Source organism: Dysgonomonas termitidis, from assembly GCF_042654545.1.
Taxonomy (GTDB): domain Bacteria; phylum Bacteroidota; class Bacteroidia; order Bacteroidales; family Dysgonomonadaceae; genus Dysgonomonas; species Dysgonomonas termitidis.
In genome coordinates, this window is the sequence record NZ_JBHSGN010000128.1 from 1 (window position 1) to 57,671 (window position 57,671).

A 57,671-nucleotide genomic window follows, 5' to 3' on the forward strand; every position below is an offset into this window, starting at 1 on the left:
TGTCTTTTGCCAGTTCTGTTAATGCATCAGCCGGTGTAGATGGATTGGAGGCAGCACGCCTGCGAACATCCGAATCGCCGTTTAAAATCTTATCAATTTCTTCTTGTTTCATAATAATTTTTATTTAATTTTTAATCAGCATCCAGTATCTGAATGCCAAGTATTTTTTTATCTGTTATTAATTCCCTGTGCTTCTCAATAAATTCAATAAGTCCTTCAACATGTGCCTGTAATCTCGGTACATCCCGCTCTTCAACATAGGCGTAATGCTCTGTATATGTGTCATAGAAAAAGCCGGATTTAAGAATGTTGATATGAGCCACATTGTATTCAAAATCGTTGATATTGTTCCCCTGTTGGTTCAGGCAGTATGGGTATACCAGATGTTGCCAGTTGTGCCTGAACTTCCCGACACTATACCTTTTAGTCATTTTAATGTCATGAACAGACACAGGCATTAATTCATCTATATATCCATATAGCAATACATCCCCGTAACGGGTATTAAGGATACCTTCTGTCCGCAATTGAGTAGTTGCGCCTTTGAAATAGCCTGCAAATTCTTTACATAAGGTTAGGGGAAAAGTAAAAGTATGCCCATTGATACATGATATAGCTTCCTGCTTATCATTCAATATAATAGTTATGACCTTGCCTGTGTTTTGCATAAATACCCCTTCCTGGATCTCTTGAAAACTTCTGTTTATAATACAGTCTACCACCTCATTAAAAGCTGTTCCCCTATCCGCATCTTCACTATCAAATGGTACCCTGTTAATCGTATCTATCAAGGCCATCCGTTGGATTTCCCGGAACTCCTCCTCCGTATGCGGGGGATTCTCGGAGAATCCCCAATACTCGTTATAGATACGGGAGCTATTGATATAGCCCTCATATCTATCTAATAGAGTAGCATACATGCAATATTTAGGCTGCCTGTTCATATGCCTTTGTGTCTTTATTATACTTCAGATTTAATGCCGTCAGCTTGTCTGCGAATAGTCTTCTGGCTATAGCCATTGAATTGCCGATATGAGTATATTTATCGATGCGTGAAGCAAAATCCTGCGCTGAAATCGCATCTGTTATCAACTCGATATCTATCTTCAACTCTTCAATGAGTTTGTTGTATGCTTCAATATCCGCTTGTTTTGCGTCCAATCTTGCCAGGTATGGTTTAATAACCGAATCGGTGAAGAACGTATTATTTGTTGTCGCTTTCCCGGTATTATCTATAATGGTAGGAATGTTCATTACCGGGGGCAGGTTACAGGTATTTTTCCCATCGTTCCGGCTTGTGGGGTCAAAAGTGATTGTTCTGGCCCTGTCTTTTGCTTCAACATATCCCAGCAGGTCAAGTTCCGTCACAATGGCGTTGTAGTTCTTTTCACGGAGCGCCGGAATGAATACTGTATCTTCACCTTCTTTTCGGGTGTCCCGATGTCCGACAAAGATGATATTCTTGTTTAAATTAGATAGGTTGCGCACGAATGTAGAGAACTCCTGATTGATTCCACTCCAGTCGTTAATTCGTGGAATATTGCCTTTGCATTTGAAATCGATGATATAATCCATCATCTTGCCGATCGTATCTATAACGATTGTTTCGAATGCTGACAAATCCTCATTCAATACCTGGGTAGCTTCAATCCATGAGTTGATTTGCACAATACCAACTCCTTGCAAATGTGCATTATTTATGCGTTTCACTCCACCATCGAAGTCTAATAATAGAGGCTTTGGTGCGCTCAATGCCAGTGTTGATTTACCCATGCCGGCTTGACCATAGACTAACATCTTGATAGTTCTTGGAAGCTCCAGTTCATTACTTGTTCTGATTAATGTCATAATATTTATATTTAGTTGTTAATTTGGTTGCTTGAATAATAGCCTTGTTCCGCATTATAGTTTAAATCCGATATCCTGTCTGTCAATAATTCTTTCAGGCAATCCTCATACTCGGCGAACGCCTCCAGATCTTCGCTCATTATATATATCTGCTTCAGAGCGATAACACGGGTATTAAACCCTTTATAATCGGCTTCCACCTGAATCTTTATGCCGTTACCGCATTCAAACTCGAATGTCTTGTAGCCTGAATAGTTGCCGTCCATTTTGGATATTATCATATCCGCCAAAGAATTGAAATCCCGTATGACAGGGCGGTATTCCGTTATGTTATCCAGTCTGATTGTTTCCATCTTTATTTATCGATTAAAAATTGTTTGCTTTTATAAGGGAGTGCCATAAGTGACACTCCCGGGTTGCTTTCGTGTCGCAAGCAGCGTTAGCGTTAAAAGTGAGAGCTCTCTAAAGGGTCGTTTTCATCCATCGTTCCTGACCTTGTGGAGTAAACCGGATTCGAACCGGTACAGACACCGCAGTTATTAGCTGTAATCGGTTGCGAACCTTACTTTGTCCTAAGTGGCACTCGCTTTGCGTCTACCATTTCCGCCATTACTCCGTATAAAGCGGATACCAGCCTCACGGCTATCCCGCTTAAAACCTTAACACAAACTGTCCAAAACTTTACACAGAGAATCTATGTGCTATCGTCTTTTTTCTTCTTGCTTTTACCCCTGTCCTTTTCATTTACCAGCCATGCGAATGTGACTGTAATTGCAGACATAATAATTGCTAAAAATATACTCGCTACAATCTCCATATTAGTCATTATTATATTCATCCATATCGTCGTTATCACCCTTGTACAGCAAGTAAAGCAGTACTATTATTGCTATAATTACTGTCATGGCCGTATATTGATATGTCCGTTTTCTTCAACCGCGAATCGACCCTCTGATTGCAGAAACTGGATCATTTCTATAGTTTGTTCCTGATCTTCGGAATCTGCGTATACTACGCCTTCGTTGCGTGTGCAGCATCGGAATAATATTATAACTGCTGCCATTAGTAATACAGCCAGGAGTATTTCGGCCTTGTCGGCATGGAGGAATTTCTTTTTCATGAGGTTAGTCTTTTAATGGCGGGATTACTTTATACCAGTTACAATCTTCTGTCGGCCAAGGGCAGGTGATTATATCACCGCGTACATTCAGGCACACTACTTTTTCATGGTCTAATACCTTGCATATATTACACAGGTCTATATTATGTATTTCCTTTTTTACGGAAAGGCATACAGCGGTATCTCCGGGCTTTAAGTCTTCACGCTTACACGGGGTTAGTTTGCATTGGACTTTTTTGAAAAAAGATGATAAACTGTATCTATTTATATTTACATCAAAATTGCCATCATTAAAGCCTAACAGTTGTTTGTCATCATTGAATCCGATATGGAGCAAATCACCATAATCCAGAATAGAATTTATCTCTATCTTATATATGTGGATATGTTCAGGGAGTAATACATCCTTCTCGATATCTTCCAACCGGAGGGTATCAGGGTTCCATCTCTTACCGTCTTTAGCTAAGGCGTCAAAGAGGGTTTGTTGCTCTTCGGGTGTGGCAGGACGGGGATTTCCTTCTGTAAACAGGATGCCATGTATATCCAGGTCCTTATTTTTTATTCTACAGCATGCAAAATATTTATAGCTTAATTTTGCTACAAGTTCCTGATGAATAAATATAAACTCTATACCATAAGATAATGAATATAATATATCACCCCGCTTCGGGACAAACTTTTTCTCTTCGATAATTACGATCTTATCTTCAGGGTCGATGATGGCTATACAGCCGGGAGGGATAGGAATGGTTTGTTTCATGGAATTAAACTTTTAAAATATTCATCTATGCTATTTTTATCAAATAGCCGTCTCCTGTTCTTGTCCACGAAGGATATTATATATCCCTTTTCAATAAGGTTGTATATGGCATCTTTTTGCAGCTCCATATACTCCTTGGTTTCTTCGAATGTCAGATATTTTCCAGCTACCATACGATAAAAAACAAACCCCGCATTAGAGAATCCTTTTGGCTAAATTCAACTAATACGAGGTTGCTTAAATTATTTATACTTATTCTATCCTGTTGCCAAAAGGGATAGAAAAAAGCTGTTAACTGTCAAAGAATAAAACCGATTCGCTATATTTGTAATTGCTAAATCCAAATAAATCTGCAATTGTATTGCGGAACGGATCGGCTTTGTTTTGCAAAGATGCAGAAAATATTTCAGTAAAACATTATCTCACTGAAATATTTTAAGTAAAGTGTATAATTTAGAATTGAGTATGAATAATAAATGATAATAAATAACTTAATTTCAAATATTTACAAATAAATATGAATGAAATATTAAATGTGAATAGTAATAATATCACTGCAAAGGACATTCATGGTAGCAATATTAACCAAGGGAATAATAATGAAATACCTAACGATGGAGAGTCAGATGAGACACAACTTTATAGGCATATAAGTAAAATAGAAACTGATATCGAAAAGATAAATGGAAAAATAAAGCGTAAATGTGTCTTTTTCTGGATATCCGCATTCTCTTTTCTTTTTAGTTTAATTACTATTTGTGGCTTTTTCGTATCAAAAGATACTGTTATAGTAGAAGAATCCATTGTTTTAGTGATTGTCGGAGTACTTGCTACATTTATAGTTGTAGGAAATTATTATCAGGTAGATAGGATTGAAGATAAATTTTCCGATAAACTGAAAGATATAAAAGCTGAAATTCAATATCTTATAGAGAAAAATGAAAAGGTTTTGGACGAAAAGATCAAAGAATATAAGTCCGATCAGTCAATTCCAGTAACACATAGGCTTAATATTAAAATAAATGAAATGGTTGATTCTATAAATCTAATACGATCTACTCCATTTAAAAATAAGGTAGAGATGCAACTATTAATAGATAAGGCCTATAATGCACGAAATTTATATATAAAATATATAGAGGAAAATAGGATTTTTATTGACCTTACTATTGTGTCATATGCTCAAGATATAACAAATGAAGTAAACAGATATATAACTTCTTTACATAGAATTATCCTTTTGCTTCCCAGGCATGAAGAACTAGATAGTGCGATTAAAAATAGCACGGAAATAGAAAATAATGTATTTAATAATAAAATACCAGATTTACAACGTAAAATAGATGATCGGTTTAGAGAAATTTATACTAAATAATATATGAAACGAATTATTTTTATTCTATTATTGGCTTTAATTGCAGGTTATCTTCCGGCACAAAGCCGTTATCAAAAAGGATATACTAAAAAAGACGGTACATATGTACAGGGTCACCGGAAGACAAAGTCGAATAAGACCAATAGGGATAATTATTCTACAAAGTCCAATACTAATCCTTATACGGGAAAGAAAGGAAGCAGGGCTAAGGACTATAGTCCTGAATCTTATAATTACGGTTCGGGAAAGAGTGTAAAAAAAGGTAGCAAGGGAGGAATGTATTATAAGAGTGATAAGGGAAAGAAAACATATGTACCTAAGAGATAGTAGTATGAAGAAATATATTCTATTATTCATTCTGGCTATTTGTTTTATTTTTTATGCCTGTGACTCTAACAGTGATAATCATAGGATATATGAACTAGAGTCAGATATATCCGAATTAGAAAGTAAAATTGGAGTCAACGAATCTGAAATATCTGACCTTCAAGATAAAATCAATGAACTGGAGGAAAAATTCGAAGAATTAGAAAACGAATTAGAATCTACAAAAAACGAATTAGAATTTATGCAATTAAACAGAGGTTTTTAACATGAAGCATATAATATATACGATAGTAATATTTTTTGCATTTACCTCATTCTCTTTTCCTGACTATGAAGAATGCAGTGTTACGGCTTTTTATAGAGCGTCCGATATTCCATATGGAACAAAAGCATTGGATAATTATGACAATATAGTAGAGATAGAAACATTATTAATTCCTGATAAAGAAATAAAAGCAGGAAGATATAAGGTTAGTGTAAAAAGAATAGATAGTAATTTATATCAGGTAGGAGGCACGGACTTATATATAGAAACATCAATGTGCCTTGAATTAGCAATATATGATGATGCCATTCTTAATGTAGTAGATTATATGGGCTATAAAATGGGAACATTAATATTTTTAGAATAATAAAGAATTTAATTACTAATGTAATACATAACAACGTAACTATGAAAAAACAAAAGTTTTTACTGGCATTTATTATGCTTTTGATACTTACATCCTGTGGTTCATCTTTCTCCCGGAAGTCCGCAATGGTTGACCCTGGAATGAAGAAATCTGAAGTTCTTGATATTATGGGAGCTCCCGGTAACAGGCAATTTCAAGGTGATTCGGAGGCATGGCAATATTGTTCCACCGGAATGGGTTCTGATAAGTATTGGGTTATTTGGTTTACCAGAGGTGCAGTTGTTGGAATGACAACTTATAATGGGTATGGTACCGGAGCGTGTTCACAGTTTTATAAACAAATTAATTGGGAAGATAAGCCGGATCAGACGATTGAAATAAGACGGAGATAAAGCAATCAACTAACAACTAACAACCGGGATGAAAAATATGAAAATAAAAGGATGGTTATCTAATATTAGAAACGCAAAACGTTTGTATATAATTAGTCTAATAGATATTACTGTATTAGATATTTTGGGAAATCATTGTTGGAATAATGGTAGTGGTTCCGAAATGAATATAAATAAAGTTATAGATTTAATAAATAGTGAGATTGGGATATATGATACTGATTTAATATATAAAAGAATAGAATATCTAATCGTATTGGATTATATAGAAAAATCACACGATAATGGAATTTGTATCAGTCCTCTTGGAAGATCGATCCTCGCGAATCAGCAGTTGCACATATCATCAAACAGCAGCTTCTTTGCGTATAGTAATTATATATTTATGGGGATTGCTGTGATTATTGCTTTAATCTCTCTTTTTATATCTATGATTTCGATATTGCTTCATAAAATATGACGGAGTATAAATATAATAGAGATGCCAAGGAATGTTATATTTAGGATAAGCAGTACCCTTGCTGCATCAAGTGGCATTAATGCGCTAATCAACAATAATAATATTATAGCAACTATAATGTATATTATTAACCATTTAATAAATAAACGTTTCATATGGTAAATATAATAATTAATTAAAGAGTATTTAAGTAAATATTTTAAATAGTTATATCAGGAAATTCCGCTTCGGCATTAATTTTATCCAGAGGCATAAATGATTCAACCTTGCTTAGCTCTTCCTTTTCGCTCGCAACCATATCGGGAAATGATGATAATCTGGATAGGTTAATATTGCGAATAACAGCATTCCAATACGCTTTGATTACATGATATGGGATAAGATATATGAGATGCAGCCTTTTAAAAGGGATTCTTATATTAATGGATACGACGGTATCATTATAGTTACCTAATTTATCGAACGTTAAAGAGTAGCAGTAATTTTCTGCCTGCGTATCGTAGTCTGACGCTTTAAGGATTATATCATTTATATCGGAAGATTTAGTATTCATGTCATTTTAAAATAATTATATATGAAAAATTTTATTGAGTTAACAGAAAAAGATAATGGGAAAATATTGGTGAATGTATATCATATACTTGATATTAGCATAGACAGGGGAGAAACTATAATATGGACGTCTGTAGTATACGGAACTTCTGCAAAAGTTTTCCATGTTACCGAATCATACGAAGAAGTAAAGAAACTTATTGATAAGTTATAGTCATTCAAAGTCCTCTACTTTTTCAACAGTATATCGCAATACAGGTATCTTGAATAGGTAGTAAGTTATTTGGTGCACATATATAGTATATAATGAGCATCGGGTACGTTTCCTATCTTTATCAAGACGGGTATGAATAATAACTTTTTTGAACATAACAATATAATTTAAAATATGAGTAAAATTCAAGAAATCAGAAATTATTGTGTGTATCTGAATAACGACACCAAACAGTATCAGTTATTATTAGATCGGGAACTGGAACAACTAAGAAGCCAGAACTGGCGTGTCCTTAGTATGTCTACATCATGTTATCATAGGAACGATCTACAACAAGTTGGTCAATACATTAATATCACCTTGCTTGTGGAACAACTCTAACGAATAGTGTTCCGGAGTATAGATTCCTTGCGGGCTTCTAAATACTTATCGGATATGGCCAGTATTATACCGCACAGGTATTTTATGTGATTGGAAGCGTCCGGCCATCTTTCGTATTTCTGGATAAAAGTGATAGCATCCTGCTCTGTAGTCATACGGGTGTATTCATCGTTATCTCCGTATTTTTCAAATAATTTATCTAACTCCGGTAAGTTCATAACAATAATAAATTAAAAAGCAGAAAGCAATGCACATATATGGGATGTACACTGCTTTCAAGGTTAAATAACCAATATCTTTTTTGTAATCCCCATATGATTACGGATACAAATATACAGAAATATTTTCAGTATGAACACAAAAGAAAGATTAATACAGTTTTTATCTTATTTAGGTATAAGTCAAGGCAAATTTGAAGATTCTGTAAATTTATCAACAGGGTTTGTAAACAATGTTGGAGATAGCATTAGAAAAAAATCTTTAGATAAAATAACAGATATATACCCTGAATTGAATACAGCATGGCTTCTTACTGGCCAGGGTGAAATGCTTAAAAGTAGCGCAAATATTAACTCCATAGGCAGGGATATGACGGGTTCCAGCATACAGCAGGGAAATAATAATGTTTATGGAAATAAGGTCAATATAGCTGATCCGGCAGCCAAAAAAATTATAGAAGGAGATCGAATCGAAATAGAAAGAGAAGTCTATGCAGAAGATAAACTCCTACAGGAAATTAATAACCTGAAAACCGAGATTGGGCATTTAAAGGCTACAATTGCAGAGAAAGACAAACGTCTGGAAGATAAGGACAGGACTATAGATGCCCTCAATCGACTAATAGACAATCTTTCTAAAAAATAAAAGGTAGTTTTTGTATGTTAAGAAATAAGGACAAACGTATTTATAACAACAATCATATGGTAAAGTTTTGAGAGTAAATATGTTATTCAACAGATATTAAATAATGGAAGTATCGGTAATACAAAGTAAGAACTTTTAAAATCACAAATTATGATCTTAAATAAAACCAAAGAATGATGAATAGTAACCAAACATAAACCTTATGAAAACATTTTCAATTATTTTCTTATCCTTATTCCTGTCTTCATTCATTGCAGGAGATGCGCACAATGAAGCAAGTAAGGAATCAGAAGCAACCGTATTGATCTGCACCGGTAAATATTCAAAGAGATATCATAATTCCCAGTGTAAAGGGATGAAGGCCTGCAAGGGAGAACAAAAGAAAGTAAGTCTATCGGATGCTAAGAAGATGGGATTAACTCCTTGCGGATATTGTTATAAATAGTATAATTTTGATACTTTGTTGATACCTTAATTGTAAAAGTGGCTTCTGTAATAAAAAAAATAATCTCTTCCTCTCCGCTGAAATAGACAGCTATACGATGTATAGCTGTTTTTTTATTTGGTTTAATTTTAGGACAGTGTCCAAAATATTGTGTAAATGAAAACTACGGGTTGAAAACTTGTAGTTTTTTTATTTACTGATTTTGAATAAAATACTTATTTACGGATAGAATTATATCAATTACACAATAAGGACAAAATTAAATTCCATTATAATAAAGATTTAACTTTGTCCTTGTTGGATTAAGTAACTATGATGCTAAAAAAATAATTATACCCATGAGGATAAGCATAGTTATAACTATAATATTTACACCTTTCCCTTTATTTTTCTTTTCATCTTTCTCATAAGCGGCTTGTGATACTCCAATAATAATTAATATTGCTATACCAACTAAGAATCCTGTCATAGTTTATCATCTGTATTTTTAGCTATAACGGAAAATAATATTTCATGCTTGCCGTGTTAATTTAATGCTGTCTATTATTCTTATTCGTATACAAATGACATACGATTTGTATCCCATTTGTCTCTCTTTGTTATCGTTTCAACATAATCGTCTTTATCAAAAGTATAATCAAACTCGATAGTATAAGAATCATATTTTCCTATACATTCAACTTTAGATACTAAGTTAGGAGAATCTTTACCCCAAAAACCAGCGTAATAAGCAGGCCAAAACAAGTCCATTGTTTCATCTCTGCCAAATAAGTCGCCTAAAAGAAAATAATTCTTTCCTTTGGCTAAATGACTTGACGGTGTAAACTTATACTCTGTTACTTCATTGTCAGAATATTGCCAGGCAGTTAAAATATTCCCATTGTTATCATATTTGATTTCAATTCTAGTATTATTGTCTGAATCGGGATAAGTGACTTTTGTCAAATATCCGTTAGAATACTCACAATTAAATCTATATGGCGAATTATCCAACGGTGTATTACCAGATTCTGCAAAGCTTGCATTATTTAATTGTAATGTTTGATTTATTTCTCCAACAATAGAAACTTTTTTATCTGAATAAGTAATAACAATAGGTTCATCCGCGTCTTCTCCTTCAAATATTATATTACTAAGTTTCCCATTTGTATAACGAAAAGAAAAGCTATCGTAAATATTGTTGTCCGAATCGGACTTTACAACTTTTGATATTCTTTTTCCGTTTGTACCATTGTCTAAATCGTCATCGCTCGAACAAGCATTAAAAGATAGAGTAAAGGCTGCTAATAATAGCATTTCTGTAATAAATTTAATCTGCTTCATAAAATTTGTTTGTTAATCAATTAATTGTTAATAACTAAAATATATTTTTTCCAAATATGCAAGGGATGGGGATAGGTGAATTAGATGTTTCATTCTCACCAGTGGATACTATTTTTCAAAATATTTATCCATTGTTGTATGTACAGCATCCTCTATTATTTTTATAAATTCATCTCTCGTTAAACTTCCAAGTTCATGTTGTACTTGAGGATATGCATTTATTAAAGTTTCTTTAAGTTGAAATAACCCCATTGGTAAAACAAATCCCACTTCTGGATTATTTATACCTAATTCCCTTATTGTTTTTTGTGCAATTTCATCACAGTCAGAAAGAAACTGTTCTTTAAGTTGTCTAATTAATTCGTTTTTCATATAACTTCTTCTGTATTTAAATATTATTTATCATAAATTAGCTAAATTATTTATGACCATATTCTGAAACTGATACTATCAGGTTGATTTAATTGATATATGTTTGTTATTCCAGACATTCTTTCTAATTGTTCAGACATATTATTTACTCTAGCTTCAAATGTGCAAAAGTCTATTGTTTCGCCACTATGAACTTTTACTTTTGTAGAGTTGTACAAATCCCAATCAGTTCTTCCATTAGGTTTCAAGTGTTTCTCAAGATTCAAGACTTCTGCTTTTATTGCTGTTGCAAGCCCCCGAATTGTCGGTGTGATTTGTTGTCCATTTGCTAATAATTCCTGTTGAATTTGGAACATACCGGTGCTAATTTTATATGCACTGACTTTGACAGCTTCTTTTGAACCAAAATTGAATAATCCCATAATTGTAATTTTTGTGTCCTTTCGTTCCCATAAAAGACAGGTTATATAAAATAAAAAACGCAGGAACTATTAATCATATCCATTTAGAGGTATCGCCAAACACCCACACCATAGATAGACAACAGAACCTGCGTCTATATTATATATAACATTAGTATATACAAGATAGAACGCAAGGTTTGTCGCTATTATCCTTATGGTGTTAAAAAATTGGCGATTTTCTAAATGAGGATAATATCTTAAACGCTTTCGTTAATCAATAAGTCCCTTCAATTACCAACACTTTGATATTTGAAATTAGGACAAAGGTAATAAAAGCATATGAGTTACAAATATTTGTTTGACTTGAATTAGCAAACTCTTTTAATTTCTGATTAATTCCTTCTTCTAATTAATTTTTCTGCTTTTACTTCTAGAAAAGATTGTTGTTATACAGTTGTAAATTTTCAATTTTAAGTGAGTCCGAAAACTCTGTATTTCCGCTTGTCTTTTCGTTGACCGATAAATGAATAAAATTTGTGCGTAGGATTATAGTTTTATATCATAGGACAGGCGGGGACATGAATCTATCTAGACCGTAGTCTTAATGTCATATATAAATTTTTACTTTTTGCTTATGGGGAGGGGTAATTTTTGAGATAAGGTTAATATTGTGAATGTATCTTTGCCTTTCCTAAAAATATTCCTTATTTACATTCCCCTTATACAGAGGATAACAGAAAAGAATAAGAAATTTTAGAATCGGGTTTAGTCTAGCAAAAGGACATTTAATGATTTCACTTTTAAATGGAATTAATTTTCGTCTTAAATATTTTGAATTGGAATTATAATCACAATGCAGAGTCCACACTCTATTGTTAAATTTTTTATTTTTTATTTTTTATTTTTATCCTATTTTTCATAACTTTAGATTTTAGCAATATTAAACAAAGGTGTGCCTATCGTGGGTTCCGATAAGCAGAGATAATGATGTCACAGAGGGACTCAACATTGAAAAAATAATAAACAAATTAAACATTTTCAACAATGGAATATTTTCCTGTACTATACTTCGTCTTGTAGATAGGTGTAAATATCCCTTGTATCATTGCCTTCGGTATGTACCACAATACGTTCGGCTATACTGTCCCGGATACCTTTCTTTGCAGCTAGAGTTCAGAAGGATGAGTCTATCCCCGGCGCCGGTATGGGAATCTTTGATGCAACTGTCAAAATACATTCCTGCCTCCGCGTCCTCTCCGGTTACCGTAATCACCGTCACCACCATAATCCTGGTTTTCGCTATCCCGCTGCCTGCCACGTCCCCTGTTGTCCCTGCCTCCTATATTATTGAACCGGTATGCAAACGAAACCATAAAATAGCCAGTCATCGCATTATTTTTCACATCTTCTAAATAATTAGCCGTAACATTCCGCCTGATACTCAGGCGTTGTTGCAGTATATCGTTTATCTGGAGCCGGAGCGACCCTCTGTTCTGTTTCAGAAACTGTTTACTTATCTGGGCGTTCCAGATCAGTTCATTCAGGTTATATCCGGATGACAATCCCCTGTTTGCCGTGTAGTTTATATCTGAAGCGACAGACCAGTAATAAGGTAATGTTAAATTCGTATTGTAAGTCAATCCGAAATTAAAGGTTTCTGTACCTTGTTGATTTACAATTACGGTATTGGATGTCTTGGAATAATTGACGCGTCCCCTGAACTGGCCGTAGAAGAAATCGCTGGAATAGCTCAAATTAAGTTCTTGCGAGGCATTTATCGTTTTGGAAATGTTCCTCTCACTTTGTTTATTCACGGTATTATAGCCTACCTGGTTGTTGTAACCGAGGTTTGCACGTGCACTGAACTTTAGCCGCTTGCTCTTATTCAGAGGCTTTGCGAAATTTATCACCGCATTCGTATTCCATGTCCCGTTCTCATTTATCGGGCTTGAATACTGCACCCCTGTATTCTCTTCATAGGTGGTATAGTTGATTATCTGGTTCTGGGTGAACTGATGGCGGAGGTTTACAGAAAAGGCTTTCTGGCTTTCCCTGTTATTAAACTCGTACTCAAGGGAAATATTATGGTTGAATGCCGGCAGCAGGTCCGGGTTTCCACTGCGTATATGCAAGGGGTTCGTGTTATTCGATGTGGGGTCCAGTTGTGTAACGGAGGGTTGTGTTGTGCTGCCGTTATACCTGAAACGGAGATTCCTCCTTAATTCCCGCGTATTATCAAAACGGTAAGTGAAATCGAGCTGAGGAGCGATGTTCGCGGCAGTCCTCCCGGGCAGCCGGTTCACTATGGAATCATGGCCTGCGCCGTACCAGTCCTCTACATAGCTTTTGCTGCCGGTATGGGTCGGTGCTACCCTTAATCCGATGTTGTAAGTATATTTAGGGCGGACCGACCTGAAGTTTGCCCTGATATTCTGGTTTGTGTTTTTTGTTTCCGAACTTTTATTATAATCGGGGTCTATGTAGGTATAGGCTCCTGTATCTTCTTCATAATCCAGCGTATGCCTTTTATTGTTTGTATTGTTAAATTCTATATTATAAGAAAAATCAAGGAAATTATTAGTCCATACCGGTTCCACATAACTCAACGTTAAACCGTAGGAATATCTCTCCTGGTTCGATTCCACCAACTGGTCCCTGTTTGTATTTCTACCGGGAGACAAGTAGAAGATATTTTCGGAATTATTTGTCCCCGAACCGGAACTTTTGTTGAGGCTGTATGTTGCGCCAAAACTGATCCGCCGCCCTTTATCCGAAAGCTTCCGTGACATATCGAGGCGCAACCGCGTACTAAGCCCGTCTGTCTTCATTCTGTCCTGCGAGTTGCTCTCGTTCACCATCGTAGAGTCTTTGTCTCCTGCAAGCGTCTTTTGATAAGAACTGGAATGTGATTTCGAATAATTATAAGACAGGTTGGGTGTGAATACGATCATGGTTGACGAATCTACCTGATATTCCAGCTTCCCGTCAAAATTAAGGTTGTTGCTGTAATCGCGGTCTGTGGACACGCTTTTCCGGTAAGATACGCTATCTTTGAGCAGGTTTTGCCTGAACCTGTCATTTTCGGCATAGCTGTCGCTGTAATTATAACTGATGTTGCCCCCGAACTTGATCTTATCATTCACTATCTTGGCTATGTTCACTCCGAAGGTATTTGAGCTCGTTATCCCGCTCCTTCCACTTCGTCCCCGACCCGAACGGACATTATTTCCTCTGTCCGACGATCCCTGGTTATTGATGTTGTTGGCATTGGCGATGAATGAAACCTGGTCGTTCTCCAGGAAGCGGTTGACCATTACGTTTTCGGTATAGCGCATACCATCATCCTTATTATTCCGCGTCAAAGCGCCCAGTCCGGACGTAACATTACCCATCCAGCCTTTCTTCATGCCTTTTTTAATCGTAAGATTTATAATTGTCTCTTCGTCTCCATCGTCAATTCCGGTTAATATGGCCATATCGGACTTTTTCTCTATCACCTGTACTTTATCCACAATATCCGCCGTGAGGTTTTTGGTTGCCATTTTAGGGTCGTCCCCGAAAAATTCCTTTCCGTCGACAAACACCCGTTTTACCTGTTTCCCATTGGGCTTTATTATATTCCCGTCCGCATCGACTTCCATGCCGGGAAGCCTTTTGATAAGGTCTTCCACGACAGCTCCTTCGGCCACTTTAAAAGCACCCGCATTATATTCGAGCGTATCTTCTTTTATTACAAGTTCGGGAGGTTCGGCCATAATGGTTATATCGGACAACATGATATCATTCGTCTTCAGGAAAATGGTATCCAATACCAGTTGCTGCCTGTTAAACCGGTTTTGGGGAATAGCAATGCGTGCGGTATCATAGCCCAGTAATGTTACCTGAAGATTGTATTGTGCAGCCGGAATATTTTTGATAATAAAAATGCCCGACTTATCGGCAGCTTCCCCTTTTACCAGTTTGTTGCCGGAATACAATCCAACGACAGCCATTTCGATCGGCTTATTATCGGTAGAATCTATTATAACCCCTTTTATGGAATAGGTACTCCCTGTGTTTGTCTGGGAAACAGAAGCGACAGGGATAAACAAGAGGAGAATAAAAAAAATGTTCTTCATAGTTATGGTTCTGCATACTTTTTGTATTGATAAGACTGGTTTTGTTTAAAATAGTTTAATCAATGTATAAAAAAGTTTACAGATGGCTTTGTAAATAATCTTATCAGCGGTAACCGGCAAGGCTTTTTATTTAAAATATTACAGATAAAAACACATCATTTGGCAGCCTCTTTTCATTATATTCCGGCATGCGCTTTACCCGTATTAGCTGAGATTGAATGTTCTATTGTTTCCGGTTAGGCGCGATCGGAGACTGCTTATGTTACTTTTTCTCCTGCGAAAAATAGATAAGGAGAGGAGTTAAGTATGAAAGAACAGAACGTTAAAACTCAGTTACTGGTTCGCATAATTTGGGAAAATCTTAATTATCTTTGCCGAATGGAAATAGGTAATGTAGAGATATTCTCTGTCGCTAATATTTTGAGGGCTGCTATATTTTTGGGACTTATACTTGGTGGTATTTTTAGTCTGTACAGAAAGAAAAAAGTATTAGGTATGATTCTCTTGTCACTTGCTTTCATTCCATTTATTTTTACAATGGTGCTTATCTTATTGTATTGGCTTTCTTAGGTGTCCTTATTTTCTTCTGTCTCATCCTTCTATTGAGATTTTAGCTTTGATAATTAATGTTTATGCATACTAAAAGATGATTCATATTTTTTATAATTACTGATGAAAAGATTACTATATATCCTGTCTCTTTTACTAAGCTCTGCGCTGATTATTTATACAGCTTATACAGGAGAGGGGGAGAGTGATACCCGGCCGGAATCATTGACAGGAAAAGTAGTAAGTGTTGCCGACGGTGATACTTTTACCCTGCTGACAGATAATAATGGACGGATGAAAGTTCGTCTCTATGCTATAGATGCGCCCGAACGTGGACAGGATTTCGGAACCAAATCGCGCGAATTCCTGAATGATTTATGCTATGGGAAGACGGTTACTATAGAAAAGAAGGATACAGACCAGTATGGCCGTATCCTGGGCATTGCATTTGTGGATGGTATGAATCTGAATGAAGAAATGGTGCGTAATGGCCTGGCCTGGTATTACAGCCATTATGTGGATGATCCGAAACTCGACGCTCTGGAGCAATCGGCACGCCGTCAGAAGCTGAATATATGGAGTATGAAGAATCCGGTTCATCCTCACGAATTCAGAAAGAACAAAAGGAATAATGGTAAATAAGCAAACTTTATTCATCTGCTGACAGGTTCGTTTTGTGATAAAATGATAGAAAAATAAACATGAATACAGTTTATTTTCTCATATAAATAACTTATATTTGTTGAATGTTGTCGTCTGTTTTGTCAAATAGATAGCTGTTGGCCTTGGTTAGTATATATTCTCGATATAGAAGTTTAATCCTAAAATATCTACAGTATGGCATTCTCAAAGAAACCATGGGCAGAGCCCTACCGCATCAAAGTTGTAGAACCATTGAAAACAACAACACGTGAACATCGTTTAAAATCTATGAAAGAGGCAGGGTGGAATACGTTCCTGCTTCATGCCGATGATGTGTATATAGACTTGCTTACCGATAGCGGTACAAATGCGATGAGCGATATGCAATGGTCGCGTATGATGATAGGTGACGAAGCCTACGCAGGTAGCCGCAGCTATTATTACCTGGAAGAAGTTTGCCGGAAATATTACGGATATAAATATATCCTGCCTACCCATCAGGGACGGGGGGCGGAAAACCTGTTGAGTAAATGTACTATCACTCCCGGACAGTTTGTTGCCGGAAATATGTATTTTACCACTACCCGCCAGCACCAGGAAATTGCAGGGGGTACCTTCGTGGATGTGATTATAGATGAAGCGCACAAGAGTCAGTCGGATCACCCGTTCAAAGGGAATATAGATCTTGATAAGTTCGAAAAACTGATAAATGAAAAAGGTGCCGGAAATATAGCATATATTACAGTGGGAGCTCCCGTAAATATGGCCGGAGGCCAGCCCGTAAGTATGGCTAATATGAAAGCTGTATCCGAACTCGCTCATAAACATGGTATTAAGGTAGTGTTGGATGCAACCCGTAATATAGAAAACGCTTATTTTATTCAGCAACGTGAAGAAGGATATAAAAACAGAGCTGTAGAAGATATTAACCATGAATTTTGTTCGTATAGCGATGCCGCGACAGTAAGCGCCAAGAAAGACCTGTATGTGAATATAGGAGGGTTGGTAATGTGTAATGACCCCGACCTGTTTGACGAACTCCGCAGCCTGATTGTGGTTTACGAAGGTATGCCTACCTATGGAGGACTGGCGGGGCGCGATATGGAAGCAATGGCACAGGGATTGATAGAAGCCGTTCAGGATGATATGATTGCTTCACGTGTAAGGCAGGTAGAATATTTTGGTAATCTGCTAAAAGATGCCGGGATTCCGATTGTATTGCCGATAGGGGGGCACGGCGTATTTCTCGATGCCAGAAAGTTTTACTCCCATATTCCGCAAAGTCAGTTTCCGGCACAGAAACTAGCCGCCGACCTATATATAGAATCGGGAGTGAGAGGTATGGAGCGGGGGATTGTTTCGGCGGGAAGGAACAAGGATACAGGCGATCATTATTATCCTGCGCTGGAACTGGTCCGCCTTACTATTCCCCGGCGTGTATATACACAGGCGCATTTCGATGTGGCGGCGTGGAGCATTATGGAAATGTACAAGAACAGGGAGAAGGCAAGAGGTTTGAAGATGGTGTACGAACCTAAATACCTTCGCTTTTTCCAGGCTCGTTTCGAAGAGCTATAAAAAATAGAAGGGATTTGATGTAATAGTATTTTGATTATAACTTAGAGGAGGTCTGCGACCTTATCTATAGATTAGTAGTGAGAGATTAAACAAAAAAAGCGGATGAATCAATACTCATCCGCTTTTGAATTATATAATCGCCTGCTTATTTAAAAACTAAAACTCTTTCTTCGAGAGATTGAAATTCTTTTGGCGCAGGTTCGCTGGTAGGAGTGCCGAATGGCATTTGAGCGATCAATTTCCATTTAGCATCGATAGAGAAAGACTTAGCTACTTCTTCATCTATTATAGGGTTGTAGTGTTGCAGCGATGCACCGAATCCGGCTTCTTCAAGCATTGTCCAGATGGTGAACTGGTGCATAGCCGATGTATGTTGCGACCATACAGGGAAGTTATCACTGTAAGAAGGAAATGCTTTTTGTAATCCTTCCACTACGCTCTGGTCTTCGTAGAACAGGACTGTGCCGTAGCCGGCAGCAAAGGCATTATTTATTTTTGCTTCTGTCGAAGGAAACGCGTCGGCAGGAACCATTTTTTTCAATACTTTCTTTACGATATTCCACAATTTCTTATGATTGTCGTTCAGCAAAAGAACTACTCTGGTCGATTGAGAGTTGAATGCTGACGGAACATTTAATACTGCAAAATCAATGATTGCTTTTATCTCATCATTCGATACAGGGCTTTTGTCACTGATGCTGTAATAAGTCCGACGTCCTTCGATTGCTTTTTTCAAATTCTTCATAATGCGTCTGTTTTTGTGTATCACTATTATAGTTTATTTGACTATTTAACATTGAAGTAAGCTTAAAAGTTTTAGCAGAAAGTATAAAAATAATAATAGATATCCTTATAAATATTTATATAAATAATGCGAATCAGTATTTAGACAGGTGATCGTAGGAATGAAGCACTGGCCTTTTGCTTGCTTTTGGGCAATGCCAAAAATAAAGACAATCCCGGGAGGGCGTGGGGGCGTAAGAGGAATGAGCTAAAAGCTTCCGGAAATAGATAAGGAGAGGGGTTATACATAAAAGAACAGGAGGCTAAAACCCAGCTGATACAGGAAAGACGCATGCCGGAATATAAAGAAAAGAGGCAGCCGGATGGTGTGTTTTTATCTGTAATATTTTATTAACTAGCGTGATAAAAAGCCCTGCGAATTTAAAATTAAGCCTAATGCTTATAAAAGTGATAAAAAGGGCTGCGACCATATCCAAGTATTTCGTACATTTGTGACTCAATTTAATATTTAACATATGTCGTTTTCAGGAGTAATTTTCGATTTTAACGGGACATTGTTTTGGGATACCAAATTGCATAACAAAGCATGGGATATTTTCCTGACAAAGCATGACTTATATCTTTCCGATGAAGATAAATTTTCAAAAATGCACGGGAAAAATAACCGGGATTTGTTCATCTCTATTTTTGGAGGGCAACTTTCCGATCATCAGATAATCGATTATACAATGGAAAAAGAACTGCTCTATCAGGAATTATGTTTAAAAACAAACATGCATCTGGCTCCCGGGGTTACCGGTTTTCTCGATTTCCTGAAAGATGAAAATATTCCTTTTACAATAGCAACGGCATCAGGAAAAGAAAATCTTGATTTCTACTTCGAATGCCTGCCGCTCGCCAAATGGTTCGAATATGATAAAGTTGTCTACAATAATGGTAAGATAAAAGGCAAGCCCGATCCTCAGATATACCAGACTGCATTGTCTGTAATAAATAAAAACCCCGGGGAAGTAATTATTTTTGAAGATGCCGTCGCGGGTTTACGGTCGGCAAAAAATGCCCGTGCCGGAAAAATTATCGTAGTCGATTCCAATGATGACGACTATACTGATTGGACCGATTGCCAGATTATTAAGAGTTTCGATGAAGTAGACAGGACACAATTCAAGCGTTGATGAAGAGAATACACACCGATATATGCCCTGTTTGCGGAAGTAACGAACTGGTTCCGTATCTGTCCTGTAAAGATTATCTGACAACACAGGAAGTCTTTGATATTTACCAGTGTAAAACTTGTGGTTTTGCGCTTACGCAGGATTTCCCTGCCGAAGACGAAATCGGCCCTTATTATGATGCCCCGGAATACATCTCCCATTCCGATACGCACAGGGGGATTATAAATACCTTGTATCACTGGGCCAGGAAGATGGCTTTGAAATCCAAATCGAAAATAGTAGGCCGCTATGCTTCTAAAAGAACGGGAATGCTCCTTGATATCGGTTCAGGTACAGGCTATTTCCTGAATAAGATGAAAGAAGAAAAGTGGATTGTGACGGGTATCGAAAAATCGGAGTTTGCACGTAAGTATGCAAAGCAGAAGTTCGATATCGATTGCCAGAGTTCCGATTATCTGTACAAGGTTTGCGAAAAAACAAAAGATGTCATCACCATGTGGCACGTACTTGAACATATGGAGCATCTGAACCGTGTGATGGGACATCTTTCCGCGACATTGAAAGACGACGGGGTGGTTATCATCGCATTGCCTAACAAAAGTTCCTTCGATGCCGCTCATTATAAAGAGCACTGGGCGGCTTATGACGTACCGCGGCATCTTTGGCATTTCTCGCCGTCCGATTTCGGGCGTCTGGCAAAAAAGCATCATTTCGAACTGGTAGATGTGAAGCCGATGTATTTCGATGCTTTTTATATTTCTATGTTGAGTGAGAAGAGTAAGGGCACTTTTCTGGCCACTATAGTAGGACTGGCAAAAGGAGGAATATTCTTCCTGCGCACACTGGCCGATAAGAAAAGAAGCAGCTCGCTGATTTATATACTGAAGAAAAACAATAAAAAATAAATTAGGATGATAAAAAAAGAACAATCATTAGCCGGGAAAATAGTACCGCATATTATTGCAATTGTAGCTTTTTTGGCAATAACGATGATTTATTTCAGTCCGTTGATGGAAGGTAAGGTTTTGTCGCAGAACGACGTGATGCACTATACCGGGGGCTCACAGGAATTACGCGAATATTATAACAATGAAGGGGAATCGTCCGCGTGGACCGGCTCTATGTTCTCGGGTATGCCTGCCTACCAGATAGGGATCTGGGGAGGTAGTCCCAACTTTCTCGATTATCTAGAATATCCCCTGAAAGCTTTGGGTGGAAATTCAGCCGGGCCTGTATTTGCAGGGATGCTGATGGCTTACATCTTATTCTGCCTGATGGGTTTCAAACCCGGATTTTCCATACTTGGGGCGATCGCCTATTCACTATCATCCTATAATATCGTCATACTCGAAGCCGGACATGTTACCAAAGCGTGGGCAATAGCTTATATGCCGCTGATCGTGGCGGGAATAATGGTATTGTTCCGGAAGAAAATACTTCTCGGAGGTTTTCTTGTCGCCTTGGGACTGGCATTGCAGATTAAAAGCAATCACTTGCAGATAACTTATTATACGGGCATTCTCTGTGCAATTCTGTTCATCGTGTTTGCTGTGCAGATGATTTCAGAGAAAGACATAAAATCTTTGCTAAAAGCTTCGGGAGCAATGGCGGTTGCTCTGGTACTCGCTGCTCTGTGCAATATGGGCAGTATCTATGCCAATATGGAAATGGCAAGGGAAAGTACACGTGGAAAATCGGAGCTTACCGCAGCGGCATCTTCTTCCGGAGAAAAACAATCTACAGGGCTCGACAAAGACTATGTTTTTGCATGGAGTTACGGGAAAGCCGAGACTTTCACCCTGATGATACCGAATATGTATGGAGGTGTATCCGGCGGTACATTGGACCAGTCTTCGAATTTGTATAAGGAAATGGTGAAACAGGGTGCGCAGGTAGACCCTAAAGGAATAAAGGCCTATACATACTGGGGTGCGCAGCCATTTACTCAGGGTGCCGTATATTTCGGGGTGATTATATGTTTCCTTTTCGTACTGGGGATGATTGTTATCCGCAGCAAGGTAAAGTGGGGACTGCTGATTGCCACAGTATTCTTTATTTTTCTCGCATGGGGTAAGAATATGGAATGGTTCAATGATCTGTTCTTCTACCATTTTCCTCTATACAGTAAGTTCAGGGCAGTATCTACGGCTTTGGTTATTCCGGCCCTCACGATGGTGATAATTGCCGTATGGGGACTGAAAGAGTTTTTTACGGCCGACATTAATAAGGACAAACTCAAGAAAGCGCTTTACATCTCTCTTGGTATAATAGGCGGGTTGTGCCTGTTCTTTTGGGTTGTCCCGGGCTTCTTCTTCAATTTTATATCGGAAACCGATGCGGCATGGCGCGCGCAGATGCCCGACTGGTATTATAATGCGCTGCTTGCCGACCGTGAAGACTTATTATCGGCAGACGCATTGCGTTCACTGATATTTGTATTGCTGGCAGGTACGGTGCTGTTTTTCTCACTGCGGACAAAAATGGAAAAACAAAAGCTGGCGCTATATGGATCTATAGCTATCATCTTACTGGTATTGACAGACCTTTGGGGTGTGGATAAACGTTATCTGGACGAATCTAATTTTGTAAACAAAAGCACATACGAAACCCAGAATTTTCCTCAGTCGACTGCCGATAAGATTATCCTGCAGGATAAGCATCCATCGTACAGGGTATTGAATCTCGGTAATACATTCGAAGACGCCAATACGTCTTACTATCATAAATCGATAGGCGGTTATCACGCGGCCAAGTTGAAACGCTATCAGGAATTGATAGAAGCGCGCCTCGGTAGTGAAGTCGGTTTTATCCAGCAGAAAGCGAGTGCGTTATTTCAGCAGGAGGTTGCCAAGCTTCAACAGGGACAGGGTAGTCCCGAGAGCATCAGCCGGGCTATGCAGGATAGTGTGTCACCTCTATTTGCTGCCACAACTTCACTGAATATGCTGAATGCCAAATATGTGATATATCATCCGGAACTGGCGCCGATAGTGAATCCGTACGCCTTGGGCGCGGCATGGTTTGTACCTGCGTATAAGTTTGTAAATAATGCCGATGAAGAAATTGCCGCCCTTAATACGCTTAATCCCCTTGAAATGGCGGTTGTAGATAAACGTTTCGAACAGGAGTTGTCCGGATTGAATATCATATCCGATTCTGTAGCTACAATTGAAATGACAGAATATAAACCGGATATACTGAAATATAAGACGAAAGCTGCGACCGAACAACTTGCCGTATTATCGGAGGTCTATTTCTCCGACGGCTGGCAGGCGTATATAGACGGTAAGGAAGCGCCGCATTTCCGTGCCGACTGGACACTGAGGGCGATGCGTGTCCCTGCGGGCGAGCATGAAATCGTATTCAGGTTCGAACCTGAGGATTATTACCTGAGCCGCACTGTTGCTACCGCTTCATCTGCAGTTCTGGTATTGCTGCTTATCGGTATGTTGGTAGTGCCTTTTGTCAGGAAAAAACGAGAAGAATAAATATACTCTTGTCATTCTGAACGAAGTAAAGAATCTACAAAACATGAGATTCTTCACTTCGTTCAGAATGACAGAGAAAAACGAGACAGGATGAAATTTTCCGTCATATTTTGTACTTACAACAGGGAGAAGTATATCTACAATGCCCTGAAAAGCATTGCGGAGCAGGATTTTCCATACACGGACTATGAGATAGTCCTGATAAATAATAATAGTACGGATAGAACGGCAAGTGTCTGTGATCTGTTCCGGAAAGATTATCCTCAGGTGGTGTTCCGTTATCTTATTGAGACAAACCAGGGACTGTCATATGCCCGGAACAGAGGTGTGAAGGAGAGTAGGGGAGATGTGCTTGTCTTTGTAGACGATGACGCTACTGTATTCGAGTCATATTTATCCTCTATAAATAATTTTTTTGATGCGCATCCGGAGGTAAATGCCTGCGGAGGCCCTATCGTTCCTGTCTATGAGGTGGAAAAACCGAAATGGCTTTCCCATTATACCGAACAACTTCTTGGTGGTGCGTTGTATGAAGGCGAAAAGGTAAAGCCTTTCAGTAACGGAAAGTATCCCGGAGGAGGAAACTCCGCATTCAGAAAAGAAGTTTTTGAAAAATACGGGCTTTTCAATGTCGAACTCGGACGGAAAGGTACAGGGCTGATCGGAGCGGAAGAAAAAGACCTTTACGACCGGCTTACACGTGGCAGCGAACAATTCTACTACCTGCCGCAGATGGGTATCCATCACTATATACCTGAGAAAAAACTGACCAAAGCACATTTTATAGAACTGACATATTCCATAGGGAAAAGTGAGCGTATCCGCACGAAAGGTGTTTCCCCGAAGGCATACCGGAACAGGGTATTGGCGGAATGCAAGAAATGGATTGCATCACTTGTCCTGTTTGCCGGATACACACTGGCGCTCTCTCCGGGTAAGGGCTGGAAATTACTGCAATTCAGATGGTATGTAAGCAAGGGGTTGCTGAGTAAATGATTTGGAAGCTGTTTGACTTATAACGGAATCAAAACAATTAAAAAGTAAAAACCTCCACTGGCGTGGACTTCCAGTCCGTGTCCTGTTTGATAGGGCAAAAATGTTTACTACGCCACACACAAGCGGGGCATCTGCGCAAGCAGAGGCTATGTAAGCGTAACTGAAAATTTATCAAAACCAAATATCTTTATCTGTATAAGAAACTGATTATTAACATTAATATTTAAGTATCTTATGAAGTATAAAGAGAAAACGGCCTCAGAGATTATCAGGATGATAGAACAGGACTTGTGCAGCATCTCCGAAATATGCAAAACATTCAAGATCAGCCGCAAGACATTTTATGAGTGGAAAAAGGCAAAACCGGGGTTCGGCGAAGCGGTGGAAGAAGCCATCGACCACCGCGAAGAGGTGATGATAGCCTCGGCACGTATAGGCCTGAAGCAACTGCTGGCTATGTGCAGAAAAAAGAGAAGGTCACCTATATCCCCGATAAGAACGATCCGGTGAACGAGGTGGAGAAATGCCGTGTAGTGGAAAAGAAATTCTGCCCGCCGAGTATCCGCGCGATAAAGTACGTACTCGACCGGGAGGAAAGGAGGAAGGACAGAGACCGCTTGCTTGCATCGGAGCGCCATCCGCTGGTCATTGAAGTACAGGACGAGGAAACCAGGCGGCAACTGATGATATTGAAAGGGAACGGCTTCCGTCCGGGCGGCTCGCTCAATCCGGAAGTGGTGGCGGCCGTGGACAAGGAACTGGAAGAGGAAGGCAAAGTGAAAAGTGAAGAACTGAAAATGGAAAGTGAAGAACGAAAAGTGAAAAATGAGCAAGGGCAAGTTATGGAGCAGCCGCCTGTCGCTCAACCATCTGCCGCTCCGGTAGAGAAGCCCAAACCAAAGAATCTCTATCCGTTCCTGCCGCCGGGATATACATCTAGAACGGATTGAAGAAGGGGTAAATAATAAGTGAAAAACGAAAAGTGAAGAACTAATTGAAAATCGGCGGAGCCAAAAGCGAAGAACGAAAAATTATACGAGATACAAGTTGTTAACTGTTAAGTTCACCGCTTTATTCTGTTATTCTCTGCTGTCATTGGCTCCGCTTCGCTCTGCCGAACGTTGTTTCTGAGTGGAACGAAGGATCTCATTCGATTTAGGAGATGTTTGCCTCGCCTTCGCTTCGGCGATTTGCAATTCACTTCGTTCAACATGACTCAGAGGATATAAGGATTCAGAACTTAACAGCCCTGCCCCGGAAGGGGACTTACATTGAAGGTAAGAAGTAATAAGTGGGAAGTTTTAAGTAATAAGTGGAAAAAACTGTTACTTTTGTTACTTTTTAGATTAATATTATAATATACAATTATATATGAAAAAGAATAAGAAAAATACGGTTTACACGGTTATTATCTCTGTGGTAGTCGTCATTATACTACTTTTTTTCCTGAAAGGCAGTATCTACCGGATGGCTGTGAAATATGAGGATGCCGGAGGGCGCAAATCATATGATATAAAGGACGAGAAACTGGCATCTTATATCCATCAGAGCCTGCCAAACGATGAGTCGCTGGATGCGAATATAGATATAGAAACCATTATTGATTTATCCTTGGATATGACGAGTGCCGCACTCGATTATTCATCCGTGTATAACGATAGCGAGCCACCCGAAGCATTTGAAAACAGGGGTGCGAATTATGTGGGTTACGCCGCATTTACCGCGGCAACAGGCAGTTACCTGATTAAGCGTTTCGGGATGGACAAGGAATGGGAGGCTAGATCAAAGAAGGGTAAGTTGTATCTCTTTGGAAAAAATATGCAGAAAGATGCCGTGGACGGATGGTTTAAAGACCATGACTTTGTCATTTTCAGAAATAAAAAAACAAAGGAAGAAATATATGTAGACCCCGTGGCATTCGATTATTTCGGGACAAAGCGGGTCGATAAACGCGAAAAATGATAGGGAAGTTTGATAAGTTCTGCTCAAATAAAAGAATATGCATATAGTCTCGGCTTTGATGCCTGCGGCATTTGCAAAGCGGAGGAGGTCGATGCTGAAAACCGGGAGGGATATGTAAACTGGCTTAACGCGTCTTACTGTGCCGATATGGATTATATGGCGCGTAACAAAGATAAACGTTGTAATCCCACCCTGTTGGTGGAAGGCGCGCGGTCTGTTGTTTGTGTAGCGCTTAATTATTATCCTGAAACGAAACAACCGGAGGAAATTCCTCAGTTTGCTTATTATGCATATGGGAAAGATTATCACGATGTTGTAAAACATAAGCTACAGCAACTCTCTGATTTTGTTAAGTCATTGGAGACATCGGCCGAAGGACGTCCGTTTGTGGATACAGCTCCCGTACTGGAGCGTTATTGGGCAGCGAAGGCCGGGCTAGGGTTTATTGGTAAGAACTCATTGCTTATCATTCCCGGCAAAGGGTCTTATTTCTTTTTGGGGGAATTGATCCTCAATGTTGATCTGGAATATGATAAACCACTGTCCCTTTCGTGTGGTAATTGTACGCGCTGCATCGACGCTTGCCCGACAAAAGCAATTGTTGCACCCGGTGTAATTAATGCCAATAAGTGTATTTCGTATCAGACGATAGAAAATAAAGGAGAGATAGACGGGGCTGTTGTGCCTAATCTTAATAACCGTTTTTACGGATGCGATATTTGCCAGCAGGTTTGTCCATGGAACCGGTATTCGAGGCCGCATAAGACTATAGAGTTTAATCCGTCGCGGGCTTTCCTGGATTTATCTTTTGAGAGGCTGGATAAACTGACGGTTGAAGAATATCAGGAGATCTTCAGAGGTTCGGCAGTGAAACGGGCTAAGTATAGCGGGTTGAAACGAAATCTGGAAGCGTTAAAACGCAGTAAGAAGTAATATTGAATGTATGATTTACGTTATATATAAATGAGAAAGATTATAAAGATATTAACAATAGGCCTGTTGATGGTTGTGATTTCTTCCTGCGGGAAGGAGGAGGAGAGAAACGTTATACCGGTGGAACAGGTAAATTTTAAGCTGAACTTGAATACAATTGATGCTGTTTTACGTACTCCCGGTAATAGCAAAGAATATATAAATGGAAAATATCCTGTGTTGGCCGGTGAATATTTGGGATATGGCGGATTGCTGATTGTCAACAGTTTTTATGCTACGGACAGGCCGGAACTGCTGGCGTATGATCTTAGTTGTCCTTACGAGGCGTTGAGATCAGTATTGGTAAAAGCATCGGATGATGGTAATGCTAAATGTTCGAAATGCGGTAGGATTTATAACTTAATGGAGCGGGGGAGAGTAATATCGGAGTATTCAGATTTGCATTTACAAAGATATTCAGTCAGTTCGACATCTAATCCGGATGTTTTTTACGTTACACGTTAATTTTACATGGATAAACCTTGCAGAAAGCAAAAACATTTTTTACATTTGCACTCGCTAAACGGGAATTGGTGTCATAAAGTTGGTTCGGAAGAGTTTCCCAGGCGGCCAAAATGCGAAAGTAGCTCAGTTGGTAGAGCACGACCTTGCCAAGGTCGGGGTCGCGGGTTCGAATCCCGTCTTTCGCTCGGCTCTGAAAGACATCAGAGGGGAAATGAAGATAATAGCTTCCGGATCAATAGATTGGAGGCTGTTTTTGTTATTTGTTCCAATGAAAAGACTAAGAAAAGCTACTAACGGACAATAAACTGCACATTATCGAAGTTACATTGAAGATATATATTTAATAACTAACGCCTTTGAATAATCCCATATCCAATATATCCAAAGGCGCTTATTTACTAAAAATAACCTTATTTTACAACCTTATTAGAATATATAACCTCTGCCTTATGATTTATAAAATAAAATTCTACAGCGTCTTTTGATACAGTAAATACCGAGAATCCCGGGTCTCCGTTACAGAATATGGTTCCATCTACGGGATTTACGCTACGGGATAGAGCGGCAGCCGAATTCACAATATAATTGACCTTTTTACCCTGAGGCTTTATATATTGAAAATTATGGATATGTCCGCAGATATAGAAATCGACGGCATTGTTTTCCAGAATACCGCCTATTCTTTTCTGCATATCGCTGCGTTCGGATATATCCTTGCCCGTATCAGCATAAACGGGATGATGGCCGATAACGAATTTCCAGCGTGCATCTGATTTGGAAAGAGTGGATTCCATCCATTTTAGTTGCTCATTTATATCCTGCTTGCAGGCATCCGGGTATTCATCCTTTTCCTCACGGTATTTATCTATCAACGGAGGGGTATCTATATAAACGAACAGGCACTTATCATCGCCTTTCCCTATTTTCATTTCGATGGAATAATACCGTGCAGGAGCATTCCATCGCCGGCTGATATGCGTATAATCCAATACGGCCTGCGTATTGCCCTTGTATTCATGGTTACCCAGGATTACATTCCACGGAATCTGTAACTCGGGATTATCGTATATAAGCTCGAAGTTTGTCATCCAGCGCGGATCACTTACGCTCGCAACTCCCATGTAATGATGCGAATCCCCGGCCAGAGCCACAAACTCGATACTGTTTTGTTCCGCTACTTCGCCCATTATCTTTGCAATGGGTTTCTGTTCATAATACCCTTGCCGTCCCATATCGTTGGCTACGATAAAATTTAATCCTTTGGGCAGTTTAGGCAGGCTTTGCACCTGTGCTTGTATTGAAACAACGAAAGCAAAGAGAATGAGTAATGCAGAATTTAGTTTTTTCATATGTTATCTTTTACAGAATTGCATTGTGCAATAATATACACAATGCAATAAACTGATTAATACTGTTTTTAGTTTGTCCCGTATGCGCCGAAACGGTTGGCCGGAGCCGGTGTCTTATAAGCTGTACCCCCTACAGTAACTCCTGTAGATGAGAAAAGCGGAGTCATCTTCGCATCTGATCCGTTATAAGCCCCGGTAAGAACCGGAGAGCCGGACTGGACATGGAGATCCCATGAAGAATTATAGGTATAGCTTGTCAATGGATCGGTGTTGAACGGATAGTTCACAAATTTAGGGTCTTTTGCCGCATCGCCAGCCAAAGCACTTACAAAACTATTTACATCGACATATTGAGGATATACATTCTTATTGGATTTCGTATAGCCGAGGAATGACGTGATAGTTCCTCCCGCTATATCCTGCGGAAGCGTGCTTTGCTGTGAACCCGATGCATAAAAGTTATAGTCTATCACTGAATTCGTATCACAACCATCCGATATACTGACAGTTCCCCATTTCGGCGTCATTGCTTTAAACTTGCAGTTTACGATCAGGTTATTGAATATGCTTACCAACGCTGCCTTCTCGATATATGCAGAACCGCCTTTTTCGCCGTCGCGCCTCCATCCGGCATTGATAATCGTATTATTATACGCTTTAATCTGTGCCTGGAAACGGCCTGCCGTATCATCCTGCCCGGAGCTCGACAGTTTCAAGCCATTTGTATTGGGGCTGTACATAACATTAAAGGCAACATCGGCCTTACATCCGGCTTTAACGTTTACGGCTTCAGCCCCTGTATAACCGTTCGCATGGAACAGGTTATTGGCAACAATCACGTTACCTCCCATAAAATAAGTAGCATCGGACGCTCCATACCTTAATTCCGAATTGATAAGGACATATTTTCCGTTCACATTATTGGTCGTGATTTGAGGTGCAGCATCGTCACCCGCAGTATAGATACCGGCTACGGCTGAAGGTGAATCGGCCACAACCGGAGCGCCTGTATATTCGATAATTACATGGTCGAACAGCATTTCCCCGCAATCCGAAGTGCCGACTATTCCGCCCCATAGTCCGGCGAAGATATTCGCAGAAGTACGTTTGCCCGGAGCAACTGAAAACAGGACAGGATTCGTTGTAGTCCCTTTACAATACAGGTTACCGGCTACCATAAACTCTATTTTCGTATGGCTGGCGCCCACGCCATTGTCATCGAAAATCACCTGTACACCTTCTTCAATTGTCAGGCTGCTACCTTTGGGAACACTGATATGCCCCGATACGTTTACTACCGTATTTTTCTCCCATACACCCGATACATTACCGCTGACATTGTTCAGCTGATCCCATGCAACGGTTACGTCGCATGTGGCCTTGAGTGAAGCATCCTGTGAGGATGTTACTGTAATTTGTGCCGTACCTACGCCTACGGCTGTTACCTGTCCTTTATTATCGACAGTGGCTACAGCCGTATTGGAAGAACTCCATGTTACATTCTTGTTGGCTGCATTATCGGGAAAGAATGTGCAAGACAACGTTTCGGTTATTTCAGGTTTCAAAGTAACCGAGGTCTTAGACAAGGTAATCCCGGCCAGTGATACGTCATTATCCTTTTCGTCTTTACAACCTGTAAATATTGTAGCAAACACTACGATCATTACAGAAAATAGTAATTTAATTTTCATACGCTTTGTTTTTAATCTAGTTATTATTTTTTAGAATTTATATTTCATTCCCAGCATCATATTTACGCCGTAATGGTCGTAGCGTTCGACTACTCCGCCTTTATACCGCCTGACATTTTCCTGCCCCTGGTTATTGCTGTTGGATTTGACATACTGTATCATCGGTGAATTGGTCAGGTTAGAGGCTTTTGCAAATAAGGCCAGTCCCGTTTTGAACTGTTTTTCCACCGAAGCGTCCAGTTGAGTGTAGCCGGCTTGCCAGCTATCACGGTTGTAATACCTCGATACGATGCAGATACGTTCTCCTGTGTAAGAGAATGCCAGCTGGGCATCCCATCCGTTATAGGTATCTTTATATAAGAGTGAAAAATTCACGACATGGCCGGCCTGGCCGTACAAAGGGCGGCTTTGGTCCATATAAGTTGTAGTGTGCCCGGAGCCTCCGCCTGTATTATCCGGAATTTCTTCCATTTTTGTAGTGGTAATCCGCGAATGGGTGAACGTATAATTCGCCTTTATACCAAACCTGCTGAAATATTTTGTTACATCGAACTCTACGCCATAGTTGTACGCATCGCCGAAATTCATCGGCATATAGTAGGTGTCCTGTCCGAAGCCGCTCATCATCCCGAATTCGATAGGGTTTTGTATATTTTTATAGAAGAGGCCTAACATAACCTGTTCCGACTGACGGGGAAAGTATTCATACCGCAGGTCGATGTTATGGGCAGTCGTATGTATAAGATCAGGATTTCCCCTTTCCTTATAGTCTTCATAAATCTGGCTGTACGGCACTATCTCAAAAAAGCTCGGGCGGTTAAGGGACTTTGCATACGAGAAGCGGAGGTTGGCGTCTTTGTGCAAGCCATATTTGACATGCACGCTGGGCAGGTAGTCAGTATATTTCTGATTCCCTTCGTTTTGGGCGCCTTCTGTCGGGAATTTCAGGAAGTAGCCCTGTTCAGTGTGTTCAGCCCTTAGTCCGGCTATTATTTCCAGTTTATTATACGTCAATTTAGACTGGATATATGTCGCGCCTATCTTTTCGGAGGCATCGTAATTCAACGGGTCGCTCAGATTCCCGAATTCCTTGACTTCAAATTTTATTTCATCGTAGTTATTCCAGTCTTCGCCCCTGACAAGGATTCGCTGTGTTTCTTCCGGTTTACTTTCGTCAAAAGGCCTGAATGTATATTCGTTGTAAAAGCTGGTACGTTTTTTATCCCTGTACATCCCACCGGCGGACAGGTTCAGCACAGACTCTCCAGCCTTGAAGCTGTAACCGAGGTTCAGGTATCCGGCCTTATCTTCATCCGAATTGTGTTCCCACCGGCGGGTCGCTCCCGTATTCTGGGAAACCCATGTAAGTTCGTTTACTGTCGATATATTGATCTGGGTATTGTCCGGGGTTTCATTCGTTGCTTTCGAGTAAACCCCGGACCAGTCAATCTGAAGTTTATTGCTGAAAAACGTATGCATTCCCTTAAGGGTATTATTTAAAATGGTCTGACGGTTCCAACGTAAGCGGACAGTTTCACTCTGGGTTTCAAAAGCATCCCTTACCTGTGAATTGCGGAAATCCATGTATGCACTATATAACATTAACTTATGGTTCGGTGAAAAGCGATAATCGAGTTTCGCATGAACACCGCTCCGGGTCTGGTTATCGGAAAAATAACGGTTCGTGATGCTTTGAATGCCATCCGAACCCACAGCCCCGTACATATCGCTGTTGCTCCCTCTGCGGCTGTTCTGAAAACTACCCGCAAGCATTATTCCCAGATGGTTTTTAAGGAAACGGTCGCCATAAGAGAATCCGGCTGCAAGATTGGGTAAAGCCTTACCGGAAGAGACCTTCAGGTTATGGGTTGTAAAGTCTTTCATTTTTACGGGATATGCAAGGCCATACTGTTCGTTAGGCGACTGTTTATCGATGGTGTTGCTTTTGAACGACTGAAAATCCCTGTCGAAGAAGAGAGAATTATATCCCGTAGATATATTTGCCGTGAGTTGTCTTTGGGTAGGGGCGTCTTTCATAACCATATTCACGGCTCCGCCAATCCCGTCGCCTTCCATGTTTGCCGTCAGGGATTTTGTAACTTCAAGCCTGTCGAGGAGTTCCGCCGGAAAGATATCAAGCGGTACGAAACGGTTTTTATTGTCAGGGCTTGGTATTTTCACTCCATTGACCAACGTATAGTTAAAACGCTTGTCCATTCCTCTCAGGATAGCATATTGCCCGTCACCGCTGCTGTTCCGTTCCACCGTAACCCCCGAAACGCGTTGAATCACGTTTGCAACCGTAATGTCCGGCGATATTTCAATAGCTTTGGCGCTCACTACATTTACCACATTCATCGCATTGCGTTCGATTCCACGGGCATTGGTTTCTGTGTTCTGGCCTCCATCACCATAGATAATAACTTCCCCGATATTCTGATCTTTCGGTTCCAGCCAGATAGTTACGCTGTTACCGGCGTCCTTTATGGAGGTTTCCGATTGGTTATATCCCAGGAGCGTGCAACAAAGGGATACAGGATACTTTTGTATTCCGTTAATACTGAAACTGCCGTCCAGACCTGTGGATGCTCCTTTCTCAGGCTGGTTTTTTATAAAGAGGATAGCCCCGATAATTTCTTCGCCGGTTCCGGAGTCTTTTACTATTCCTTTAATGGATTGGGAGTATGTACTTATCGAAAAGAATACAAAAAAAACTATTGTCAATAAAAATTTCATAGTAATGTATTGAGATTATATTCACTGCAAAAGTATCCGGGAGTTATTACACGACCATTAAGAAATTTTAAAAATATTATTACATAATAATTCTGTGAAATTATATCTCAGTATAGATACCAATGTGCAGAATAACAGGTTGATTGACAGCAAGCAAATACCACTCCCCTGACCATTAATACTTTTACATGTTACGGTAAGAATGCCACTACCGCTGCAATTGCGCATGCATTACCCAACACAGAAGTTTTCTTTAATCCAAAGTTTAGATATATTGGCGAATTGAATTTATTGGAACACACGAGTATTGAATTTTTCCAAATCCGGCTGAAGATAGACAGTCAGGAGATTGGTCCGGATATGGAAGCCATTTCGTATAAATCTGGGATATGGAGAAAAATATCAGTAAGACTATAGGATGGGAATATATGAAATAATTTCTTTAAAATTCCACTTATTACTTTGGGCTGGTTAGCAAAACAATATTATATTTGCCGTGAGAGGGAGCAATAGCTCAACGTTAATATAGAAATCCAGAATGAATCCATGATAAATATTCCAGATGAACATAAGAAGAAACGGACAGTTGGTTCATATGGGGATTTTACGTCTATGTATGAAATGTTTGCACCTCAGTTATATACCTTTATATTTAACTTTACACGGTCAAAATCATTGACCCAGGATATTGTTCAGGAAACCTTTCTAAAAGTATGGATCAGATATAAAGAAATCGATGAGTCATTATCATTCAGATCCTATTTGTTTACAATAGCGAAAAACCATATGCTAAATGAATTCCGTAAACAATTGAATAACCCTGCCTTTCTCGATTATGTACAATTAAGCATGGAAGAAGAGTCAACGGAAACCATGGTTGAACAGAAAATAGACTTCGATGAATTTAACCGCCTGCTCCAGCGTTCGAAAATGAAATTATCCTCCCGGCAGGCACAGATATTTGAATTGAATAAAGAGCAAGGCTATTCAGTCCGGGAAATTGCGCAAATGCTTAATATTTCCGAACAAGTCGTTAGAAATCAATTATCTTTGGCCTTACATATCTTACGCCCTGAAATGAAAAAATACTCGTTGCTCTTTATACTCCTCTTTATCCAACTCTGAAATCTTTTTAATTAAATGTTTTATAACATATCTTATGGCATGTTATAATTATGGCCGGACTGTGTATAATATATACATGTTGTATATGTCTTTTATAAATAAGGGTGAGCCCGTTTAATTCGAAATGACAGAATCGAGAATATATTATTTACTGTCCCGTTATGCTGACAAGGAGATAGGCAAGGAAGAACTGCTGGAATTGAAAGAACTGGTGAATAGTTCGGACAATTCATTATTAGGCGGAATGTTTGAACACCTTTGGTGCAATTTTGATTATAAAGACGGGGAGGCTGATAAAAAAGAATTGGATAAAATATATTCCGGCATACAGAAAAAGCTAAAACGGAAACGAGTAAACATGTTTTTATATCGTACATTAAGGTATGCAGCAATAATACTTATACCGCTCTTGTTCACTCTTTCCCTTTATTTTTATCAGGACCGGGAAAAAATGTATCAGTTAGGTCAGAAAGAAATAACTATAGACGTTGCAAAAGGACAAAAGGCCGGAATAACCCTTCCGGATGGTTCCAGAGTTTATCTAAACTCAGAATCCTCATTACGCTATCAGCAGAGCTTCGACTATAAGGATAGAAAAGTAGACCTTACGGGAGAAGCTTTTTTTGAAGTGAAAAGAGACACTACAAAGCCGTTCATTGTTTATACAAAACATTTAAATATAGAAGTTTTAGGAACCACCTTTAATCTCTATGCCTATGAACAGGAAAACACAATAGAAATGGCTCTTGTTTCGGGATATGTAAAGATCGAAACGCATACTGTGCCATCTGAGGTGATGTATGTCAAATCAAAAGAGAAAATATTGTTTGATAAGATATCGGGAAAGCTACACTTAGAGAAGACAAATACACTCTTTGAAACAGCATGGATGCGCAATGAGCTGGTTTTCCGTTCCGAGCAGATAGAATCTGTTCTTACCAAAGTAGAACGAAAGTATGGAGTGAAAATACACGTTGACGGAAAATGGATTGAGAATGACCGATTTACAGGATATTTCTATAGCGATCATGTTGGAGATGTCATGGAGATACTCAGAATGCACTATAAATTTGAATATAGAATGAAGAATGATGAAATATGGATCATTACAACTACTAATTAATTGATTATTAACCTTAAAAAAGAAAAACATGAATTCCACATGAAAAGGCCGGAGAATGGATAAGATTCTCCGGCAATAAGTTAACCTTTTTCATAAATGCGATCCCCACCGCATAAATTATTTGTATTAACCTTTAAAAATTGAGTATGTTAAATTATCGAAAAGGTCAATTATGCTACATAAACAAAGGTAGCAAAAAAAAGCAACTGTCTTTTCTTATTTGTGCTATATTTTTATTCATTAGTCCAATTGGGATATTAGCACAACAGTCAAAGAATATCACAGTTTCAGTCAAAGAAGTTACATTGCAGCAGTTCTTTGAGGAAATAGAGAAACAGAGTACCTACAAGTTCTCTTACAGGGATATTGTATTGGAGAATAAAAAAGATGTTACGATCAATGTTTCAAGCCAACCGGTAGAGTTTATTCTGAATAAAATTCTTCCTCCCCGCGGCTTAGCATACAAAGTAATGGGAAATTCAGTCATTGTTACTGCTGTGGCAGAGCAACAGAAGGAAGAACCAAAAACGATTAGCGGAATCATTGTTGATAGAGCAGGAGAACCTCTTATTGGAGCTAATGTAATAGTAAAGGGAACAACGAATGGAACGATAACCGATCCGGAGGGTAATTTTTCATTAAAAGCGTCGCCCGGTGCGATCCTGGAAGTATCTTATGTCGGATTTAACAAACAGGAGGTGCATGTAGGCTCCCAACACTCCTTATCTATCTATATGGAGGAAGATTCAAAAGCACTTGATGAAGTGATTGTTATTGGATACGGAACGACAAAACGGCAGGATTTTACAGGGTCTGTTTCTTCAATTAAACTGGAGGACTCTCCGGTGGCTCTGGCTTCAAACTTAAATGCACTGGAATCCATCAAAGGCAATGTAGCTGGTCTTGATATTGGTGCCACAAACTCTGCCGGAGGACAACCTTCAATGCAAATGCGGGGCCAGAAGTCTATCTCCGGATCCAATGATCCGTTAATAGTCGTAGATGGAGTTATCTATATGGGAAGCCTCAATGACATTAATCCCAATGATATTGCCTCCTATGATATATTAAAAGATGCGACATCGGCGGCGGCTTATGGTTCGCGTTCAGCAAATGGTGTCATCATAATTACAACCAAAAAAGGACGTTCAGGCAAGCCTATCATCAACTTTAATGCTTCCGGTAGTTTGCAAACCTGGCAAAACCGCCCGAAGCTAATGAAAGGTGAGCAATGGCTGGAATCTGTTTCGGCCCGGAACAATAGTTCGGATTTATCCTGGCTCACTCTGCAGGAAGCAACCAATAGAGAAGCTGGCCGGGAAATTAACTGGCTGGATGAATCTACCCGTACAGGTTGGGTACAGGATTATTCGGTATCTGTTTCCGGCGCAGGCGAAAAATTAAATTATTATTTGTCCACAGCTTATGCTAATAATCAGGGCGTTATTATTGGTGACGATTTCGACCGTATTTCTGTACTCGGAAAAGTCAATGCAGATATCACAAGTTGGCTGCAGATAGGTGTTGATGGTGCATATACACGATCCAACTATCCGGGTACGAGAGCCAATATATACATGGCAACTGTTATGACTCCTTATGGGGTTATGTATAGAGATGAAGAAAATAAATTACTGGAAAGATATCCTCAGACACAGGCCTTGATCAATCCTCTCTGGGGAGTGGATGACGGTACGCATGACAGGTATGATGAAAGAAATAACTTTCGCCTGAACGCTTATGCAGTAGTAAAGTTACCCTGGCTTCCCGGGTTGAGCTATCGATTCAATTATTCGGGTAATCTGAGCAAAAATCAGGTAGGTGAATTTTATAATGAACGGTATTTTGTAAGGCAGGGTGCTTATGATGATGTTTCCCGCTATACACCGGCAGCCTATCAGTTGCTGTTGAGTAACGCGAATGGAAGTATTGACAACAACAGTTCTTCCAGCTGGGTAATTGATAATATTCTGAATTATAAAAATACCTTTGGCAGGCATACAATCGACTTAACAGCCGTAGCAACCCGCGACCGGAAGGATTATGAGCAGGTAATCTCCAGAGGTAACGATTTCTCTGCCAATGGAAATACCGTATTGGAAGTAAACGGCCTTCATAAAGCTGCCGTTCAGAAAATTGAGCTGAATAAGTGGAGACGTTCCAATATCGGTTATCTGGGCCGGTTGTCATATTCGTTTAAGGACCGGTACTTCTTAACCGGGTCTTTTCGCCGCGATGGGGCTTCCGTATTCGGAGTAAACAAAAAATGGGGCAATTTTGCAGCAGCCGGAGCTGCCTGGAGGATATCGGATGAGGCGTTTATGCAAAATATAAATGTCCTGAACAATCTGAAACTAAAGCTTTCATGGGGTAAAAACGGTAATCAGGGATTGGACCCCTATGGTACGCTTTCCACCACAAAGAATGGGTCTACAGGCGGTCTTCGCTACGAATTCGGCAATAGCAGCAATATTCTGTACGGATTGGCCGCCGATGCACTTGGTAATGCAGACTTAGGCTGGGAATCTACGGAGTCATGGAATACAGGATTTGAGTCAGCCTGGTTGGGTTCCCGGATTTTCTTTGATATGGATGTTTATTTCTCACGGACAACCAATCAGATATTTGAACGTGACATACCTGTAATAACCGGTTTTAAGAAGATTAAATCTTCCATGGGACAAGTTAATAATAAAGGTTTGGAAATAACGGTTCGTTCCGTTAATATCGATAATAGGGAATGGAACTGGATGACAAGTGTCACTTACTGGATAAACCGTAACAAACTGGTACATCTATATGGTGAAGATCTGGATAAAGATGGGAAGGAAGATGATGACATCTCCAACAGCCGCTTTATAGGTAAGCCGTTAGGCGTTATCTATGGTTATGTACAGGATGGAATTGTACAGGAAGATGATACGGAATACATAAAAGCGAATGGTGTAAGTGCCGGCGTTCCCAAATATAAGGATCTGGATGATGATGGTGTGATTACGTCAAAAGACCGTGATATTCTGGGATATACCAGCCCTAGTTTTAAACTGAATATGAGCAATACTGTCAGTTATAAAAATTGGAGCCTTTATATGATGGTTACAGGTGCTTTTGGTGGTGGTGGATATTACATGAAGTCTAATACGGCTGCCTTTATGGTCAATGGCACTGGTAACTTTAATACAAATGGTATCTATATCCCATGGTGGACACCGGAAAACCGGAGCAATACCTATCCTTCTGCAACCTTCTCCGGTGACGGAGGGCGGTTTCAGGGATTACAGAACCGTGCATTTGTTCGTTTTCAGGATGTCACCTTGTCTTACACATTCCGGCAACAGTGGGTAAAGAAGCAGGCCCTCAATAACATGAAAGTATTCATGACAGTAAAGAATCTGGCTACAATCACAAATTGGAAAGGTGGAGATCCGGAAGTTGGCACACCTGTACTTGGAGATACATACCCTGTGCTGACTTCTTATTCATTAGGTATAAATCTTAGTTTTTAATCTTATAATAATAAATCATGAAAAAGATAAAGAATAGTCTTCTGACCTTGTTCTTTCTGCTGATTGCAGGCGGTTGTGACGATGCCGGCTTTTTGACAGAGAAACCCGATACATTCTATACAATAGACAATACGTTTTCTACTTCGGAACAGGTAGACCAGGTTTTAGTGGCTTGCTACTCCCAAGTGAGAGTAATGATGTGTATGGTAGAAGAAGGCACTCCGGCTTTTGCATTCAGGGGTGGAAATGGTACCGATATGTTTGATGTAGCTACAATCAGACGGGGAAACCGATTCAATGACTATAGTATACTGAATGCTTCTAATGATGTGTTCTATATAAATTATTCTCATTGGTATCAACTATTGGCAAAAGCTAACTTAGCGTTATATGCTGCAGAATTACCTCAAATATCTTGGGGATCGGCCTCCGATAAAGCTTATGCTATAGCACAAGGTCGTTTTTTCCGTGCTTTCTGTTACAGAAATCTAGGGGAATTATATGGAGGAGTACCTATCGTAACAGAAATTACGACCAAACCTCGTTACGATTTTAAACGAACTTCACGGGTAGAAACTTATCAATTTGCAATCGATGAACTCGAAGCCATATTAAACGATCTGCCCGAGACAACACCCGTTGGAGGACGATTGGTACGTGGAGCAGCACAGCATAATCTTTGTCAATTGTATATAGACAAAGGTGTAGCATTGGAAGAAGAAGGCAAAGCCAGTGAAGCTAAGAGCGCCTATGAGAAGGCTGTTACATATGGTAATACCTTGATAAATGGCTCTTTATATAGACTAATGACAGAACGCTTCGGTACACGTATGAATGAAAATCCCGATTATTATTATGCAAACACGGTAGCAGACCAGACTCCCGATCATCTGTATTCATCCACCGGATTGATAATAGACGGAAATGTCTATTGGGACCTTTTTCAGGAAGGGAATCAGAACTATCAGGAAGGCAACAAAGAAGCTATTTGGGTTGCACAGGTGGACTATGCAGCTTATAAAGCTGAAGATAAACAATCTGTACTTCAATATTCACGTGTGTTCGGCCCTGTTTTTCGCGATCCGATGTCTGCTCATCTGGCTAATGAGCTGGAGGACGTGGGAGGACGTGGGATTGTGCAAGTAATGCCCACCATGTATACCCGCGATATTATATACAGTGGTAAGTGGGGAGACGATATGAGAAACTCGGAAGCCGTGTTGAGAAGGACCTTCCTGGGAAATAAAAAAACTTCACCTTATTATGGTAAAGTTGTACCCTGGAGTATAATCTATCGTGACGGAGAAAGCAAAGATGCTGTGGATGCAGCTAAAACTCAATGCTTCCCTATTTCCTGTAAAATTTCAACCGATAAATATACAGGCTTGAATGACGGACAGAACAGAAGTAATTTATTTCGTGACGAATATCTGATCCGATTGCCGGAAACGATTCTATTGCGTGCAGAAGCCAAAATGCGTGCAGGTGATAAGCCTGGTGCGGCATCAGATATAAACTTATTGCGTACCCGTGCTAATTGTGGTTATCTGGTCACTGCAGCCGACATAAATGTAGACCTGATACTCGATGAACGTGCCCGGGAACTTGTTTATGAAGAATGCCGTTGGAATACCCTGCTTCGTATGGGAGGAACAGTCGCTTTGGAACGCATTAAGAAATATGCATATTGGGATGATCCTCGAAGTACATTGACTAAAAATTTCAACCTATGGCCAATACCTCAGGTTGTAATAGATACCAACAAAGATCAAATAATGAACCAAAATCCGGGTTGGAATTGATAACTTTGGATGAAATTCATTGTGTTGAATATATAGACTAATCGTATTGCCGGAAGTCAACTTCTGCCTGAAAGTTAGAACCTGTTCAAACAAATGGGAGAAGATTTGCAAAAGTGTTCTTTTGCATCTTCCGGCTCGGTTGGTCTGTCAATATATGGTTTGTATTTATAGTCTTTAATTGATAAATTCCTTTGTATAAGTTATTCATACCATTTACATAATATTATAAAAAAATAATTTCATGTATAAAACAAAGAAGACAATAACCCGGATTATTCTGATATGTTCTTTTGTTTTTTTTACCATTTTGCTACAGGCTGCAAAAAATAAGCCTTCCGGATTGATGACCGATCTGATAGAACATACCGACCGGATATGGCAAAACGGATACGCCAGTAATATATTTGTCTGGCAGACAGATGGCGCAATAGAACCCTTTCAATATGCACAAATACGCTCTACCCATCCTTCTCTTAGCTGGATTGTACCAGGAGAGGCCGAGGGCACCAGGCAGACAGCCTACCATATTATATTCGCAGATACGCACTCCGATGCTGTAGCCGGAAAGGGGACTGTATGGGATAGCGGGCTTACCGGCAGCGATCAGTCAACCGCTGTACTTTATCGGGGAACAGAGCTGAAGAAAAATAAGTGCTACTTCTGGCGGGTAAAGTGCGTAACAAATACCGGAGGAGAGAGTGAATGGTCTGATGTTAAAGCTTTTCGTACAGCATCCGCTCTGTCAGAGTATGCGGCTACATCTTATCCTCAGGTCAAATCCATGGAATATCCGGTATCTGTGACTACAGTTACAACAGACACCCATGTTGCGGATTTTGGGAAGGACGCTTTTTCTCAATTGTTATTGACACTAACCTCTCTATCTGATACAGATACGGTACTTGTACATTTGGGAGAATGTATGTCGGGAAATCGCGTGGACCGCAATCCCGGAGGATCAATCCGCTACCACTCTTATCCTTTGGCTCTGCTAAAGGGAACATATACATACCGGATCAAGATAGCAAAAGATAAACTAAATACGAGGAGCGCCGCAATATTGATGCCTGAATATGTGGGTGAGGTGCTCCCTTTCAGGTATTGCGAAATCGAAGGTTATGCACCTCCATTACTTCCGGGTATGATATCCCGGGAACATGTTCATTATCCGTTTGATACAACTGCGTCTTCCTTCCAATGCAGCAATGATACATTGAATCAGATCTGGAATATGTGCAAGTATTCGATTCAGGCTACCACCTTTACCGGCATGTATGTAGATGGTGACAGGGAACGTATTCCCTATGAAGCGGACGCTTTAATCAACCAACTCTGCCATTATAGTGTAGAAAGGGAATATTCGATGGCACGCCGTACACACGAATACTTACTTCAATATCCGACCTGGCCTACAGAATGGATATTACAAGCTGTTCTGATCGCGTGGAATGACTATATGTATACAGGAGACAGTCGTTCACTCGAAGCTAATTACAACATACTTAAAGCACGTACATTAATGCAACTACGGGAAAAGAATGGAATGATAAGTACTACTACAGACCTGCAAACCTCTGAATTTCTATCCTCTATTAACCGCCCAAATGAGAAAATAAAAGACATAGTAGACTGGCCTCATACAGGAATTCTCGGCCTGAATAAACATGAGGGAGGAGAAGCAGACGGGTTTGTTTTCACGGACTATAACACCGTAACAAATGCTTATCACTACGAAGTGTTAAAATTTATGGGTGAGATTGCCAAAGTACTGGATCTAAAGTCGGATGCTTCTTTATTCGGTGAAGAGGCAAAGATGTTCCTTATAAAGTTTAATAAGATGTTCTTTAGTCCAAAATTAGGGTATTATGTAGATGGTGATACTACAAGTCATGCGTCTTTGCATGCAAATATGTTTCCCGTTGCATTTGGGATGGTTCCGTCAGGCAAAATGAATAAGGTAATGGATTTTATACAGACTCGCGGTATGGCCTGTAGCGTGTATGGTTCCCAGTTTTTGATGGATGCAATATATGAGTCCGGTAATGCAGATTATGGACTGCATATGTTGACAAAAACAGACGACAGGGGATGGTATAATATGATACGCGCCGGCTCTACTATTTCATTGGAAGCATGGGATAATAAATATAAACCGAATCAGGACTGGAATCATGCCTGGGGGGCAGCTCCCGCTAATATCATTCCCCGAAAAGTAATCGGAGTAGAGCCGTTGATTCCCGGTTATGGACTGGCACGCGTAAAACCCCAGATAGGGTCTTTGAAATGGGCTAAGTCAACCATCCCTACGATAAAAGGAAAGATACAGCTTGCAATAGAAAACAAGCCGGAAAAGTTTTCCATGAAAGTAGTGCTCCCTGCCAATATGGAGGCTGAAGTTTATCTGCCGCTACCTTCCGGAAAGTACGAAATCCGTAATAACGGAACATTTGTAAAGGCAACGAAAGTAAAGGGAGAACCATTCCTGTATGTGGGTAAGATAACCTCCGGTACTCATGAAATAACAATGGATATCAAATGAATCCTAATAATGTAAAATGATAAATCGATGTCTATCAATATCTTTCCTTATATTATATTATTAATATCCCTTTTCGGATACAAGGATAATGAGTCTAAAATCGACAGGAAATCCCTGGTTAACAGAAACAACCCTTCAGTGGTAAATGTCGATACACTATCTTCCTTTACTATTGGGAACGGAGGCTTTGCCTTTACTGTAGATGCTACCGGATTGCAAACATTTCCTGATTTGTACAAAAATGGTATTCCATTGGGAACACAGTCTGATTGGGGGTGGCATAGTAAGCCTAATCTTAAAGAATTCACCTTTCAGGATATATTAAAACCGTTTGACTTTGGACGCGGCAAAGTAGAATATTATGCTATACAGAAAGATGAGTCAGCAGATTCGAAAGTAGCAGCAAACTGGTTCAGGGCAAATCCCCACCGTATACACTTGGGGAATATAGGACTAGCGTTGGATGAGGGTGTAAAAGCTTCTGAATTGAAGAATATTTCGCAACAATTAGACATGTGGGATGGAATAATAAAAAGTAGCTTTACGATCAGAGACCAGCAGTTTGATGTCAGAACAGTTTGTCATCCACAGAAAGATGCAATAGGGGTGTCTATCCATTCAAACGCCAAGCCATCTGTGAAATTCTGCTTTGCTTATCCTTCAGATAAGAATATATCCGATGGTTGCGAATGGGATAAGAACGATTTGCACCAGACTTCTATTATTCATTCGGATAAACATCAGGTTATTTTGAAACGTCAGATTGACGAAACTATCTATTATGTGACAATAAAATGGGACTATGAAGCAGACTTTTCCGAAAAGGAGAAGAATTATTTTACATTATCGTCTAAAAGCAATGATCTCCATCTGGTCTGTACATTTTCACAAAAAAGAGATGCCGGTGATTCGCTTTCATCTGACGATATACTGCAATTATCGGCTCGATACTGGAACTCCTTCTGGAATAAATCGGCCGTTGTAGATTTTTCGTTATGCAAAGATCCCTGGGCTAAAGAATTGGAACGCCGGGTGGTACTATCCCAGTATCTGCTCGCTACCCAATGTGCAGGCGGAAGCCCTCCGCAGGAAACAGGTTTGACTTATAATTCCTGGTATGGTAAATTTCATTTAGAGATGGTGTGGTGGCATCAATCGCATTTTGCCCTTTGGCAACATCCTGAATGGTTGAGCAACACGCTGAACTGGTATATAAATGTATTACCTATAGCCCGGGAAATTGCGGTTCGACAAGGCTTCGGCGGAGTAAGATGGATGAAAATGACCGACCCTTCAGGTATGGATACGCCATCGTATATTGGTCCTTTTTTAATATGGCAGCAACCTCACCCTATCTATTTATCAGAGTTATTATACAGAGCTGAGCCTTCACAAAAAATAGTTGATAAATACAAAGATATGATCCAGCAAACAGCAGAATTTATATATTCGTTTGCCAGCTATGATATAGAGAATGATTGTTACATATTGAAAGGTTATATACCTGCTCAGGAGAGATTTGACCCACGGAACACAGTGAACTCCCCGTTTGAAATGTGTTATTGGGCCGTAGGATTGGAAATAGCCCAGAAATGGCGTGAACGCTCAGGGCTCGACCGTTGTATGGAATGGGACGATCTGATTAAAAAGTTATCTCCTCTTTATTCAGAAGACGGTATTTATCCTGCGGCCGAATCGGTGGGTAAAGACTATGCCAATGAACGTTATACCACAGACCATATGAGTGTATTAGGATCTTTAGGTATAATTCCTCAATGCCATCTGGTAGATAGAAAGATCATGAGTAATACTTTGGATTGGGTCTTAAAGAATTGGAATTGGGATCAAACCTGGGGATGGGATTATCCAATGACTGCTATGACTGCTGTGCGGTTAGGGGAGGCTCAAAAGGCCATCGATATATTGTTGATGGATAAGCAAACTAACACATATTTAAATAATGGTCATAATTTTCAGAATAAAGATTTACGTGTATATTTACCGGGTAATGGAGGATTGCTTACAACCATTGCCCTAATGTGTGCGGGATGGGATGGTAATGATATTCCTAACCCGGGATTTCCCAAAGATGGAAATTGGGATGTAAGATGGGAAGGGCTGCTGCCGTTACCTTGAATCTCAGGGCCCATTTAAATTTTATTCATTCTGATTATTATAATTGTATAGGATAATTTATGAAGAAGAAGTATGGAGAGGGACGAATAAAAACTCTTCTGCCCTGACTGTAGGTGCTTATTGTAAATAACTGCTCTTCGGATCAGGTCGGAAATAAGCATTTACGAGGACACATTTCATAGAACGAGTAAAAAATTCGAAATGGATAAGAAATACATCTGAAAAGATAAGTAAAAAGACGGGAAAGGCTGTCCCACGACAAACCTGTTTTCAAATTAAAAGTCTGTTCATTTAAACTTACCACTAAATTTCTAAAAATACTAGTAAGTATTGAATCTTATATTTTAAACCTTTGACTTATAAAGCTCGAACTTTTTGTAGTATGCATTGTATTATTTACTTTATAAAACATATAAATTTGACTTTGAAATTTGTGTAATTAAAAAAAAGAACCTACTTTTGAACCCGAAAAGAAAGCAGGTTGCCAGAGGACGCTTGCGCGACAATATGAGACAGAATAAAGGTACTAAATCGGTGCCGAGTCTTTAAGTCAATTTCAGAGAATAATAATTTTTACTTATATAGCAAATATGGGTTCAAGTCCCATATTTCGCTCTTAGGCTGCTCGGATGGTGGAATGGTAGACACGCAAGACTTAAAATCTTGTGACCATTAGGTTGTGCGGGTTCAAGTCCCGCTCCGAGTACAATATCAAACGCTAATCATTGATTTATCAATTGATTAGCGTTTTTTCTTTTGTGTTTTTGGCGACTTTTTGGCGAAATATTTCAATGCAATGGAAAAGCACCCCAAAATTATTATCATTCGAGGTGCTTTCTTGCATTTAAAATAATACCATTTGGCATTTATCTCGGAACAAATATATAATTTATTTTCGATAAATATTTTAAAGGATGTATTATTTGTACACAAAACAAGCAATAGATTCAGAGATAGATTCTATTATATTGCAGTAATATTATAGAAAAGCTTATTTCAATATTCTTTAAAGCATTTATCTATATAATCTATTAGAATTGAGTGTATTTTCTCTATAAATCAGGCATATTTTTTAGTTAATTAATATACATAGTGTGCTAGTTTATCATATATTTGTAATGAATAATTTGAATGATTATGAATATAATTAGTTTAGAAGCAAGAAAACGGCTTATTGCAGAAGAAATATCAATGGTGGATGATGCATCTGTTATAGAAAAAATAGAAAAAGTTTTAAAAAGTTTCTCGCCAAAAGTAAAACGCTTTACCGTTGAGGAGCTGGAAGCCCGTATACAAAAATCAGAAAAAGATATTATGTCGGGACGAGTTCATACTACCGATGAAGTAAGAAAACATTTAGGTCTGTGAAAACAAAGGTTGTCTGGACTACTTCAGCAAGAAATGAGTTGGCACTCATTTATCAATATTTGTTGGATAATACAAGTGTATCCATTGCGTTGAACCTAATCCAGGATATTCTTGATGTATCTCAACTGGAACAGTTCCCACAATCGGGAGCTATCGAGAGCAATTTGGTAAAGGTTATAGGCGAATACCGATATTTAATAAGAGGACGTAATAACTACAAGATTATTTATCGGGTCGAAGGTGATACAGTTTATATTGTTGATATTTTTGACTGCCGGAAAGACCCTAAACAGATGAAAGAACGAATAAAGTAAGAAGAAGTTTTCTCCAACCAATAATAGTTTGTAAGCAGTTTATGTTAACCTTTTACAACTTTATTTCTGTGATGCTGTGAAAGGAGGGTGTTGTGTTATTGTACTTGTTCTATTTTTGCAATGTTTATATAACTTTATTTGATATTTATTCTTCTTCAGTTTACATATTGTCTGTGTTATAAATTGTACACAGTAAAATCAAATTTTTATTTTTGTAAAATACAGAAATAATAAAAATGGACTGCATATAATATACTGTATATTAAATAAATATGCGTTTATGCCATTTATACCCGTTCTTTGTTATTTTTACGATTGTAGTCGCTGTCCGGAGTTGCTTTTAGCTCGTGTCAGTTGCCTGTGAAGATAGCAATAACAAGAACAGCAGACAAGCGGCGGGATGGCAAAGGTGACCTGATAGTTATGTAATCCTATTCTTTACGACTTGATAAATACAGGAATTTATAGAACAGTTTTATTTTAATTATCTGTAAATCTACCTATAAATGTTTATATTCACATATATGGCGGACAAATTCAGAAATCAGCGAAAGTAGCCCTATTGTATTATTTATTTCCGGTTCTGCTGCCTGTATATAATAAGAACAAAGGAACAGATAAAAGATTTATGCAACCAAAAGTAATAATATTCTTATTAATCTGTAAGCAACCATCCTGCTATATTATATAGTTTATAGGTAGTAGCTATCTATTAGTAAACGAGTTGTAATAGGTGCAAAACTGACAGCAACAACAGCAACAACTTTACATCAACTCTATAAGTTGCAGTCTCTTTATGTCTTGAAAACCGGAACAAATAAAATTTAAACAATCCTAAACCCCAAATAAACAAAAAAGGAAGTCCACAAAATCACTTCGTTAACTTCCCAACCTTCACAAATTTTACAAAACTACATCTTTTAAACAGCATACGCAATGAAAAGTTTTTCGGAAGTTAGAATTAATATCAAAAAGATATTAAGTTATTGAAAGAGAAGTGGAAAGAATACCGGATATCCCGATATTTACAACTTACAGACTCTAACATGGTTATTATTACAAGAAATTGACAGTCTGTAAGCAATTACCCTGTAATAACAGGCAACATGTAAGCAATAAGGGTGTGAAAACAAAGATATCCACAAGAATAATAAAGCAATTTGCAACCAACGGTACATATGCCGGAAGCCGATAGTGGTAGCTTATCATCCGTCCACACAGGCTCTATTTTTGTTAAATACAGAAATAACAAAAACAAGTTGAGCCTAAATATTTGTATATCAAATTAATATCTATTTATTTCGTCTCCTGTTATTTTAACCGGTTCTGCTGTTAATGCTATGTGTTGTAAATACTCTGAGTTTATTTATGAGACTTGGTAAATTGAATAATCCTCTTTATATGAAACATAGAGATAAAGTACCTTATGCCTTATTCCCTATCAGCTGTAACAGCCTAAAATTTGTCTGTATTATCTATTGCTGTTGATACAAGCTGTATAGCATCTGGCGGAAAAGAAACCCTATATCCGTTAAGATAGTGAAAATGTACAGCGTGTGGTATATCGAACAAGAATGACGAATATTTATGACTCCCCAAAATTGGGTAGGTGTTCAGTATCAGAAAATTATCTAACGAATAGATGTTTTGAATTATCCGGGATACAGACGGCTTAATGACAGGTTACTGTACTGAATCAGAACAAGTGTTGAGAGGCTATCCAAAATTAGACTGCCCAATTATATTACAGATAATGGATATACAAAACTACCTTTAAAAATATAGTGGGTAACAAAAATAATCCGCTTATGATATTGTAGTGTTAATTTATTTATCTTTACGATTACGATTTAGAGATAAACGAAGGAAATCAGGATATGGAACTATCGGTTATACAAAGTAAGATATACGAGATAAGGGGAGTAAAAGTGATGTTGGATCGAGATTTAGCAGAGATGTACCAAGTGGAAACCAGAGTATTAAATCAAGCTGTAAAACGTAATATAGAACGGTTCCCTGACGTTTTATGTTTCAACTAACGGATGAAGAAATGAACTATTGGAAATCACAAATTGTGATGTCCAATTCTGTCAATATGGGAGTAAGGCGTAAACCATACGCTTTCTCTGAACTTGGTGTAGCAATGTTGAGTAGTGTCCTTAATTCCAAAACAGCGATACAAATAAATATAGGAATTATGCGAGCTTTTGTAGCTGTTAGACAACTTCTGGCATTTTCACCTATCAATGAAGTGAAACGATTACAAGATGAAGTAAAAGGACTTAAAGCGTATATTGAAGAAGTATTTGCAGATTATAACGATATAAATGAAGATAATCAAAAATCTTTTGATGAAATATATGTTGCATTGTCGGAATTGGCAGCAAGGCAGAATAAACAGGATGAACCCAAACCCCGGAAACCTGTGGGATATATTAAGCCGAAAGAGTAATGTTTAAATATAAATAAACGGTCTATAAATATATCCTAGGTTCTTCCCCGCAATTTATATCGGAGGTTCCCCGACTCCCTTTTTCCCGCTAGTTAGTACGAAAAAATTAAGTCCGAATTTTATGCATAAATATGCATTATGCCAATTAAAAGATTGTATATTATTGTTTTATAAATTCGGACTTGTATGAAAAAGTCCGAAAAATTAGATATAAGTCCGAATTTAAATGTGAAGCAATCGAAAAAGAAATAATCTTGACAAAGCCTAACCTACATAGAATATAATAATTGAATCTGAATCAACTTAATTCTTCCCCCTCTACATCTATTATCTTACAGGATTCGCGCCATTTCTTATTATAGGATTCAAGTATCTCGTCCAGTTCCGTTTGTGAATTAACCTTATTATCCCTGTTAAGTCCCTGTAGCTTTAAGGGATTAAGCTTATCTATAATAGCGACTAGTTTATTGATGTCTTTTTCGACAGGGATTAATTCCATAAGTTTGTTATAAGCCAGTTCACAGGCTTGCTCTGCTAAATGTGTTTGCTTCTCCTCAAAACGGATAATATTGTTTGCCCGCATGTGTTCTATACGTGTTCTATACGTGGATTTTTCTCCCGCTTCCAATATATCCTTGTAACATTTAAGCCACCTGTTTATCGTAGCCGTTCCTACACCAAATTTTGATGCGGTTTTGATACAGTTTTTCCCGTTATCCCTGTACCATGTAACAGCCTTTATTTTATCTGTTTTTGTATATGCCATACTAAAAATATATGTGGTAAATATAGTGAATTATCAAAACTTCTACCATGTTCAAATCTATTGAATATCGATCCTCTTGTTTTATCCCAGAGAGCATATTTACATCTAAATACGAAATTATTATAATGTTGTTTTAATGGATATCGATACGGTCAAAGAAATTAGTTGTATTATCTCCAGCGTATTCGAAGTTATTCAACTTGTGTACTACACCATCCCCTTTATAATAAACTTCATTTTCACCTCCCCTGGGCAGTTCTCTACCGAATTGGCTTATATCATCGATCCATAAGCCATTTTCTTTTGACAGGTTTTCAAGTTCTGTTAGCTGTTCCCGTTTGCTTCCCGCCTGGCTCGCTGTTCGTCCAACATCTTCTGCTGTTCTAACTTCTGTTCGAATGTCATCGGATTCTCTGCCCAAGCCGCTACCTGATTCAATCCTTGTTCCGTTTGTTCTTTGTGGAACTCGTTCAGGTATTCCGGGTTGTTGTTCTTGTCCATTACTTTGTTTTTTTCGGTTCTAAAGGTAACATATTTTCTTCTCCTATTAACTGTTTGGTAACACGTTGCTCGACAGGCTGACTTTATTGTATATGGAGCATTACCGAATAAGAAGTTTTTATATCAGGTTATATTTTAGCAGATTTTTAAATTAAAATTTTACATTTGCAACATGCAACAGCCCACTTTGGGAACAAAAACACTAGACGTGTTAAGAATAATGATTATATTTGCCGTGTCTGTTAGTTATAACAGGCAGACATTTTAATATAAAACAAACATAGAAAGTGTTTGGCTTATTGTTATTCATTGCGAGATCTAGTTTTAACACACTAGATTTTATGGTTGATACAGTATGGCAATGATTCCACGCTTTCTTTTCTTTATGTAATAATATTCTTTTAGGGAATCAGAGGAAAATAAACTTTGCTGTATGAAGCAATTATTCCCTGTCGGGATTATGGAGAACACTGTGCAAATACACTGGACGAAACGCCATTCAAAATCAAAAATTATTTATTTCATTATTATTGTTAGCTTAATAGCTGTATTAGTTAGCCTGCCTTTTGTCTATGTGGACGTATCCACACAAAGCAGGGGTATTATCCGTACCCCGGAGGAAAACAACAGCATCCAGTCGGCTATTTATGCTGAGGTTATCCAAACAATTATCTATGAAAATAAACAAGTAGCCAAAGGCGATACCCTGATATGGCTCCGTACTGATGAATTGGACGAGCAAATTAACAGATTGCTTGAAAAACAAATAGAAAACAGTTTATTTATCCATGACATTGACAGGTTGGTTAATGGTTCATTTTCTGCTGTTACACCTAAATACCAAACAGAAGTAGCCCAATACAGAGCAAAGTTAGCGGAACAGGATATTGCGCTATCACAGGTACAGAACGAATACGTCATATCTAAAGAATTATACGAAAAAGGAGTAGAAGCAAAATACGATTACCAGCAAACTGAAAGCCGTTACAAAACAGCCGAATCTCAAAAGGCATTAGTAAAGCAACAACAGATAAACAGTTGGCAGGCAGAAAAAACACGCCTCGAATACGAGAACAAAGACCTGAACTCCCAATTGTTGCAACTGCAAAAACGGAAAACGCAATATGTCATAACTGCTCCGGTCAGCGGTACTGTTGTACAGTACAACGGTATACAGGCAGGCAATTTCCAGCCATCAGGACAGGTTATAGCAAAAATAACGACAGCCGATTCGCTGATGACCGAATGTTATATATCGCCTGTAGATATCGGTTATATTTCAAAAGGACAAAAAGTGCAGATACAAGCCGACGCCTACAATTACCAGCAATGGGGATTGCTATCGGGAGAAGTCACTGAAGTCTTACCCGACATCGTAGAAATGAATAACCAACCTTATTTTCGTGTCAGGTGTGCAATAAATCGGAACTATCTGGAGTTACCCAACGGTTATAAAGGCTATATGAAAAAAGGCATGAACGTTACAGGCAGGTTTTACCTGACAAGGCGATCTTTGGCACAATTGTTATTTGACGAAATAGATAACTGGATGAATCCAAAAATAAAAAACGATGGGAATAAAGATTAAACAGCGTGATATAACGGATTGCGGGGCTGCATGTTTGGCATCTGTTTCAGAACATTACAAATTGAAATTGCCATTATCTCGTATCCGCCAGATAGCAGGAACAAACCAACGTGGTACAACCGTATTGGGTATGGTTGAGGCAGCCAAACAACTAGGATTTGAGGCAAAAGGTATGAAAGGTAGTGTGAATGCGTTACCGAATATCTCGCTTCCGGCAATAGCACTTGTCATTATGAAAGAAATGTATCAGCATTATGTGGTAATCTATTCTGTCTCAAAAAATAAAATAGAATATATGGATCCGGCAGACGGTGAAATGCACAGGACAGGTATTGAAGATTTTGCAAAGATATGGACTGGTGTACTTATCCTGCTTGTCCCCAGTGAAAACTTTAAACCGTCAAACGAGAAAATATCGAACCTGTCCCGCTTTTTCTTCCTTTTACGTCCACATAAGGGTACACTCCTACAATGTCTGACAGGGGCTATACTCTATACCATACTGGGCTTATCCACTTCTTTTTATATCGGTAAAATAACAGATTATGTGCTGGTAGGTGGAAACACCAACCTATTAAACCTGATGGGCGTAGGTATGTTGGTAATACTGATACTAAGATTGTTGCTTGCTGTATTCCAAAGCCTGTTTATGCTGAACACGGGACAGCAGATAGACGCCCGCCTGATATTAGGCTATTATAAGCATTTATTGAACCTTCCACAACGCTTTTTCGATACGATGCGTGTCGGGGAGATTATATCCCGTGTCAATGATGCTGTAAAAATCAGAACGTTCATTAACGATGTGGCTATCTCCTTAGTCGTTAATGTTTTTATTGTGCTGTTCTCCTTTATACTGATGTTTATATATAGCTGGAAGCTGGCTTTGGTCATGCTTATCACAATACCCCTGTATGCTGTTATCTATATTGCAATAAATAAACTGAACAAAAAGCAGGAGCGCAAAGTAATGGAAGATGCAGCCGAACTGGAGAGCCAGTTAGTTGAGTCGCTGAACTCGGTAAAGACTATTAAGCAATTCGGTATAGAGGAGTTTGCGAATATAAAAACGGAAACCCGCTTTATTAAGCTGCTCAATACAATCTACCGTTCAGGAGTTAACTCTATATTTTCTAATGAAAGCTCCGGCTTTATCAATTTCCTTTTCACTGTGATATTGTTGTGGTTCGGTTCCTATCTGGTGCTGGATAATGAACTGACAGCCGGAACACTGTTTTCGTTCTATGCAATAATAGGTTATTTTACGTCTCCTGTAGCATCACTTATTGGTGTGAACAAGACAATACAGAATGCACTGATAGCGGCAGACCGCCTTTTTGAGATAATGGACTTGGAGAGTGAAAGCGATAATGAAAAAGAAAAGATAGAGTTTACTCCGGAATTGAACGATACTATCATTTTTGACAGTATTTCATTCAGCTACGGCACACGCACCGAAGTATTCAAAGACTTTACATTAACGATACCCAAAGGAAAGATAACGGCTATCATCGGGGAAAGCGGCTCGGGAAAAACAACACTTGCTGTACTACTGCAAAAGCTATATCCCTTAAATAACGGAAAGATATATATCGGACAGCATAATACAGACTATTTCAGTACCGAAAGTATGCGTGCTCATGTAGCTACCGTTCCCCAGCAACTGGACTTGTTTTCAGGAACGATAATAGAAAATATTGCTCTGGGAGAGTTTAATCCCAATATGGAGCGTATTATAGATATTTGCAAGAATCTGGGTATTATACAATTCATAGAAAACCTCCCCAAAGGCTTTGCAACCCGTATCGGCGAGCATGGTGTCGGCTTGTCAGGCGGGGAACGGCAGAGGCTTGCCATTGCACGGGCATTGTACCGCAATCCTGAAATACTGGTACTGGATGAGGCGACTTCTTCGCTTGATTCGGTTTCGGAACATTATGTACAGCAGGCGATACTGGATTATAACAGGCAAGGAAAAACGGTTATTATTATCGCCCACCGGTTAAGTACGGTGATGTCGGCGGATAAGATTGTGATACTGGAAAAAGGAAAACTGATAGAAGAAGGAACACATATACAACTCTACAAGGAGGGTACGGTGTATTATAATATGTGGCAGAAACAGATCCCTAGTTTAATTTAGTTTGACTGGAATTCGAATAGTTATCTCATATTTTACTATATTTGTTGCCTATTTTTATAAAAGTAAAATTTAATTGGTACAAAATGATATTAATGATTATAAAACTCCTAGTAGGGTTAAGTGTGATTGTATTTATACATGAATTAGGTCACTTTTTAGCTGCGAAATTATTTAAAGTCAAGGTTGAAAAATTTTATCTGTTTTTTGATATTGGCGGTAAAAAATTATTTAGCATTAAAAAGAATGGAACAGAATTTGGTATAGGCTGGTTTCCTCTAGGGGGATATGTAAAAATGTCAGGAATGATTGATGAATCATTTGATTTAGAGGGATTAGCAAATAGTACAGATAAAGATCATGAGTTTAGGTATAAACCTGCTTGGCAAAGGTTAATCATTTTATCGGCTGGTGTTATTCTTAATTTTATTTTAGGTATCGGGTTAATTACAGGTCTAACCTTAAATCAAGAATTTATACCTAATGATGAACTAAAGAATGGTATTTATGCTTATCAAGCAGGCGAAAATCTAGGCTTTCAGTCGGGTGATAAAATCTTAAAATTAAACAATCATAATATAGATAATTATTCATCTATTTCACCTTTAGATTTTTATAAAGGCACTTTTCTAGTAGAACGAAATAATCAAATAGTTGAAATAGACCTCACTGGTAAGGTGTCTTTTATGGATGCCGTCAGAAAGAAATTTATCTCGCCGATGAACTTTCTTCCAATAATTGAAAATGTTCAATCTGGTTCTTTAGCTGAAAGAATAAATATGCAAAAAAAAGATTTAATTCTTAAACTGGACACAATCCAGATAACTTCTATTGCTGAATTTCAAGAAAAGCTGCAAAATATTAATAGAAACGATTCAATATTGATTGAATATGAAAGTGGAAGTATTGTAAAACAAGCAAAAGTTTCTTTACAAAATGAGGCTTATTTAGGTATTATATTCAGTGTCCCTATAAAATATCAAAAGTATTCGTTTTTTTCTGCTCTTATTAGTGGTTGTAAATCTTCATTTGAATTATTATACACTAATGTTATTAGTTTGAAATTGATCTTTACAGGAGAAGTTAGTACAAAAAGTGTATCCGGCCCAATCGGTATAGCAAAGATATACGGGGATGATACTAGCATAGAACGTTTTATAAATATAACCGCTATGCTGTCTTTAGTGATAGGTTTTATGAATATTTTACCAATACCTGGATTAGATGGAGGACATATACTCATTATTTTATTTGAAACTATCACACGTAGAAAATTGTCGGAAAAAGTTCAAACTGTAATTCTTACTATAGGAATGGTTCTAATTTTAGGATTAATGCTGTTTGCTATAATTAATGATATTGTGAATTTAATATAATTACCATACTACTTAATACTTAACATTATGAATTTTAATAATTTTCCCAATATTTTTTTATTTGTATTGCTTGTACTATTTCCACCTTTAGGTATTTATATTTTTATTAAGAAATACAAAAATTATTCTATTTTTAGCAAAATCTTAACTTCTGTCTTTTTTTGTTTATTATCAGTTGGATTTTATATTTTTATTTTTAACTTTGAAAAATAATCTACATTTTGTTTAATTTATCACAAAATTATGATAAAATGTAGCTAAGAATAGGGAAGATGTCGAAAATCCTTAAAAGAGTAGACACAATAATGTAATTTTTATCACCATGAAAGTTGAAAAATTAAATGAATCAGCAGTAGAACTGACTGAATTAACTCAAAAAGAAATGAGAGAGTTAGAAGGAGGACATTGGTTTATAGATTATTTAATGAATGGATGGGGTTGGGATGTAACAGGCTGGACTGCGGATTCGAGACCTAACGAAATTTGGGCGTAAAATTTCTTAGCTAATTATATCAAAAATATACACTGCAATTGACCCCAAAAGTGGAAGTATATAGAAGGTTGGATTCAAGTAAAATCCAACCTTTTTCTTTATCCCACAGGATATAATTTTCATTTCCAGTTTATTTAGTGTAGTATTCGGTATTATTCAGGCATTTCTCAAAATTGTACCATGTTGTGTTGATGGTTGCTTTCACAAGATATCAGATTATTATGATATAATGGCAACTATGATAAGTGGAATTATTATCTATATAATATTAAAAAATTGCCATGTACATTTTTTGCTAAATAATAGACATAAATGCACTTAAAATACTCAATAAAGGAACGTTCACCTTTTTATTTAGTTGCTTTTACATTAATCTGCTCATTGATTATTAATTTAATATACATCTTCTTCCTGCATATCGTCAGGGCAACCCTCGTATGTTTTTATAATCGTCAATGCCGGAACATAATGATTGGCATGCAGGTAATTAATATCGTCCTGCGTAAAA

At 38.6% G+C, this 57,671-nt stretch carries 54 protein-coding genes, 3 tRNA genes and 2 pseudogenes (1 of these 59 running past the window's edge); 35 read left to right on the forward strand and 24 right to left on the reverse strand.

Annotation, left to right across the window (positions count from 1 at the left end; genetic code table 11):
* The 9 genes from ACFO6W_RS21350 to ACFO6W_RS21390 all read right to left on the reverse strand — a co-directional run.
* Window positions 1-112 (reverse strand): hypothetical protein (locus ACFO6W_RS21350; RefSeq protein WP_380000395.1); only part of this gene is annotated, 112 nt, incomplete at its 3' end.
* Between the two features lie 19 nt (window positions 113-131).
* Entirely contained in the window at window positions 132-944 is an 813-nt protein-coding gene (locus ACFO6W_RS21355; RefSeq protein ID WP_380000268.1) for an HNH endonuclease, read from the reverse strand.
* Window positions 928-1,848: an ATP-binding protein gene (locus tag ACFO6W_RS21360; protein WP_380000270.1), complete on the reverse strand. Its 921-nt coding sequence runs from the start codon at window positions 1,846-1,848 to the stop codon at window positions 928-930. The genes ACFO6W_RS21355 and ACFO6W_RS21360 overlap by 17 nt, the downstream gene beginning before the upstream one ends.
* An 11-nt stretch (window positions 1,849-1,859) precedes the next feature.
* Entirely contained in the window at window positions 1,860-2,201 is a 342-nt protein-coding gene (locus tag ACFO6W_RS21365; RefSeq protein WP_380000272.1) for a hypothetical protein, read from the reverse strand.
* Window positions 2,202-2,346: 145 nt separating this feature from the next.
* A tRNA-OTHER gene (locus tag ACFO6W_RS21370) sits at window positions 2,347-2,464 on the reverse strand.
* Window positions 2,465-2,542: 78 nt separating this feature from the next.
* Window positions 2,543-2,686: a hypothetical protein gene (locus ACFO6W_RS21375; RefSeq protein ID WP_380000274.1), complete on the reverse strand. Its 144-nt coding sequence runs from the start codon at window positions 2,684-2,686 to the stop codon at window positions 2,543-2,545.
* Between the two features lie 63 nt (window positions 2,687-2,749).
* Window positions 2,750-2,968 carry a hypothetical protein gene (locus tag ACFO6W_RS21380; RefSeq protein ID WP_380000276.1) on the reverse strand — a complete coding sequence of 73 codons (219 nt, stop codon included), beginning with the start codon at window positions 2,966-2,968 and terminating at the stop codon, window positions 2,750-2,752.
* Window positions 2,969-2,972: 4 nt separating this feature from the next.
* Window positions 2,973-3,728, reverse strand: a complete 756-nt coding sequence (locus ACFO6W_RS21385) for a hypothetical protein (protein ID WP_380000278.1) — start codon at window positions 3,726-3,728, stop codon at window positions 2,973-2,975.
* Complete coding sequence (locus ACFO6W_RS21390; RefSeq protein ID WP_380000280.1) at window positions 3,725-3,901, reverse strand: helix-turn-helix domain-containing protein; 177 nt, start codon at window positions 3,899-3,901, stop codon at window positions 3,725-3,727. Before ACFO6W_RS21390 ends, ACFO6W_RS21385 begins: the two co-directional genes overlap by 4 nt.
* A gap of 344 nt (window positions 3,902-4,245) precedes the next feature.
* Between ACFO6W_RS21390 and ACFO6W_RS21395 the strand changes: the two genes are divergently transcribed.
* From ACFO6W_RS21395 to ACFO6W_RS21420, 6 genes are read left to right on the forward strand one after another with little or no spacing between them, the layout of a single operon-like run.
* A complete protein-coding gene (locus ACFO6W_RS21395; RefSeq protein ID WP_380000283.1) occupies window positions 4,246-5,103 on the forward strand; it encodes a hypothetical protein in 858 nt (285 codons plus the stop codon).
* A gap of 3 nt (window positions 5,104-5,106) precedes the next feature.
* Window positions 5,107-5,430 (forward strand): hypothetical protein, encoded by a 324-nt coding sequence (locus tag ACFO6W_RS21400; protein ID WP_380000285.1) that lies wholly within the window; start codon window positions 5,107-5,109, stop codon window positions 5,428-5,430.
* Window positions 5,431-5,434: 4 nt separating this feature from the next.
* Entirely contained in the window at window positions 5,435-5,695 is a 261-nt protein-coding gene (locus ACFO6W_RS21405) for a hypothetical protein (RefSeq protein WP_380000287.1), read from the forward strand.
* Between the two features lies 1 nt (window position 5,696).
* Window positions 5,697-6,062: a hypothetical protein gene (locus ACFO6W_RS21410; protein ID WP_380000289.1), complete on the forward strand. Its 366-nt coding sequence runs from the start codon at window positions 5,697-5,699 to the stop codon at window positions 6,060-6,062.
* 41 nt (window positions 6,063-6,103) lie between these two features.
* Entirely contained in the window at window positions 6,104-6,454 is a 351-nt protein-coding gene (locus tag ACFO6W_RS21415; protein ID WP_380000291.1) for a hypothetical protein, read from the forward strand.
* 37 nt (window positions 6,455-6,491) lie between these two features.
* On the forward strand, window positions 6,492-6,914 hold the full coding sequence (locus tag ACFO6W_RS21420) for a hypothetical protein (protein WP_380000293.1): 423 nt from the start codon (window positions 6,492-6,494) through the stop codon (window positions 6,912-6,914).
* A 199-nt stretch (window positions 6,915-7,113) separates the two neighbouring features.
* Here the strand turns inward: ACFO6W_RS21420 and ACFO6W_RS21425 are convergent, their stop codons facing one another.
* Window positions 7,114-7,467 carry a hypothetical protein gene (locus ACFO6W_RS21425; protein WP_380000295.1) on the reverse strand — a complete coding sequence of 118 codons (354 nt, stop codon included), beginning with the start codon at window positions 7,465-7,467 and terminating at the stop codon, window positions 7,114-7,116.
* Window positions 7,468-7,488: 21 nt separating this feature from the next.
* Here ACFO6W_RS21425 and ACFO6W_RS21430 point away from each other — a divergent pair, with 21 nt between their 5' ends.
* Window positions 7,489-7,680, forward strand: coding sequence for a hypothetical protein (locus tag ACFO6W_RS21430; RefSeq protein WP_380000297.1), 192 nt, complete (start codon window positions 7,489-7,491; stop codon window positions 7,678-7,680).
* A gap of 174 nt (window positions 7,681-7,854) precedes the next feature.
* Window positions 7,855-8,061, forward strand: coding sequence for a hypothetical protein (locus tag ACFO6W_RS21435; RefSeq protein ID WP_380000299.1), 207 nt, complete (start codon window positions 7,855-7,857; stop codon window positions 8,059-8,061).
* Here ACFO6W_RS21435 and ACFO6W_RS21440 read toward each other — a convergent pair.
* Complete coding sequence (locus ACFO6W_RS21440; RefSeq protein ID WP_380000301.1) at window positions 8,058-8,279, reverse strand: hypothetical protein; 222 nt, start codon at window positions 8,277-8,279, stop codon at window positions 8,058-8,060. The two genes, ACFO6W_RS21435 and ACFO6W_RS21440, sit on opposite strands and share 4 nt — an antisense overlap.
* Before the next feature lie 133 nt (window positions 8,280-8,412).
* Here ACFO6W_RS21440 and ACFO6W_RS21445 point away from each other — a divergent pair, with 133 nt between their 5' ends.
* Both ACFO6W_RS21445 and ACFO6W_RS21450 read left to right on the forward strand, forming a co-directional pair.
* Window positions 8,413-8,925: a hypothetical protein gene (locus ACFO6W_RS21445; RefSeq protein ID WP_380000303.1), complete on the forward strand. Its 513-nt coding sequence runs from the start codon at window positions 8,413-8,415 to the stop codon at window positions 8,923-8,925.
* Between the two features lie 202 nt (window positions 8,926-9,127).
* Entirely contained in the window at window positions 9,128-9,370 is a 243-nt protein-coding gene (locus tag ACFO6W_RS21450; RefSeq protein ID WP_380000305.1) for a hypothetical protein, read from the forward strand.
* Window positions 9,371-9,680: 310 nt separating this feature from the next.
* Here the strand turns inward: ACFO6W_RS21450 and ACFO6W_RS21455 are convergent, their stop codons facing one another.
* From ACFO6W_RS21455 to ACFO6W_RS21475, 5 genes are all read right to left on the reverse strand, one after another.
* Complete coding sequence (locus tag ACFO6W_RS21455) at window positions 9,681-9,839, reverse strand: hypothetical protein (protein WP_380000307.1); 159 nt, start codon at window positions 9,837-9,839, stop codon at window positions 9,681-9,683.
* A gap of 80 nt (window positions 9,840-9,919) precedes the next feature.
* Complete coding sequence (locus tag ACFO6W_RS21460; protein WP_380000309.1) at window positions 9,920-10,693, reverse strand: DUF4595 domain-containing protein; 774 nt, start codon at window positions 10,691-10,693, stop codon at window positions 9,920-9,922.
* A gap of 108 nt (window positions 10,694-10,801) precedes the next feature.
* The gene (locus ACFO6W_RS21465) at window positions 10,802-11,065 is read right to left on the reverse strand and encodes a hypothetical protein (RefSeq protein ID WP_380000311.1); all 264 of its coding nucleotides are present in this window, start codon (window positions 11,063-11,065) and stop codon (window positions 10,802-10,804) included.
* Window positions 11,066-11,115: 50 nt separating this feature from the next.
* Window positions 11,116-11,487 carry a hypothetical protein gene (locus tag ACFO6W_RS21470; RefSeq protein WP_380000313.1) on the reverse strand — a complete coding sequence of 124 codons (372 nt, stop codon included), beginning with the start codon at window positions 11,485-11,487 and terminating at the stop codon, window positions 11,116-11,118.
* 1,208 nt (window positions 11,488-12,695) lie between these two features.
* Window positions 12,696-15,587, reverse strand: coding sequence for an outer membrane beta-barrel protein (locus ACFO6W_RS21475; protein ID WP_380000315.1), 2,892 nt, complete (start codon window positions 15,585-15,587; stop codon window positions 12,696-12,698).
* A gap of 672 nt (window positions 15,588-16,259) precedes the next feature.
* Here ACFO6W_RS21475 and ACFO6W_RS21480 point away from each other — a divergent pair.
* Window positions 16,260-16,778 carry a thermonuclease family protein gene (locus tag ACFO6W_RS21480; RefSeq protein WP_380000317.1) on the forward strand — a complete coding sequence of 173 codons (519 nt, stop codon included), beginning with the start codon at window positions 16,260-16,262 and terminating at the stop codon, window positions 16,776-16,778.
* 195 nt (window positions 16,779-16,973) lie between these two features.
* Window positions 16,974-18,356 carry a tyrosine phenol-lyase gene (locus tag ACFO6W_RS21485; RefSeq protein WP_380000319.1) on the forward strand — a complete coding sequence of 461 codons (1,383 nt, stop codon included), beginning with the start codon at window positions 16,974-16,976 and terminating at the stop codon, window positions 18,354-18,356.
* Window positions 18,357-18,501: 145 nt separating this feature from the next.
* On the opposite strand, the gene ACFO6W_RS21490 is transcribed toward ACFO6W_RS21485, so the two are convergent.
* Window positions 18,502-19,101, reverse strand: coding sequence for a nitroreductase family protein (locus ACFO6W_RS21490; protein ID WP_380000321.1), 600 nt, complete (start codon window positions 19,099-19,101; stop codon window positions 18,502-18,504).
* Between the two features lie 514 nt (window positions 19,102-19,615).
* Here ACFO6W_RS21490 and ACFO6W_RS21495 point away from each other — a divergent pair.
* The 9 genes and pseudogenes from ACFO6W_RS21495 (at window position 19,616) to ACFO6W_RS21535 (ending at window position 28,343) form a co-directional block, all read left to right on the forward strand.
* A complete protein-coding gene (locus ACFO6W_RS21495) occupies window positions 19,616-20,275 on the forward strand; it encodes an HAD family hydrolase (protein WP_380000323.1) in 660 nt (219 codons plus the stop codon).
* Window positions 20,275-21,180, forward strand: coding sequence for a class I SAM-dependent methyltransferase (locus tag ACFO6W_RS21500; protein ID WP_380000325.1), 906 nt, complete (start codon window positions 20,275-20,277; stop codon window positions 21,178-21,180). Before ACFO6W_RS21495 ends, ACFO6W_RS21500 begins: the two co-directional genes overlap by 1 nt.
* 6 nt (window positions 21,181-21,186) lie before the next feature.
* Entirely contained in the window at window positions 21,187-23,763 is a 2,577-nt protein-coding gene (locus ACFO6W_RS21505) for a hypothetical protein (protein WP_380000327.1), read from the forward strand.
* A 90-nt stretch (window positions 23,764-23,853) separates the two neighbouring features.
* Complete coding sequence (locus ACFO6W_RS21510) at window positions 23,854-24,759, forward strand: glycosyltransferase family 2 protein (protein WP_380000329.1); 906 nt, start codon at window positions 23,854-23,856, stop codon at window positions 24,757-24,759.
* A 234-nt stretch (window positions 24,760-24,993) separates the two neighbouring features.
* Window positions 24,994-25,709 (forward strand): annotated as a pseudogene (locus tag ACFO6W_RS21515) (helix-turn-helix domain-containing protein).
* Window positions 25,710-26,130: 421 nt separating this feature from the next.
* Window positions 26,131-26,721, forward strand: coding sequence for a hypothetical protein (locus ACFO6W_RS21520; RefSeq protein WP_380000331.1), 591 nt, complete (start codon window positions 26,131-26,133; stop codon window positions 26,719-26,721).
* A 9-nt stretch (window positions 26,722-26,730) separates the two neighbouring features.
* Window positions 26,731-27,654, forward strand: coding sequence for a tRNA epoxyqueuosine(34) reductase QueG (gene queG, locus ACFO6W_RS21525; protein WP_380000333.1), 924 nt, complete (start codon window positions 26,731-26,733; stop codon window positions 27,652-27,654).
* A 30-nt stretch (window positions 27,655-27,684) separates the two neighbouring features.
* A complete protein-coding gene (locus tag ACFO6W_RS21530; RefSeq protein ID WP_380000335.1) occupies window positions 27,685-28,158 on the forward strand; it encodes a hypothetical protein in 474 nt (157 codons plus the stop codon).
* A 112-nt stretch (window positions 28,159-28,270) separates the two neighbouring features.
* Window positions 28,271-28,343 (forward strand) — tRNA-Gly (locus tag ACFO6W_RS21535).
* Window positions 28,344-28,568: 225 nt separating this feature from the next.
* Here the strand turns inward: ACFO6W_RS21535 and ACFO6W_RS21540 are convergent.
* The 3 genes from ACFO6W_RS21540 to ACFO6W_RS21550 form a co-directional block, all read right to left on the reverse strand.
* Window positions 28,569-29,507 carry a metallophosphoesterase gene (locus ACFO6W_RS21540; protein ID WP_380000337.1) on the reverse strand — a complete coding sequence of 313 codons (939 nt, stop codon included), beginning with the start codon at window positions 29,505-29,507 and terminating at the stop codon, window positions 28,569-28,571.
* Between the two features lie 68 nt (window positions 29,508-29,575).
* Entirely contained in the window at window positions 29,576-31,198 is a 1,623-nt protein-coding gene (locus ACFO6W_RS21545) for an Ig-like domain-containing protein (protein ID WP_380000339.1), read from the reverse strand.
* A gap of 30 nt (window positions 31,199-31,228) precedes the next feature.
* Complete coding sequence (locus tag ACFO6W_RS21550; protein ID WP_380000341.1) at window positions 31,229-33,934, reverse strand: TonB-dependent receptor domain-containing protein; 2,706 nt, start codon at window positions 33,932-33,934, stop codon at window positions 31,229-31,231.
* Between the two features lie 546 nt (window positions 33,935-34,480).
* On the opposite strand from ACFO6W_RS21550, the gene ACFO6W_RS21555 reads away from it, so the two are divergent.
* From ACFO6W_RS21555 to ACFO6W_RS21600, 10 genes and pseudogenes are all read left to right on the forward strand, one after another.
* Entirely contained in the window at window positions 34,481-35,059 is a 579-nt protein-coding gene (locus ACFO6W_RS21555) for an RNA polymerase sigma factor (RefSeq protein ID WP_380000343.1), read from the forward strand.
* 124 nt (window positions 35,060-35,183) lie between these two features.
* Entirely contained in the window at window positions 35,184-36,182 is a 999-nt protein-coding gene (locus tag ACFO6W_RS21560) for a FecR family protein (RefSeq protein WP_380000345.1), read from the forward strand.
* Between the two features lie 305 nt (window positions 36,183-36,487).
* Window positions 36,488-39,688: a SusC/RagA family TonB-linked outer membrane protein gene (locus tag ACFO6W_RS21565; protein ID WP_380000347.1), complete on the forward strand. Its 3,201-nt coding sequence runs from the start codon at window positions 36,488-36,490 to the stop codon at window positions 39,686-39,688.
* A 17-nt stretch (window positions 39,689-39,705) separates the two neighbouring features.
* Window positions 39,706-41,490, forward strand: a complete 1,785-nt coding sequence (locus ACFO6W_RS21570) for a RagB/SusD family nutrient uptake outer membrane protein (RefSeq protein WP_380000349.1) — start codon at window positions 39,706-39,708, stop codon at window positions 41,488-41,490.
* 241 nt (window positions 41,491-41,731) lie between these two features.
* Window positions 41,732-44,029 carry an alpha-L-rhamnosidase-related protein gene (locus tag ACFO6W_RS21575; protein ID WP_380000351.1) on the forward strand — a complete coding sequence of 766 codons (2,298 nt, stop codon included), beginning with the start codon at window positions 41,732-41,734 and terminating at the stop codon, window positions 44,027-44,029.
* Between the two features lie 27 nt (window positions 44,030-44,056).
* Window positions 44,057-46,165, forward strand: coding sequence for a hypothetical protein (locus ACFO6W_RS21580; protein WP_380000353.1), 2,109 nt, complete (start codon window positions 44,057-44,059; stop codon window positions 46,163-46,165).
* Window positions 46,166-46,788: 623 nt separating this feature from the next.
* Window positions 46,789-46,871: transfer RNA gene (locus ACFO6W_RS21585), tRNA-Leu, on the forward strand.
* Between the two features lie 431 nt (window positions 46,872-47,302).
* Window positions 47,303-47,533 (forward strand): hypothetical protein, encoded by a 231-nt coding sequence (locus ACFO6W_RS21590; protein WP_380000355.1) that lies wholly within the window; start codon window positions 47,303-47,305, stop codon window positions 47,531-47,533.
* Entirely contained in the window at window positions 47,530-47,847 is a 318-nt protein-coding gene (locus tag ACFO6W_RS21595) for a type II toxin-antitoxin system RelE/ParE family toxin (RefSeq protein ID WP_380000357.1), read from the forward strand. Before ACFO6W_RS21590 ends, ACFO6W_RS21595 begins: the two co-directional genes overlap by 4 nt.
* A 1,877-nt stretch (window positions 47,848-49,724) precedes the next feature.
* A pseudogene (locus tag ACFO6W_RS21600) lies at window positions 49,725-50,299 on the forward strand (ORF6N domain-containing protein).
* Between the two features lie 298 nt (window positions 50,300-50,597).
* Here the strand turns inward: ACFO6W_RS21600 and ACFO6W_RS21605 are convergent.
* The 3 genes from ACFO6W_RS21605 to ACFO6W_RS21615 all read right to left on the reverse strand — a co-directional run bounded on the left by ACFO6W_RS21605 (window position 50,598) and on the right by ACFO6W_RS21615 (window position 51,566).
* The gene (locus ACFO6W_RS21605) at window positions 50,598-51,065 is read right to left on the reverse strand and encodes a hypothetical protein (RefSeq protein ID WP_380000359.1); all 468 of its coding nucleotides are present in this window, start codon (window positions 51,063-51,065) and stop codon (window positions 50,598-50,600) included.
* A 133-nt stretch (window positions 51,066-51,198) separates the two neighbouring features.
* Complete coding sequence (locus ACFO6W_RS21610) at window positions 51,199-51,465, reverse strand: putative polyvalent protein kinase domain-containing protein (RefSeq protein ID WP_380000397.1); 267 nt, start codon at window positions 51,463-51,465, stop codon at window positions 51,199-51,201.
* Window positions 51,390-51,566: a hypothetical protein gene (locus ACFO6W_RS21615; RefSeq protein WP_380000361.1), complete on the reverse strand. Its 177-nt coding sequence runs from the start codon at window positions 51,564-51,566 to the stop codon at window positions 51,390-51,392. The genes ACFO6W_RS21610 and ACFO6W_RS21615 overlap by 76 nt, the downstream gene beginning before the upstream one ends.
* A gap of 433 nt (window positions 51,567-51,999) precedes the next feature.
* Between ACFO6W_RS21615 and ACFO6W_RS21620 the strand changes: the two genes are divergently transcribed.
* The 4 genes from ACFO6W_RS21620 (at window position 52,000) to ACFO6W_RS21635 (ending at window position 57,163) form a co-directional block, all read left to right on the forward strand.
* Window positions 52,000-53,154, forward strand: a complete 1,155-nt coding sequence (locus ACFO6W_RS21620; RefSeq protein ID WP_380000363.1) for an HlyD family secretion protein — start codon at window positions 52,000-52,002, stop codon at window positions 53,152-53,154.
* Complete coding sequence (locus tag ACFO6W_RS21625) at window positions 53,138-55,297, forward strand: peptidase domain-containing ABC transporter (protein ID WP_380000365.1); 2,160 nt, start codon at window positions 53,138-53,140, stop codon at window positions 55,295-55,297. Before ACFO6W_RS21620 ends, ACFO6W_RS21625 begins: the two co-directional genes overlap by 17 nt.
* A gap of 92 nt (window positions 55,298-55,389) precedes the next feature.
* Complete coding sequence (gene rseP, locus ACFO6W_RS21630; protein ID WP_380000367.1) at window positions 55,390-56,670, forward strand: RIP metalloprotease RseP; 1,281 nt, start codon at window positions 55,390-55,392, stop codon at window positions 56,668-56,670.
* A 322-nt stretch (window positions 56,671-56,992) separates the two neighbouring features.
* Window positions 56,993-57,163 (forward strand): hypothetical protein, encoded by a 171-nt coding sequence (locus ACFO6W_RS21635; protein WP_380000369.1) that lies wholly within the window; start codon window positions 56,993-56,995, stop codon window positions 57,161-57,163.
* A gap of 393 nt (window positions 57,164-57,556) precedes the next feature.
* Here the strand turns inward: ACFO6W_RS21635 and ACFO6W_RS21640 are convergent, their stop codons facing one another.
* A protein-coding gene (locus ACFO6W_RS21640) for a hypothetical protein (RefSeq protein ID WP_380000371.1) crosses the window boundary here: on the reverse strand, window positions 57,557-57,671 show its 3' portion. The gene runs 77 nt beyond the window's last position; the window shows 115 of its 192 coding nt (coding positions 78-192); its start codon lies beyond the right edge, outside the window; its stop codon occupies window positions 57,557-57,559.

Bases quoted from the DNA above. Each gene is read 5' to 3' on its own strand.
- ACFO6W_RS21355 (WP_380000268.1), bottom strand. From the start codon at position 944: ATGAACAGGCAGCCTAAATATTGCATGTATGCTACTCTATTAGATAGA.
- ACFO6W_RS21360 (WP_380000270.1), bottom strand. From the start codon at position 1,848: ATGACATTAATCAGAACAAGTAATGAACTGGAGCTTCCAAGAACTATC.
- ACFO6W_RS21365 (WP_380000272.1), bottom strand. From the start codon at position 2,201: ATGGAAACAATCAGACTGGATAACATAACGGAATACCGCCCTGTCATA.
- ACFO6W_RS21375 (WP_380000274.1), bottom strand. From the start codon at position 2,686: ATGAATATAATAATGACTAATATGGAGATTGTAGCGAGTATATTTTTA.
- ACFO6W_RS21380 (WP_380000276.1), bottom strand. From the start codon at position 2,968: ATGAAAAAGAAATTCCTCCATGCCGACAAGGCCGAAATACTCCTGGCT.
- ACFO6W_RS21385 (WP_380000278.1), bottom strand. From the start codon at position 3,728: ATGAAACAAACCATTCCTATCCCTCCCGGCTGTATAGCCATCATCGAC.
- ACFO6W_RS21390 (WP_380000280.1), bottom strand. From the start codon at position 3,901: ATGGTAGCTGGAAAATATCTGACATTCGAAGAAACCAAGGAGTATATG.
- ACFO6W_RS21395 (WP_380000283.1), top strand. From the start codon at position 4,246: ATGAATGAAATATTAAATGTGAATAGTAATAATATCACTGCAAAGGAC.
- ACFO6W_RS21400 (WP_380000285.1), top strand. From the start codon at position 5,107: ATGAAACGAATTATTTTTATTCTATTATTGGCTTTAATTGCAGGTTAT.
- ACFO6W_RS21405 (WP_380000287.1), top strand. From the start codon at position 5,435: ATGAAGAAATATATTCTATTATTCATTCTGGCTATTTGTTTTATTTTT.
- ACFO6W_RS21410 (WP_380000289.1), top strand. From the start codon at position 5,697: ATGAAGCATATAATATATACGATAGTAATATTTTTTGCATTTACCTCA.
- ACFO6W_RS21415 (WP_380000291.1), top strand. From the start codon at position 6,104: ATGAAAAAACAAAAGTTTTTACTGGCATTTATTATGCTTTTGATACTT.
- ACFO6W_RS21420 (WP_380000293.1), top strand. From the start codon at position 6,492: ATGAAAATAAAAGGATGGTTATCTAATATTAGAAACGCAAAACGTTTG.
- ACFO6W_RS21425 (WP_380000295.1), bottom strand. From the start codon at position 7,467: ATGAATACTAAATCTTCCGATATAAATGATATAATCCTTAAAGCGTCA.
- ACFO6W_RS21430 (WP_380000297.1), top strand. From the start codon at position 7,489: ATGAAAAATTTTATTGAGTTAACAGAAAAAGATAATGGGAAAATATTG.
- ACFO6W_RS21435 (WP_380000299.1), top strand. From the start codon at position 7,855: ATGAGTAAAATTCAAGAAATCAGAAATTATTGTGTGTATCTGAATAAC.
- ACFO6W_RS21440 (WP_380000301.1), bottom strand. From the start codon at position 8,279: ATGAACTTACCGGAGTTAGATAAATTATTTGAAAAATACGGAGATAAC.
- ACFO6W_RS21445 (WP_380000303.1), top strand. From the start codon at position 8,413: ATGAACACAAAAGAAAGATTAATACAGTTTTTATCTTATTTAGGTATA.
- ACFO6W_RS21450 (WP_380000305.1), top strand. From the start codon at position 9,128: ATGAAAACATTTTCAATTATTTTCTTATCCTTATTCCTGTCTTCATTC.
- ACFO6W_RS21455 (WP_380000307.1), bottom strand. From the start codon at position 9,839: ATGACAGGATTCTTAGTTGGTATAGCAATATTAATTATTATTGGAGTA.
- ACFO6W_RS21460 (WP_380000309.1), bottom strand. From the start codon at position 10,693: ATGAAGCAGATTAAATTTATTACAGAAATGCTATTATTAGCAGCCTTT.
- ACFO6W_RS21465 (WP_380000311.1), bottom strand. From the start codon at position 11,065: ATGAAAAACGAATTAATTAGACAACTTAAAGAACAGTTTCTTTCTGAC.
- ACFO6W_RS21470 (WP_380000313.1), bottom strand. From the start codon at position 11,487: ATGGGATTATTCAATTTTGGTTCAAAAGAAGCTGTCAAAGTCAGTGCA.
- ACFO6W_RS21475 (WP_380000315.1), bottom strand. From the start codon at position 15,587: ATGAAGAACATTTTTTTTATTCTCCTCTTGTTTATCCCTGTCGCTTCT.
- ACFO6W_RS21480 (WP_380000317.1), top strand. From the start codon at position 16,260: ATGAAAAGATTACTATATATCCTGTCTCTTTTACTAAGCTCTGCGCTG.
- ACFO6W_RS21485 (WP_380000319.1), top strand. From the start codon at position 16,974: ATGGCATTCTCAAAGAAACCATGGGCAGAGCCCTACCGCATCAAAGTT.
- ACFO6W_RS21490 (WP_380000321.1), bottom strand. From the start codon at position 19,101: ATGAAGAATTTGAAAAAAGCAATCGAAGGACGTCGGACTTATTACAGC.
- ACFO6W_RS21495 (WP_380000323.1), top strand. From the start codon at position 19,616: ATGTCGTTTTCAGGAGTAATTTTCGATTTTAACGGGACATTGTTTTGG.
- ACFO6W_RS21500 (WP_380000325.1), top strand. From the start codon at position 20,275: ATGAAGAGAATACACACCGATATATGCCCTGTTTGCGGAAGTAACGAA.
- ACFO6W_RS21505 (WP_380000327.1), top strand. From the start codon at position 21,187: ATGATAAAAAAAGAACAATCATTAGCCGGGAAAATAGTACCGCATATT.
- ACFO6W_RS21510 (WP_380000329.1), top strand. From the start codon at position 23,854: ATGAAATTTTCCGTCATATTTTGTACTTACAACAGGGAGAAGTATATC.
- ACFO6W_RS21520 (WP_380000331.1), top strand. From the start codon at position 26,131: ATGAAAAAGAATAAGAAAAATACGGTTTACACGGTTATTATCTCTGTG.
- ACFO6W_RS21530 (WP_380000335.1), top strand. From the start codon at position 27,685: ATGAGAAAGATTATAAAGATATTAACAATAGGCCTGTTGATGGTTGTG.
- ACFO6W_RS21540 (WP_380000337.1), bottom strand. From the start codon at position 29,507: ATGAAAAAACTAAATTCTGCATTACTCATTCTCTTTGCTTTCGTTGTT.
- ACFO6W_RS21545 (WP_380000339.1), bottom strand. From the start codon at position 31,198: ATGAAAATTAAATTACTATTTTCTGTAATGATCGTAGTGTTTGCTACA.
- ACFO6W_RS21550 (WP_380000341.1), bottom strand. From the start codon at position 33,934: ATGAAATTTTTATTGACAATAGTTTTTTTTGTATTCTTTTCGATAAGT.
- ACFO6W_RS21555 (WP_380000343.1), top strand. From the start codon at position 34,481: ATGATAAATATTCCAGATGAACATAAGAAGAAACGGACAGTTGGTTCA.
- ACFO6W_RS21560 (WP_380000345.1), top strand. From the start codon at position 35,184: ATGACAGAATCGAGAATATATTATTTACTGTCCCGTTATGCTGACAAG.
- ACFO6W_RS21570 (WP_380000349.1), top strand. From the start codon at position 39,706: ATGAAAAAGATAAAGAATAGTCTTCTGACCTTGTTCTTTCTGCTGATT.
- ACFO6W_RS21575 (WP_380000351.1), top strand. From the start codon at position 41,732: ATGTATAAAACAAAGAAGACAATAACCCGGATTATTCTGATATGTTCT.
- ACFO6W_RS21580 (WP_380000353.1), top strand. From the start codon at position 44,057: ATGTCTATCAATATCTTTCCTTATATTATATTATTAATATCCCTTTTC.
- ACFO6W_RS21590 (WP_380000355.1), top strand. From the start codon at position 47,303: ATGAATATAATTAGTTTAGAAGCAAGAAAACGGCTTATTGCAGAAGAA.
- ACFO6W_RS21605 (WP_380000359.1), bottom strand. From the start codon at position 51,065: ATGGCATATACAAAAACAGATAAAATAAAGGCTGTTACATGGTACAGG.
- ACFO6W_RS21615 (WP_380000361.1), bottom strand. From the start codon at position 51,566: ATGGACAAGAACAACAACCCGGAATACCTGAACGAGTTCCACAAAGAA.
- ACFO6W_RS21620 (WP_380000363.1), top strand. From the start codon at position 52,000: ATGAAGCAATTATTCCCTGTCGGGATTATGGAGAACACTGTGCAAATA.
- ACFO6W_RS21625 (WP_380000365.1), top strand. From the start codon at position 53,138: ATGGGAATAAAGATTAAACAGCGTGATATAACGGATTGCGGGGCTGCA.
- rseP (WP_380000367.1), top strand. From the start codon at position 55,390: ATGATTATAAAACTCCTAGTAGGGTTAAGTGTGATTGTATTTATACAT.
- ACFO6W_RS21635 (WP_380000369.1), top strand. From the start codon at position 56,993: ATGAAAGTTGAAAAATTAAATGAATCAGCAGTAGAACTGACTGAATTA.